Annotated in this window: 48 protein-coding genes and 3 pseudogenes; 21 read left to right on the forward strand and 30 right to left on the reverse strand. The window is 71.5% G+C overall.

Annotation, left to right across the window (positions count from 1 at the left end):
- Positions 1 to 598: 598 nt before the first annotated feature.
- Positions 599 to 1075, forward strand: coding sequence for a hypothetical protein (locus BMZ82_RS34385; RefSeq protein WP_093781331.1), 477 nt, complete (start codon positions 599 to 601; stop codon positions 1073 to 1075).
- A gap of 318 nt (positions 1076 to 1393) precedes the next feature.
- On the opposite strand, the gene BMZ82_RS34390 is transcribed toward BMZ82_RS34385, so the two are convergent.
- The 6 genes from BMZ82_RS34390 to BMZ82_RS42295 form a co-directional block, all read right to left on the reverse strand.
- A complete protein-coding gene (locus tag BMZ82_RS34390) occupies positions 1394 to 3010 on the reverse strand; it encodes a carboxylesterase/lipase family protein (RefSeq protein ID WP_093781332.1) in 1617 nt (538 codons plus the stop codon).
- 15 nt (positions 3011 to 3025) lie between these two features.
- On the reverse strand, positions 3026 to 3667 hold the full coding sequence (locus BMZ82_RS34395) for a GOLPH3/VPS74 family protein (RefSeq protein WP_093781333.1): 642 nt from the start codon (positions 3665 to 3667) through the stop codon (positions 3026 to 3028).
- 111 nt (positions 3668 to 3778) lie between these two features.
- The gene (locus BMZ82_RS34400) at positions 3779 to 4441 is read right to left on the reverse strand and encodes a response regulator (RefSeq protein WP_093781334.1); all 663 of its coding nucleotides are present in this window, start codon (positions 4439 to 4441) and stop codon (positions 3779 to 3781) included.
- Positions 4438 to 5760: a sensor histidine kinase gene (locus BMZ82_RS34405; protein WP_177244802.1), complete on the reverse strand. Its 1323-nt coding sequence runs from the start codon at positions 5758 to 5760 to the stop codon at positions 4438 to 4440. Before BMZ82_RS34405 ends, BMZ82_RS34400 begins: the two co-directional genes overlap by 4 nt.
- Before the next feature lie 68 nt (positions 5761 to 5828).
- Positions 5829 to 6584 (reverse strand): IclR family transcriptional regulator, encoded by a 756-nt coding sequence (locus BMZ82_RS34410; RefSeq protein ID WP_093781335.1) that lies wholly within the window; start codon positions 6582 to 6584, stop codon positions 5829 to 5831.
- Complete coding sequence (locus BMZ82_RS42295) at positions 6581 to 6718, reverse strand: hypothetical protein (protein WP_177244800.1); 138 nt, start codon at positions 6716 to 6718, stop codon at positions 6581 to 6583. The genes BMZ82_RS34410 and BMZ82_RS42295 overlap by 4 nt, the downstream gene beginning before the upstream one ends.
- Before the next feature lie 68 nt (positions 6719 to 6786).
- Between BMZ82_RS42295 and BMZ82_RS34415 the strand changes: the two genes are divergently transcribed.
- Positions 6787 to 8160, forward strand: coding sequence for a primary-amine oxidase (locus BMZ82_RS34415; protein ID WP_256252265.1), 1374 nt, complete (start codon positions 6787 to 6789; stop codon positions 8158 to 8160).
- A 9-nt stretch (positions 8161 to 8169) separates the two neighbouring features.
- On the forward strand, positions 8170 to 8649 hold the full coding sequence (locus BMZ82_RS40415) for a hypothetical protein (RefSeq protein WP_143098963.1): 480 nt from the start codon (positions 8170 to 8172) through the stop codon (positions 8647 to 8649).
- Between the two features lie 43 nt (positions 8650 to 8692).
- On the opposite strand, the gene BMZ82_RS34420 is transcribed toward BMZ82_RS40415, so the two are convergent.
- Entirely contained in the window at positions 8693 to 9961 is a 1269-nt protein-coding gene (locus tag BMZ82_RS34420; protein WP_093781366.1) for a helix-turn-helix domain-containing protein, read from the reverse strand.
- A gap of 262 nt (positions 9962 to 10223) precedes the next feature.
- Between BMZ82_RS34420 and BMZ82_RS34425 the strand changes: the two genes are divergently transcribed.
- Complete coding sequence (locus BMZ82_RS34425) at positions 10224 to 10772, forward strand: DUF4232 domain-containing protein (protein WP_093781336.1); 549 nt, start codon at positions 10224 to 10226, stop codon at positions 10770 to 10772.
- A 349-nt stretch (positions 10773 to 11121) separates the two neighbouring features.
- On the opposite strand, the gene BMZ82_RS34430 is transcribed toward BMZ82_RS34425, so the two are convergent.
- Positions 11122 to 12678, reverse strand: a complete 1557-nt coding sequence (locus BMZ82_RS34430) for an SDR family oxidoreductase (RefSeq protein WP_093781337.1) — start codon at positions 12676 to 12678, stop codon at positions 11122 to 11124.
- A 406-nt stretch (positions 12679 to 13084) separates the two neighbouring features.
- On the opposite strand from BMZ82_RS34430, the gene BMZ82_RS34435 reads away from it, so the two are divergent.
- The 3 genes from BMZ82_RS34435 (at position 13085) to BMZ82_RS34445 (ending at position 17709) form a co-directional block, all read left to right on the forward strand.
- On the forward strand, positions 13085 to 13966 hold the full coding sequence (locus tag BMZ82_RS34435; protein ID WP_093781338.1) for a hypothetical protein: 882 nt from the start codon (positions 13085 to 13087) through the stop codon (positions 13964 to 13966).
- A gap of 168 nt (positions 13967 to 14134) precedes the next feature.
- Positions 14135 to 15022, forward strand: coding sequence for an SCO4651 family lipoprotein (locus tag BMZ82_RS34440; RefSeq protein ID WP_256252266.1), 888 nt, complete (start codon positions 14135 to 14137; stop codon positions 15020 to 15022).
- A gap of 251 nt (positions 15023 to 15273) precedes the next feature.
- Positions 15274 to 17709, forward strand: coding sequence for a SpoIIE family protein phosphatase (locus BMZ82_RS34445; protein ID WP_093781339.1), 2436 nt, complete (start codon positions 15274 to 15276; stop codon positions 17707 to 17709).
- A 189-nt stretch (positions 17710 to 17898) separates the two neighbouring features.
- On the opposite strand, the gene BMZ82_RS34450 is transcribed toward BMZ82_RS34445, so the two are convergent.
- The 4 genes from BMZ82_RS34450 to BMZ82_RS34465 form a co-directional block, all read right to left on the reverse strand.
- Positions 17899 to 18279, reverse strand: coding sequence for a hypothetical protein (locus BMZ82_RS34450; protein WP_093781340.1), 381 nt, complete (start codon positions 18277 to 18279; stop codon positions 17899 to 17901).
- Between the two features lie 158 nt (positions 18280 to 18437).
- Entirely contained in the window at positions 18438 to 19679 is a 1242-nt protein-coding gene (locus BMZ82_RS34455) for a serine hydrolase domain-containing protein (RefSeq protein WP_093781341.1), read from the reverse strand.
- Positions 19680 to 19901: 222 nt separating this feature from the next.
- The gene (locus tag BMZ82_RS34460; protein WP_256252267.1) at positions 19902 to 20663 is read right to left on the reverse strand and encodes a hypothetical protein; all 762 of its coding nucleotides are present in this window, start codon (positions 20661 to 20663) and stop codon (positions 19902 to 19904) included.
- On the reverse strand, positions 20653 to 21213 hold the full coding sequence (locus BMZ82_RS34465; RefSeq protein WP_256252268.1) for a SigE family RNA polymerase sigma factor: 561 nt from the start codon (positions 21211 to 21213) through the stop codon (positions 20653 to 20655). The genes BMZ82_RS34460 and BMZ82_RS34465 overlap by 11 nt, the downstream gene beginning before the upstream one ends.
- 112 nt (positions 21214 to 21325) lie before the next feature.
- Here BMZ82_RS34465 and BMZ82_RS34470 point away from each other — a divergent pair, with 112 nt between their 5' ends.
- The 3 genes from BMZ82_RS34470 to BMZ82_RS34480 all read left to right on the forward strand — a co-directional run bounded on the left by BMZ82_RS34470 (position 21326) and on the right by BMZ82_RS34480 (position 25432).
- A complete protein-coding gene (locus BMZ82_RS34470) occupies positions 21326 to 22516 on the forward strand; it encodes a sigma factor-like helix-turn-helix DNA-binding protein (RefSeq protein WP_177244803.1) in 1191 nt (396 codons plus the stop codon).
- Between the two features lie 90 nt (positions 22517 to 22606).
- Entirely contained in the window at positions 22607 to 24355 is a 1749-nt protein-coding gene (locus BMZ82_RS34475) for a transglycosylase domain-containing protein (protein WP_093781342.1), read from the forward strand.
- A 108-nt stretch (positions 24356 to 24463) separates the two neighbouring features.
- Positions 24464 to 25432 (forward strand): D-alanyl-D-alanine carboxypeptidase family protein, encoded by a 969-nt coding sequence (locus BMZ82_RS34480; protein ID WP_093781343.1) that lies wholly within the window; start codon positions 24464 to 24466, stop codon positions 25430 to 25432.
- A gap of 67 nt (positions 25433 to 25499) precedes the next feature.
- On the opposite strand, the gene BMZ82_RS34485 is transcribed toward BMZ82_RS34480, so the two are convergent.
- A complete protein-coding gene (locus BMZ82_RS34485; protein WP_093781344.1) occupies positions 25500 to 25694 on the reverse strand; it encodes a hypothetical protein in 195 nt (64 codons plus the stop codon).
- A 126-nt stretch (positions 25695 to 25820) separates the two neighbouring features.
- On the reverse strand, positions 25821 to 26327 hold the full coding sequence (locus BMZ82_RS34490; protein ID WP_177244804.1) for a winged helix-turn-helix transcriptional regulator: 507 nt from the start codon (positions 26325 to 26327) through the stop codon (positions 25821 to 25823).
- A gap of 85 nt (positions 26328 to 26412) precedes the next feature.
- On the opposite strand from BMZ82_RS34490, the gene BMZ82_RS34495 reads away from it, so the two are divergent.
- Entirely contained in the window at positions 26413 to 27195 is a 783-nt protein-coding gene (locus tag BMZ82_RS34495; RefSeq protein ID WP_371271345.1) for an SDR family oxidoreductase, read from the forward strand.
- A 24-nt stretch (positions 27196 to 27219) separates the two neighbouring features.
- On the forward strand, positions 27220 to 27591 hold the full coding sequence (locus BMZ82_RS34500; protein WP_093781346.1) for a nuclear transport factor 2-like protein: 372 nt from the start codon (positions 27220 to 27222) through the stop codon (positions 27589 to 27591).
- Positions 27592 to 27654: 63 nt separating this feature from the next.
- On the opposite strand, the gene BMZ82_RS34505 is transcribed toward BMZ82_RS34500, so the two are convergent.
- Both BMZ82_RS34505 and BMZ82_RS34510 read right to left on the reverse strand, forming a co-directional pair.
- A complete protein-coding gene (locus BMZ82_RS34505; protein WP_093781347.1) occupies positions 27655 to 28353 on the reverse strand; it encodes an SDR family oxidoreductase in 699 nt (232 codons plus the stop codon).
- Between the two features lie 266 nt (positions 28354 to 28619).
- The gene (locus tag BMZ82_RS34510) at positions 28620 to 29492 is read right to left on the reverse strand and encodes a polysaccharide deacetylase family protein (protein ID WP_256252269.1); all 873 of its coding nucleotides are present in this window, start codon (positions 29490 to 29492) and stop codon (positions 28620 to 28622) included.
- 410 nt (positions 29493 to 29902) lie between these two features.
- On the opposite strand from BMZ82_RS34510, the pseudogene BMZ82_RS34515 reads away from it, so the two are divergent.
- A pseudogene (locus BMZ82_RS34515) lies at positions 29903 to 30537 on the forward strand (sugar ABC transporter permease); the annotation flags it as partial.
- Positions 30538 to 30604: 67 nt separating this feature from the next.
- Here BMZ82_RS34515 and BMZ82_RS34520 read toward each other — a convergent pair.
- The 6 genes and pseudogenes from BMZ82_RS34520 to BMZ82_RS34545 form a co-directional block, all read right to left on the reverse strand.
- A complete protein-coding gene (locus tag BMZ82_RS34520; RefSeq protein WP_093781349.1) occupies positions 30605 to 34321 on the reverse strand; it encodes a DUF11 domain-containing protein in 3717 nt (1238 codons plus the stop codon).
- On the reverse strand, positions 34288 to 34752 hold the full coding sequence (locus BMZ82_RS34525) for an RCC1 domain-containing protein (RefSeq protein WP_143098964.1): 465 nt from the start codon (positions 34750 to 34752) through the stop codon (positions 34288 to 34290). The genes BMZ82_RS34520 and BMZ82_RS34525 overlap by 34 nt, the downstream gene beginning before the upstream one ends.
- A 235-nt stretch (positions 34753 to 34987) precedes the next feature.
- On the reverse strand, positions 34988 to 35530 hold the full coding sequence (locus BMZ82_RS34530; protein ID WP_371271344.1) for an LLM class flavin-dependent oxidoreductase: 543 nt from the start codon (positions 35528 to 35530) through the stop codon (positions 34988 to 34990).
- Positions 35531 to 35552: 22 nt separating this feature from the next.
- Positions 35553 to 35693, reverse strand: coding sequence for a WYL domain-containing protein (locus BMZ82_RS34535; protein WP_256252271.1), 141 nt, complete (start codon positions 35691 to 35693; stop codon positions 35553 to 35555).
- 37 nt (positions 35694 to 35730) lie between these two features.
- Positions 35731 to 35995: pseudogene (locus tag BMZ82_RS34540) on the reverse strand (helix-turn-helix transcriptional regulator); the annotation flags it as partial.
- Between the two features lie 391 nt (positions 35996 to 36386).
- Entirely contained in the window at positions 36387 to 37016 is a 630-nt protein-coding gene (locus BMZ82_RS34545; protein ID WP_093781352.1) for a TetR/AcrR family transcriptional regulator, read from the reverse strand.
- Positions 37017 to 37123: 107 nt separating this feature from the next.
- Here BMZ82_RS34545 and BMZ82_RS34550 point away from each other — a divergent pair, with 107 nt between their 5' ends.
- The gene (locus BMZ82_RS34550) at positions 37124 to 38176 is read left to right on the forward strand and encodes an aldo/keto reductase (RefSeq protein WP_093781353.1); all 1053 of its coding nucleotides are present in this window, start codon (positions 37124 to 37126) and stop codon (positions 38174 to 38176) included.
- 6 nt (positions 38177 to 38182) lie between these two features.
- Here the strand turns inward: BMZ82_RS34550 and BMZ82_RS34555 are convergent, their stop codons facing one another.
- The 5 genes from BMZ82_RS34555 to BMZ82_RS34575 form a co-directional block, all read right to left on the reverse strand.
- Positions 38183 to 38587 (reverse strand): DUF5994 family protein, encoded by a 405-nt coding sequence (locus BMZ82_RS34555; RefSeq protein ID WP_093781354.1) that lies wholly within the window; start codon positions 38585 to 38587, stop codon positions 38183 to 38185.
- A gap of 192 nt (positions 38588 to 38779) precedes the next feature.
- The gene (locus BMZ82_RS34560) at positions 38780 to 41278 is read right to left on the reverse strand and encodes an ATP-binding SpoIIE family protein phosphatase (protein ID WP_093781355.1); all 2499 of its coding nucleotides are present in this window, start codon (positions 41276 to 41278) and stop codon (positions 38780 to 38782) included.
- A gap of 55 nt (positions 41279 to 41333) precedes the next feature.
- Positions 41334 to 41648 carry an SCO4225 family membrane protein gene (locus BMZ82_RS34565; RefSeq protein WP_093781356.1) on the reverse strand — a complete coding sequence of 105 codons (315 nt, stop codon included), beginning with the start codon at positions 41646 to 41648 and terminating at the stop codon, positions 41334 to 41336.
- Complete coding sequence (locus tag BMZ82_RS34570) at positions 41645 to 42343, reverse strand: response regulator (RefSeq protein ID WP_093781357.1); 699 nt, start codon at positions 42341 to 42343, stop codon at positions 41645 to 41647. Before BMZ82_RS34570 ends, BMZ82_RS34565 begins: the two co-directional genes overlap by 4 nt.
- Positions 42340 to 44721: a sensor histidine kinase gene (locus tag BMZ82_RS34575; RefSeq protein WP_093781358.1), complete on the reverse strand. Its 2382-nt coding sequence runs from the start codon at positions 44719 to 44721 to the stop codon at positions 42340 to 42342. Before BMZ82_RS34575 ends, BMZ82_RS34570 begins: the two co-directional genes overlap by 4 nt.
- Before the next feature lie 230 nt (positions 44722 to 44951).
- Between BMZ82_RS34575 and BMZ82_RS34580 the strand changes: the two genes are divergently transcribed.
- From BMZ82_RS34580 to BMZ82_RS34600, 4 genes are all read left to right on the forward strand, one after another.
- Complete coding sequence (locus BMZ82_RS34580) at positions 44952 to 45416, forward strand: DUF5707 domain-containing protein (protein WP_093781371.1); 465 nt, start codon at positions 44952 to 44954, stop codon at positions 45414 to 45416.
- 185 nt (positions 45417 to 45601) lie between these two features.
- A complete protein-coding gene (locus BMZ82_RS34585) occupies positions 45602 to 45805 on the forward strand; it encodes a cold-shock protein (protein ID WP_030939356.1) in 204 nt (67 codons plus the stop codon).
- 211 nt (positions 45806 to 46016) lie between these two features.
- Entirely contained in the window at positions 46017 to 47549 is a 1533-nt protein-coding gene (locus BMZ82_RS34590) for a DEAD/DEAH box helicase (protein ID WP_093781359.1), read from the forward strand.
- Positions 47550 to 47839: 290 nt separating this feature from the next.
- The gene (locus BMZ82_RS34600) at positions 47840 to 48154 is read left to right on the forward strand and encodes an SCO5918 family protein (RefSeq protein WP_093781361.1); all 315 of its coding nucleotides are present in this window, start codon (positions 47840 to 47842) and stop codon (positions 48152 to 48154) included.
- A gap of 60 nt (positions 48155 to 48214) precedes the next feature.
- Here BMZ82_RS34600 and BMZ82_RS34605 read toward each other — a convergent pair whose 3' ends face one another.
- Entirely contained in the window at positions 48215 to 48529 is a 315-nt protein-coding gene (locus BMZ82_RS34605) for a winged helix-turn-helix transcriptional regulator (protein ID WP_256252270.1), read from the reverse strand.
- Between the two features lie 224 nt (positions 48530 to 48753).
- Here BMZ82_RS34605 and BMZ82_RS34610 point away from each other — a divergent pair, with 224 nt between their 5' ends.
- The 3 genes from BMZ82_RS34610 to BMZ82_RS42885 all read left to right on the forward strand — a co-directional run bounded on the left by BMZ82_RS34610 (position 48754) and on the right by BMZ82_RS42885 (position 51092).
- Positions 48754 to 49638, forward strand: a complete 885-nt coding sequence (locus BMZ82_RS34610) for a DNA-processing protein DprA (RefSeq protein WP_093781363.1) — start codon at positions 48754 to 48756, stop codon at positions 49636 to 49638.
- A 12-nt stretch (positions 49639 to 49650) separates the two neighbouring features.
- On the forward strand, positions 49651 to 50442 hold the full coding sequence (locus BMZ82_RS34615; RefSeq protein WP_093781364.1) for a hypothetical protein: 792 nt from the start codon (positions 49651 to 49653) through the stop codon (positions 50440 to 50442).
- Between the two features lie 272 nt (positions 50443 to 50714).
- Positions 50715 to 51092, forward strand: coding sequence for a TetR-like C-terminal domain-containing protein (locus BMZ82_RS42885; protein WP_218159083.1), 378 nt, complete (start codon positions 50715 to 50717; stop codon positions 51090 to 51092).
- Here BMZ82_RS42885 and BMZ82_RS34625 read toward each other — a convergent pair.
- Together BMZ82_RS34625 and BMZ82_RS34630 are read right to left on the reverse strand one after the other, a co-directional pair.
- Positions 51035 to 51562: pseudogene (locus BMZ82_RS34625) on the reverse strand (silent information regulator protein Sir2); the annotation flags it as partial. The gene BMZ82_RS42885 and the pseudogene BMZ82_RS34625 overlap by 58 nt on opposite strands.
- A gap of 61 nt (positions 51563 to 51623) precedes the next feature.
- On the reverse strand, positions 51624 to 51892 hold a 269-nt coding region (locus BMZ82_RS34630), incomplete at its 5' end, for a zinc ribbon domain-containing protein (RefSeq protein WP_143098965.1).

Raw genomic sequence — 51892 nt, forward strand, 5'->3', positions numbered from 1 at the left:
GCCCTTCGAGCCAGGCCGGGACCGGCATCGCGTCGCGCACCACCTGCCACTCGGCGTCCGTCATGTCGGAGGGGTACTGCCGCACCCGGTCGGGTCGGTCGGCCGCGTTCCCGAACCGGTGAGCGAGGCAATCGCACGCCGACACGCGCGAGTTGGACGGGAACAACGTCGTCACGCAAGACTGGGACAACAGGGCCTCCTGGTGAACGAGTTGGCTTCGCAACCCTCGTGCTGCACCGGAGGCCCTGCTTTCATGCGCCCGCGCGGCCAAGATCACCCGACCAGGGAACCCGTTCGATCAGAACCGTCCTCGTGATCGATAGGAATACGGCTTCTAATCGACGGCACCAATAGCGTGGCTGAGGCCGGTGGGGTGCAGCGAGGCACACGCGCGCCTGGTCGGTCGACTGACGCGCCGTCGTGGCGGGCTTTCGTCGGCTGAGGCTGAGAGGGGACGCGACGAAGGTGTCGGCCGTCAGCCCGACGAGACCCCGCACCGGGCAAAGCTGGGCCGTCCCTGACCAGCAAATACCCAGCTCACCAAGATCCCCTGCAAGACCCAGGGCAAGAGGACCCCAAGGCCCGCCGGTAGCCTTCGATGCCGGTCGCCGCAGGTGAGGGGCAGCAAGTGACGCAAGGCAACAACCTGGACTTCCAGGTGGGCGACGTGCTCCGGGTGTCGTGTGCGCCGACTCCGGCACGGATTACTGAGGTATCGAAGTCCCATTTGTCGATCGAGTGGCCATGGGGTGAAGTCGATCCTGACTCGCAGTACGGGTGGAACGGCCGATTCGCCCTTCCAGTTGAACCCGACGGCTGGGAGTGGTCGCTCTTTCGAACGGAGCAGGATCCGCAGACCCTGAAGCCGCACGACACATGCCTCGTCGGCATCCCAGAGACACTGGTGCGCATCATCGACATCGGGCACTACGACCCGCCAATGGACACCGGCCGGCTGCCTCGACCACACACCCTGCTGATCGTGCTTCCTGCCGATCGCCCCAGCGGGGAGGACGAAGGGGACACGATCGAGCTGGACTCCGGTGCGCCTATCGCGATTGAACGACTCTCGTAAAACGGATCCTGCTAGGTCGTCGTCGCAGTTGCAGCAGGTCGCGAGAGCAACCGCGTTGGTCTCACACGTCAAGCCCTGTGCCAGAGCCGTGCCAGATCGTGTGGGGAAGCACAGGGAACAACGGGGACTCGCCATGGATGCGACAAGGGCCCCAACACCACTCCGCTACAGGCCAGCACGACAACCGCCGCCAAGGAACCCGAGCTTCCCAAGCGAAGCGTGCGAGTTCGGTTCTCCTCGCCCGTTCCAGATGAAGCCCCAGGTCAGTCGCCTGGGGCTTGTTGTTGGGTGGGGTGGGGTGGTGGCCCCCCGCGGTGGTCAGCCGAGGGTGTTCCAGAGCGTGCAGTGGTGGTCGGAGTTTGTCGTGGGGGTGGGGGTGATGTGGTTCGGGGTGAGGGAGAGGGGGGTTTGTTGGGGCCAGGGGGGTGAGGAGGGGGTGTTTGGGTTGGTGGTTCGGGCGAAGTGGGTCCAGTAGTTGATCATGGTGTTGGCCAGTCGGTGCTGGGCTGCGGTCAGGGTGCGGGGGTGGCCGCCCAGGTCGAAGAGGTAGGGGAGTTCGCTCGCGTGCTGTGCGCCGAGGGGGAACGGTGGTGTGCCCGGGGTGAGTGGTGGGGCGTGTTTGTCGGCGAACTCGTAGCGCCAGGTGGGTACTTGGGTGGCGAGTAGGGCGGCCGTGTGGGCCGTCGGGCAGGCGAAGTTCGCGTCGCCGATGACCGCGCCGAGGACCGGGCCTCCGTCGGTGCCGTGTACCGGGTACTCGCGGATGATCGCCTTCGTCTGTACCGGGGAGGGGAAGAAGGCGGACACGACGTCGGGCCAGGTGTCGGGGGTGACCGGGTTGCCGGCCTGGATGATTCCGGCGGCCCAGCCGTTGCCCTCGTCGTGGTTGTTGCCGATGAGGACGGGGACGTGGTGGAAGCGGCCGGCCGCGATCGCCGCCCCGGGGTCGGTGGGCAGCAACGGGGTTGCGTACGCGGGTTGTTGGTCCGTGTTCTGGGCTGCTAGGAGGCGGGGGACGGTCACTTGTCGGAGGCAGGCCGTCACGTCGTGGGATGAGGCGCAGCCGACCTTTGTCGCGAGTTCGTCGCCCGTGGCGCGCGCCGTGGGTAGAGGGACCGAGGATGGCGCGAACGGGCGGTCTGGGGTGCCCGTGCACGGGGCGCTCTCGATGATCGCCCGGTCGAAGAGGCCCTCGGCGGCGGGGGAGGTTAGCTGGGCGCAGACGCTGTAGCCGCCGGCGGACTCGCCGGCCAGCGTCACGTTGTGCGCGTCCCCGCCGAACGCGCCGATCTCGGTGCGGACCCAGCGCAGTGCCGCCTGCTGGTCGGCCAGGCCGAAGGTGCCGGAGCCGGGCAGCCCGCTGTGGGCGAGGAAACCGAGGGCTCCGAGGCGGTAGTTGACGGTGACGACCACTACGTCGCCGCGGGTCGCCATGCGGTGGGCGTCGTAGGAACTGCCCGCTCCGGTGGTGAAGCCGCCGCCGTGCAGCCACACGATCACCGGCCGGGGGCGCGCGGGGGCGGTGGCGTCGGGGGTGGTGATGTTCAGGTGGAGGCAGTCCTCGTCTGTGCTGCCGCCCGGTACCTCGTCGGCCGGTTGCGGGCACGCGCTCGCGGGACGGGTCGCGTCCCGTACCCCGGGCCAGGGGGCCGCGGGGTGGGGCGGTGCCCAGCGGAGGTTGCCGACCGGGGGTGCGGCGTACGGGATGCCTTCGAAGGTGCGGTAACCGTCGTGGGCGGTGCCCCGCACCGCGCCGACGTGGGTTCGTACGGTCGTGGCGGCCGTCCGCTCCGGGCCGGCGACCGTGCGTACGGTCGTCGCGGCCGTTCGTACCGTCGTCGCGGTGGGCTGTGTCGGGGGTGCTGTGGGCCAGGTTGTCGCCAGGGCTGCGGTCAGGGCGCAGGTCAGGGTGGTTAGGGCGTGGTGTGTGGTCATGGTTTTCCCCGTGGGTTAGCTGCCGCCTGTGCCGCCCTTTGCGGCGATCATGGTCATCGGCAGGGTGCGTACGGCTTTCTCCAGGCCCGGTGCGAGGGCGGACAGTGACCCTGTGCAGGCGTCGATACGGGAGCGGTAGGTCTTGTGGTCCTGGCGTGGGACGACCGAGCGGATGCCGCCCGCCGCGGCCAGGGCCAGCAGCGCGGCGTCGGCGGCGGGGAGTTCCCGGACGGGGCGGTCTCCGTGCAGCGCCGCCGACACGCGGGCGCGGAGCGCGGCGGGCACGGCGCGGTCCGTCACCGTCAGGCGGCGGGTGCCGAAGGGGGTGCGGGGCGGCTTCACGGTGAGTACTCCCGCCGCGGCGAGACGGTCCTCCACCTGGGTCAGGGTCTGCTTGCGGTGGCGGCGTACGAGGTGCTTCCAGCCGTGTCCGGTGGCGGCGTCGCGCAGTACGCCGTCCAGGACCGGGTCGCCGGTCGGCCGGGTGCCGGACACGGTGACCTTGCCGTCGCCGTCCTCCGCCAGCAGGCCGCGCGACGCGAGGTCGATCAGGGCGGCGGCACGCACCAGCAACCCGGTGCGGGAACGGTCGTAGGGGCCTTCGGCCGTGTCGTCGTGGGCGAGCAGGTACATGAGGCAGGGCAGGTCGTCGGTCACATCTCGACGGTAGGGGCGGGGGCCCCGGCCGCGGATCGGCCACGCGGAGGGAAGGGGAGTGGGAGCGCAGGAGGACTGCGGTCTGGTCTCCTCCCTGAGGAGGATGCCTTGTCAGGGGTGGTGCGGCTTTACGAGGCCGTGGTCGTAGGCGGCGACTACGGCCTGGACACGGTCGCGCAGGGCCAGTTTGCGCAGGATCGCGGTGACGTGGTTCTTGACCGTGGCCTCCGACAGGCGGAGCCGTTCGGCGATCTCCGCGTTCGACAGTGCCTGGCCGATCAGGGTGAGCACCTCCCGTTCGCGGCCTGAGAGGTCTCGGAGGGAGGGTGGGGGTGTCGCGTCGGGCGTGGTGCGCAGGAAGCGGTCCAGGACGCGGCTCAGTACCGTCGGCGCGAGCAGTGCGTCGCCGCGCGCGGTGACGCGGATCGCGTCGACGAGTTCGGTGGGGCGTATGTCCTTGAGCAGGAAGCCGCTCGCCCCCGCCCGCAGCGCGGCGACCACGTGCGCGTCGACGTCCCAGGTGGTCAGTACGAGCACCCGGGCCCCGCTGCCCGACTGCGCGATCCGCCGGGTCGCCTCGATGCCGTCCACTACGGGCATGCGTACGTCCATCAGGACCACGTCGGGTGCCAGTTCGCGCGTCAGCCGTACCGCCTCCCGGCCGTCGGACGCCTCGCCGACCACCTCCAGGTCGTCCCGGGCGTCGATGATCATGCGGAATCCGGTACGGACCAGGGCCTGGTCGTCGGCCACGACCACGCGCAGCGCCGTCATGACACGCGCTCCACAGGCAGCCGCGCCGCCACCTCGAAGCCGCCCTCGGGCGACGGACCGGCGCGCAGGCTGCCGCCGACGAGCCGGGCGCGCTCCTTCATCCCCAGCAGACCGCGTCCCGCTCCCGCCCCGTCCCAGCGGGCCTGCGGCGGACGACGCCCGTCCGAACGGCCTTGCGGTGTACGTCCGTTGTCGACCACCGAGATCTTCACGCACTCCCTTTCGACCGTCACGCGTACGCGTACCTCGTCGGCGCCGACCGCGTGGCGCAGCGTGTTGGTGAGAGCTTCCTGGACGATCCGGTACGCCGCCAGGTCCACGACGGCCGGCAGTCCGTCGAGGACGCCCTCGCGGTGCACGGTCACGGTCATTCCGGTCGCGCGCACGGGGTCGGCCAACTCGTCCAGGCGGGCGAGGGAGGGTCCCGGTGCACGCAACTCCCGCTGGTCCCGCTGCGCTTTCTGCTCCTGCGGCTCCTGCTGCTCCTGCTGCTCACGGGGCCCGCCGTACCCGTCGTCCCCGGCCTTCCCGTCGCCCCCGCCGCCTCCAGCCTCCCCAGCCTCCCCAGCCTCCCCAGCCTCAGGGCCGAACGCCTGTAGCAGCAGGCGTAGTTCGCCGAGTGCTGAGCGGGCGGCCGTTTCGATGGCTCGTAGGGACTGGCGGGACTGGTCGGGGTGTTCTGGGAACACGTCGTCCGCCGCGGCCGCCTGGATGACCATCACGGACAGGGTGTGTGCCACCACGTCGTGCACCTCGCGCGCGATCCGCGCCCGCTCCTCGACCACGGCTCGGCGCGTCTCCGCCGCCACCCGTGCCTGCTGCGCCCGGCGCCATTGGCCCGCGGTCCACGCGAGGACCACCGCCAGCAGGCAGACCGTCGCCCCCGTGGGGCCGCCCCCGGCCCCGAACGCCAGCGGTACCGGCACCGTCACCAGCACGCACATTGCCGCTAGCGCCCACACCGACTGCCGCCGCGGTCTGGTGGCCGACAGTACGCACAGCGCGAGCTGCGCCGCGAGCAGCGCTCCCGTCAAGGTCACCTCGGGCAGCAGCGTCCATACCGCGAGACCCGTCGCCGCGTTCACGGCGAGTACGGCGACCGGGGCCCGTACCTGCCATCTCAGGGCGCAGACCTGTACGAGAACCAGGGCCGCGGCCACGGGCAGTCGCCCACCGCGTTCCGCGCCGGCGACGAGCACCGAGGTGCCGAGTACGGCGAGCACCAGACCGGCCGACGCCCACCACAGCGCCCGCGGCGACAGCTCGCCCCGCGCCTGGCCGGCGTACTGGTCGCCCGGCTGTCTGCTGCTGCGGTCCACGCGCCGACCCTACCGACCCCGTCCAGCGACGGGGCCGCCTCTCGTCGCGTGGGTCATGGTGTGGCGGGTCAGGCAAGCAAGGGGGCCAGGCGGTCTGCGTGTTGGCGGAGGACGGTGATCAGGTCGGCGTTGGGTTGGGCCACGCGGGCCGGGGGGCCGGACAGGGCGAGGCCTGCGACGAGGGTGCCGGTGGTGGGGTGGCGGATCGCCACGGCGAGGCAGGCGCGGTCCGGGCGGAGTTGGCCGCACTGGCGGGCGAGGCCGGACTCGGCGATCTGTTGGAGTTCGGCGGTGAGTTCCGCGTCGTCGGTGACCGTGTGCTGTGTGAAGCGGCGCAGGTCGGGGGCGACGGCGCGCCAGTCGGGCTGGGCGGCCAGGAGCAGTCTGCCGAGGGCGGAGGCGTGCGGATGGCGGGCCAGGAGCGCTTCCTCGGTCGGGGGGTGGTCGGGGTCCGGGTCGGTCAGCACCAGGCGGTCGGTGGCGAAGGACGCCAGGTGGACGCCCCAGCGGGTACGGGTGCGGAGGTGGTCGAGGACGGCGCGGGCGGCCAGCGGGACGTGCGGGGGCGCGGGGACGCAGAGGCGGGCCGCGCGACGGCCGAGCGCGAAACCGCCCAGGCCGGGCAGGCGGACCAGGTACTCCTCGGCGACCAGCAGGTTGAGCAGCCGGTACGTGGTCGCCGGGGGCAGCCCGAGAGCCGTCGAGATCTCCTTCGCGGTCGCCCCGGGGCCCGCGGCGATCACCTCCTCCAGGACGGCCAGCGCGTTACGGATCGCCCTCGGCTGACGGCCCGGCAGCGCGGTCGGATCCATCGGGGGGCTCATGCGGCCTCCCGGGACGCCGGTTCCGGGGTGCCCGGGAGGCCGGCGGCGCTCGTCTCGTCGTAGACGCCCACGGCCGCAAGTTGTCGTGGACGGCGGGTGCCCGGCAGCGCCGTCGGGTCCGTCCGGGGACTCATGCCGCCTCCCGGGACGCCGGTTCCGGAGCGCCCAAGAGGTCCGCGGCGCTCGTCTCGTCGTAGACGGCATGGTGGCCTACGTCGACCTCACCGCCCGTACGGTCGTCGAGGTCGTCGACCACCGCGAGCTGCCCGTCCCGGACGAGTCAGGCAACTTCGACGACCCCGAGGTCGCGGGCGAGCCGCGCACCACGCTGAAGCCGATCGAGATCACCCAGCCCGAGGGCCCGAGTTTCGCCCTGGACGGCAACCTCCTGACCTGGCAGAACTGGAGTCTGCGCATCGGCTTCAACGAACGCGAGGGCCTGACGCTCCATCAACTCGCCTTCGACGACCGGCCGATCGTCTACCGGGCGTCGATCGCCGAGATGGTCGTCCCGTACGCCGACCCCTCCCCCGTGCGCTACTGGCAGAACTACTTCGACGCCGGCGAGTACATGTTCGCCCGGTACGCCAACTCCCTTGAGCTGGGCTGCGACTGCCTCGGCGAGATCACCTACGTGGACGCGGTGATCGCCGACGACTTCGGCGCCCCGCGCACGATCCGCAACGCGATCTGCATCCACGAGGAGGACTACGGCGTCCTGTGGAAGCACAGCGACATGTTCGCGGGCTCCAACGAGACCCGCCGCCAACGCCGCCTGGTCGTCTCCTTCTTCACCACCATCGGCAACTACGACTACGGCTTCTACTGGTACCTCTACCTCGACGGCACGATCCAGTGCGAGACGAAGGCCACGGGCGTCGTGTTCACGTCGGCGTACCCGGCGGAGGGGCACCCCTACGCGACGCAGCTCGCGCCCGGTCTCGGCGCGCCCTTCCACCAGCACCTGTTCTCCGCCCGGCTGGACATGACCGTCGACGGCACGCGCAACGCCGTCGAGGAGGTGGACGCGGTGCGGGTGCCGATGGGGCCCGCGAACCCGTACGGCAACGCCTTCGCCGAGCGGCGCACCCGGCTCGGGCACGAGTCGCAGGCACAGCGCCTCGCCGACCAGGGGGCGGCGCGCACCTGGCACGTGGTGAACCCGGAGAAGGTCAACCGCCTCGGCCGTCTTGTGGGGTACGCCCTGTACCCCGAGGGCCAGCCGGTGCTGCTCGCCGACGACGCCTCCGTCATCCACGACCGCGCCGCCTTCGCCACCAAGCACCTGTGGGTGACGGCGTACGACCCGGACGAGCGCTACCCGGCCGGTGACTTCGTCAACCAGCACCCGGGCGGCGCGGGCCTGCCCGCCTGGACGGCGGCCGACCGGACGGTGGACGGCGAGGACATCGTGCTGTGGCACACCTTCGGCCTGACCCACTTCCCGCGCCCCGAGGACTGGCCGGTCATGCCCGTCGACTACGCCGGTTTCACCCTCAAGCCGGTCGGCTTCTTCGACCGCAACCCCACCCTCGACGTGCCGCGCTCCGCGAGCCGGCACTGTCGCGGGGGCTGAGGAGCGGTGATGCTGCTCGCGGCGGTGCTCGGGCTGGTCGGCTGCGTCTGCGGGCCCGCGGGGCACCGGGAGCGGTCGCCGCGCCGGTGGGCGCCCCAACTGGTCATGGCCGCCGCGATGGTGGCCATGGCCCTGCCCGAGGGGACGGACCCGCTCGGTCCCCTCGGGTGGTGCCTGGCACTGACCGCGACCGCGACCGCGGTGGCCTGGCAGGACCTGCCACTCGCCGAACGGCTGCCCGTCGCGTACGACCTGCTCGGCATGGCCGGGCTGCTGTTCGTGCAATGGCGGGCGGCGCTCGACGGGGGCACGGAACACACCCATGCCATGGGCATATGCCGTCGTCGTACGGCTGGACGGTGGGTGCCGTCGCGGTGGTCGTGCTGTGGGCGGTGGCGCGGTTCGCGGCGGTGCCCCGGCCCCCTCGTCCGCAGTCGCCGCTCGCCGGCCGGATCGGTGGGCTGGCGATGGCCGGCGCGATGGGCCTGATGCTCCTGTGACCTTCCCCTGGTCTTCCCGCCGGTTCGGTTCTCTAGTTCGAAGACGAGTTGTCCGCCACCCTGAACCATTCGGTGCCGCCGAGCAGGTGCTCGTAGACGGGACGGCCCCGGCTGCCGCTGGTGCGGAACGGTTTTCCGTGGTCGTCGATCCGGATCGTCCCCTGCCGGCCGCCGCTGGACCACTCCAGCTCCACGTACCAGTTCACGTCGTGGACACTGGCCCGGGCGGTGATGTACAGCACCTCGGGATCGGACTGGCTGACCTTGTAGGGGACACCCCGCTGGCCGGCCTTCGGCACGATGGTGGGGCGAGCGGCGTCGAGGTCCGTGGCGAACGACCTCGTCTCCACGCCTCCGCCGCAGCCCGACGACCCCAGGTACGCGTTCCAGGCCGGGGGCACGCCCGAGTTGACCACCCGGACGTGCAGGGACTCGATGACGACGGTTTCGTCCCCGGTGCCCTGAACGGTCAGCGCCACTCGCTGCCCGTCGGCGGCGATGGCGCCGTGCGCCTTCACCCAGCCCGGCACGTCCTGGCCCATCACCGGCGGCGAGACCTCGCCGGGAGGCCGGTTGATCAGGTACTTCCCCTCGCACTGCGGGTCGTCCCAGGCGTAGGTGCGGGTCGCCACCGTCAGCGGGATCGCGGCGGCCGGGTCCGGGGAGCTGTTCTGACCGGCGGAGGTCACGGTGCCGGCCGGGCGGCCGTTCTTCCCCGTCGGGTCCGTCCCCGGGCCCCGCAGGTCGACCGTGACGGCGGTGGTCACGGCGACGACGACGGCGGTGCCCGCCGCGATCAGGGACCAGCGCATGCGTGCGGTTCGGAGGAACTTCGGCGTGCGGCGGGCGGGGACGGGCGTCTGCGCCGACGGTTCGGGGAGGGAAACGGAGACGGAGACGCCAGGGTCTCCGGGCTCGCTCATGGATGTGGGCGCCGGTTCGGGTTCGGGTGCGGGCGGGGTGTCTGATGCGGTGTCCGGGCTGGGGTGCTCGGCCCGGTCCGAAGGGTTCGGTTCCGGGGTCGGTTCCGGGTCCGCCGCGGCTCGCCTGGCGCGTTCCCGTGCCGCGTCCGCCAGGATCCAGGACCGGTGCAGCTCGATCAGTTCCTCGGGGGTCGCCCTGCACACCCGGGCGAAGCGGGAGACGGCCGCGTGGTCGGCCGGGACTCCCTCCCCCTTGCAGTACCGGTGCAGCGTCGAGGTGCTCATGTGCGCCCGCTTCGCCAGAGCCTCGTAGCTCAGCCCGGATCGCTGCTTCAACTCGCGCAGCAGCGCCGCGAATTCAGCGATCTCCTCAGCCACCTGCACCGGTCCTCCATTCCGTTCGACGTCCCAGGAAGATTACGTTTCCCCAGTTCAGAGCCGGTTCGCGCATCCCAGCGTCCCAGAATTCCCGAGGGAGTCGCGGATGGGACGCCGTATGGCACAGGCTTGAGCCATCCAAGCACGGCGCCTCACCGGACATGGTGCTCGGCCCCGCGCAACTCCCCTTTCGTGGCCCGCACTTCCGGCGCGCCCACCCATGCACGCCATCTTCCCGATGTTCAGAGAAAGCAGTTCCGTCATGCGTATCGCCCGTCGTTCCGTCTCCCGTACGGCCGCCTCCTCCATGGTCGTCGCCGCCGCCCTCGCGCTCGTCGGAATCCAGGCCGCCGGGCAGACCGCGTCCGCCGTCACCGCGAAGGCGTCCTCGGTCGTCACCTGCACCACGGCGAACACCGCGCTGACCGTCACCGAGGCGTCCCGCCCGATCAACCACCTGCTGCTCAAGGCCACCAACACCGGCACCAAGCCCTGCTACGCCTACAGCGCCCCCTTCCTGAGGGCCGGCGCCGACGCCCAGGCCCCGCTGCCGTGGGCCGAGGAGACCACGCCGCAGTCCGTGCTGACGCTCGAGCCCGGCCAGTCCGCGTACGCGGGCATCACGACGTCCTCCCCCGACGGCGAGGGCGGCTACACCACGAAGACCCTGGGCGTGATCTTCGTCGACCGGAACGGCAACTCGACCGACAAGGAGAAGACCCTGAAGCTGCCGAACAGCGGCATCTTCTTCAACAGCGCCGCCGTGGTCACCTACTGGCAGGACAACGCGGCGGACGCGCTCGCCTGGTAGCCGCCCTGGCGTCCCGCGCGACACAGCCGCCGTCCGGCCGCACCGGGCGTCCCCCCTTCAGCGGGGGCGCGCGGTGCCGCCACCGGCGGCGGTACGGACGTCCCGCGCGGGGAAATGAGGAGTGTCTCGGCCGACTGGTGGGGGAAGGGCGACCGTGCTCGGCGTGGTCGTCCCGGTCGTCCCCATGCTGCGGGCGTCGCGGAGCGGCTCGCCCCGACGAAGAGCGGGACCACGCGTTCCGCGTCTCGAAGGGCCGCCTGGAGGACCCGGTTGTCGTGCACCCGCGGGTCCGCGGTGAACAGGGCGACGGAGACGCGCACGGTGCCTGATCCCTCCCGCTCGGTCCCCCTCAGCGGGTGCGGGTCGGTTCGACCGGTTCGGGGGCCGTCGATTCGGCCGCGGCGGCGATGTTGCGGGCCATGCCGCCGAAGACCGCGGCGTGGAAGGGGGCCACGGTCCACCAGTAGGCGTGTCCGGCGAGGCCGTGCGGGTGGAACAGCGCCCGCTGCCGGTACACCGTGCGCCCCTGGGGGTCCTGGTCGACGGTCATCTCCAGCCAGGCCAGACCGGGCAGCCGCAGCTCCGCGCGCAGCCGGAGCAGCCGACCCGGCTCGATCTCCTCCACGCGCCAGAAGTCCAGGCTGTCGCCGACCCGCAGCCGGTTCGCGTCCCGGCGGCCCCTGCGCAGCCCCACCCCGCCCACCAGCGTGTCCAGCCGGCCGCGCAGGGACCAGGCGAGCCGCGACGAGTACCAGCCGTGCTCGCCGCCGATCGACTCCACCACCCGCCACAACGCCCCCGGCGACGCCGCGACCGTACGCTCGCGGTGATCCGTGTAGAGGCTGCCGCCCGCCCAGTCCGGGTCGGTCGGCAGCGGATCGCTGGGGGCGCGGGGCGTCGAGGCCGACGACCATCTGGTGGCCACGTCCGTGTCGCGCAGCCGCCGCAGCGCCAGCCGGATCGCCCGGTCCAGGGTGACCGGCCCCTCCGGCGGATCCGGCACATAGCGGACGATGTCCCGCTCGGCGCAGACCACCTCGTGCCTCAGCGACTCGACCAGCGGTCGCGCGAGCGCGCCCGGCACCGGGGTGACCAGACCGACCCAGAGGCTGGACAGCCGGGGGGTGAGCAGCGGAACGGAGACGATGACGCGTTTCGGCAGCCCTGCGGCGTCGGCGTACCGCCGCATCATGTCCTCGTACGTGACGATGTCCGGTCCGCCGATGTCGAAGGTCCGGTGGACGCCGTACGGAAGCCTCGCGCACCCCACGAGGAGGCGGAGCACGTCGCGGACGGCGATCGGCTGGCAGCGGGTCCGCACCCAGCTCGGGGTCACCATCACGGGGAGCCGCTCGGTCAGATGGCGCAGCATCTCGAACGAGGCCGACCCCGACCCGATGATCACCGCCGCCCGCAGTACGGCCGTCGGCACGCCCGAGGCCAGCAGGACGCGGCCCACCTCGACGCGGGAACGCAGATGGGGTGACAGTTCGTGCTCGGGCACTCCGGCGGGGCTCAGCCCGCCGAGGTAGACGATCCGCCGGACTCCGGCGGCCCGCGCCTGCTCCCCGAAGATCCTGGCCGCGCGCCGGTCGGTGTCCTCGAAACCCGGGCCGGTGCCCAGGGCGTGCACCAGGTAGTACGCGACGTCCATTCCCTCCATGGCCGCGCGTACGGACCGGGCGTCCGTCACGTCCCCGCGCACGACCTCCGCCCGCCCGGCCCACGGATGGTCCCGCAGCTTGTCGGGCGAGCGGGCCAGGCAACGCACGACATGCCCGGCGGCCAGCAACTCCGGCACCAGCCTGCCGCCCAGGTAACCGGTGGCACCGGTGACCAGGCAGTGCAGCGGACGGTCGGAGTCGGCAGTCATTCCGTCTGCGGTCATGTCGTCGTCGGCGGTCATGACGATCGCACGCGGGCCGCTGGAAACGTCATGGCTCTCAAGCCTTCCTGGGGCGTGCCCGTCCGGCGGGCTCTGTCGCTGTGCTGCCCCTGAGCCCATGCTTGGGGCCGGGGGCGAGCACCGCAACCTCGCCGGTCCCGGCCACCGGAGTGACCGTCGTGGCCGTCGTGGCCGCCGTGGCCGCCGTGGCCGCCGTGACCGCCGTGACCGCCGTGACCGCCGTGACCGCCGTGCCCGAATGCCTCGGCGATCGGGAAGTCACCTGCCTCGCCATGTCATGTCGCCCTGGTTAAGTCGACCTTGGCCGGGAAGGCTCGGAAGACGACAGGACTCGTAGGACTCGGAGGTCTCGCAGGACTCGGAAGGCTCGCAGCGCTCGGAAGGCTTGGGAAAACGGGGGGCGGTCATGGAGTCGGTCTCTGCCGTGATGGTGGCCGCCGAAGTCGGGCTGACGGAGTTTCAGCAGAACCTCGTCGTCGCCGTCGTGGGCGCGGTCGTCGGCGCGTTGGGCACCGCCGCCATCGAGCGCGTGAAGCTTCGCCGCGAACCGACCAAACAGCTCTCCTGGGACGCCGAGGTCCACAACGCCATGGTGTCCACGGACGAAACGATCGGCCGGCTGCTCCGGCTGAGCTACAACGGGCACCCCATCGAGGGCCTGAGCTCGGTCGAGTTCCGGGTCGAGAACACCGGCAACCGGGTCGTCAAGGACGAGCACCTGCGGTTCAGCTTCCCGCCGGGCGCCCAGATCATCGAGGCGGTGCCCACCTCGGACCCCGAGCGCGAGATGGGGGTGACCAGGCGGCCGAAGCGCGAACAGGCCCCGGGGGAAGCCGTGTTCACCATCGGCCAGTTGGAGCGGGGCCAGGCCGTGGCCCTACGGCTCTCCGTCTCGGCCGGGGACATCGAAGGCTGGAAGGTCGTGTCCCATAACGAGGAAGGCGACGTCGACTTCCACGAACGCTCGGCCGCGCGCAGGAGGGAGGACCGGGAACACGTCCCCGCCTTCTTCACGCTGGCCTTCCTGTTGCTCACCGTGCCACCCGTGTTCAGCCTGCTCGGCTACGCCGGACAACTGGCCGCGGTCGTCCTCAGCACCGCCTTCCTGATCAGCATCGTCCCGCACATCGCCCCTACGGGACGCACCCTGCGGGACTTCCTCACCAGGCCGGAGCCGCTCGCCCCCGGCATCCACATCGGGAGTGTGGATTCGTCCACGTTCGCCATCGGCACGTCCAGCTCGGCCAGCACCCGCACGGACGGCAACGGGCCGCACCGGCCGTCCTGACGCCCCTGAAATCCCTCACGCTTCCTGACGTCCCCTCCGTATAGGCTCGCGACCTTGGCATGCGTCTGCCAACACTCTGGGTGAATTACTTAGTGAATTGCAGGGGTTGCTGTGGGGGTTGCTGTGGGGGTTGCTGTTCGGGTTTCCGGAGCGCGCAGAGTGACGAGCGTGGCGTTCGCGGCCGTGCTGCTCGCGGGGGGATCGGTTGCCTGCGGAGGGGGCGGCAAGAGTGATTCCGCGGTGGCGGACCCGTCCGAGGTGACGTCCGAGGTGACGTCCGGAGCGACGTCCAAGGCGACGTCCGACGTGACGTCGGCGGCGGCAGTGGCTGCCGTGGCGAAAGCGGCGCAGAACTCCGCGGGCATCACGTCGCTGCGCTATCGGATCAGCGGGACCGTGCCGACGCAGGGCCGTGTGGAGGCAGAGGCCTCCATGAGCACGAAACCGCAGGCCATGGCCATAAAGATGACCGCCGTGGGCGCCCGGCGCGGGGACGGCCTGCTGGAGATCCGGTTCGTCGACGAGGTCATGTACGTCAGCGGGAGCGCGGTCCACTACGAGAAGCTGGACGGCGGCAAGAGCTGGCTCAGCGCCGCGCCGGCCGTCTGGGGGCGCAGCGCGGTGGACAACCAGTCCTACGGCGTGCTGCCCAGCCCGCTGGAGGGCAGCCCGGCCACGCAGTCCACGCTCCTGAACGGGTCCAAGGACCTGCGGCTGATCGGGACCGAGTCGGTCGACGGTGCCAGGACGACGCACTACGAGGGAACCGTCGACAGTGCCGGCCTGGTCCCCGAGCGCCTCGATCAGTTCATCCAGCTCCAGGTCTCCGACCCGCTCACCATGGACCTGTGGGTGGACGGCGACAACCGCACCAAGCAGTACCGGCTGCGCGCCGAGCACACCGACGCGCCCACCGGCATCGGAGCCGGTGCCTCAACCGCAGCCGGGCCGCTCGACCTGACCATCACCTTCCTCGACGTCAATCGGCCCGTGGCCGTGAAAGCCCCGCCGGCCAAGGACACCGTCCCGCTCGCGGACGACGCACCGAAGGCCTGAAGGCCAGGTCGGACGGCATCCGGACGGCATCCGGACGGCATCCGGTGTCGCGGCGTCGGCGCTTGCCCGCGTGGTCGGCGGGCGGCCGGGCAGCCCCCGGCATCGTCGCCCCGCGCAGTCGTCGTCCCGCTGCCAGACTGGTCGGGGAGGTGAAGCGGGAAGGGGTAAGGGGAAGGACGGGTGCGTCGTGGGATCGGCTTTCTAGGGGACCGCGCCCGCTCCGGTCGGGCGAGAGCGAGGGAAAGAGGCCCATGGACGGTAGGGGCGGCAGATCCGGCGGCACGGGGGCAGGGCCCGTACCGGAGGACTTCGCGGTCGTCGTCGACGCCGGTGGGACGGTCGTGATGTGGAGCGGGGGGGCTCAGCGGCTGCTCGGGTACGAGCCCGCCGACGTCGTGGGCCGGGCGGCCGGTGACCTGCTCGCCGCGCGCCTGCCCGAGTCCGCGCGGCGGCATGTGGCCGTCGGCCGCCGGGTGGCCAGCGAAGTGGCGCTGCGGCACCGGGACGGGGACCGGCTCGTGGTGCGGTTGCAGGGGACGCCGTTGGCGGACGCGGGCCCCGGCCGGCTCTGGCTCGTGACGGGGGCCGCCCCGGCGAGCGTCGGGCAGCGGACCGAGCCGGAAGCCCAGGCCCTGTGGGACCTCACGCTCGCCCAGCTCCCCGTACCGGTGGCGGTCTACGACCTCGACAACCGGCTGGTGGCCGCCAACGCCGTCATGTCCCAGGTGATGGGCATGACCGTGGCGGAGATGCGCGGCCTGACCGTGTGGGAGATCGCGCCCAGTGCGCCGTTCGACGAGTACGAGCGTCTCCAGCGGCAGGTCCTGCGCACCGGGGAGGCGGTGTTCCACGAGAACCACGGCAAGGCTCCCGGTGAGACCCGGGACCACGCCTGGTCGATGTTCATGTCACCGCTGAAGGACGAGTCCGGCACGGTCCAGGGGGTGTCCGCGGCCGTCTTCGACACCACGGAGCAGTACTGGGCCCGTCGGCGTCTGGCGGTCCTCAACGACGCCGGCCTGCGCATCGGCAGCGCCCTCGACGTGTCCCGCACCGCCGAGGAACTGGCCGACGTGGCCGTGGGCGGCTTCGCCGACTTCGTCACCGTGGACCTGCTGGAATCCGTCGAGCTGGGCGACGAGCCGGCGCCGGTGCGGGAGGACGAGCCCGTCACCGTACGCCGTACGGCGCAGCGGTCGGTGCTGGAGGGCTGCCCGGAGTCGGTGGTCGCCACGGGCGACGTGCTGCGCTACCCGGTGGGGACCCCGCCGATGCGGACGCTGGCCGCCGGGCGGGGCACCCGGCACACGGCGGGCGAGCCGGGGATGCAGAAGTGGATCAAGTCGTCGCAGGCCCGCGCCGAGTCCGTGACCAGGTACATGATCCACTCGACGATGCTGGTGCCGCTGCGCGCCCGAGGGGTGACCCTGGGCCTGGTGCACTTCCTGCGGCACCGCACGGCGGAGTCCTTCAACGAGGACGATCTGCTGCTCGCGGAGGAGATCGTCGCGCGGGCGGCGGTGAGCCTGGACAACGCCCGCCGCTACACCCGCGAACGCCGCACCGCGCTGACGCTCCAGCGCAGCCTGCTGCCCGACCGGCCGCGGGACATGGCCGCGATGGAGGTGGCCTACCGCTATCTGCCGGCCGGTTCCGGGGCGGACGTGGGCGGGGACTGGTTCGACGTCATCCCGCTGTCCGGCGCCCGGGTCGCGCTGGTCGTGGGCGACGTGGTGGGCCACGGCATCCACGCGTCCGCCACGATGGGCCGGCTGCGGACCGCCGTACGCACGCTCGCGGACGTCGATCTCGCCCCGGACGAGCTGCTCACCCAGTTGGACGATCTCGTCATCCGGCTCGACCGGGAGGAGGGCCCCGAGGCGCGCGGGCGGGCCCAGGACGCGTCGGGCGAGGTCGGGGCGACCTGCGTGTACGCCGTGTACGACCCCGTGTCCCGGCGCTGCACCATGGCCCGCGCCGGTCATCCGCCGCCCGCGCTGGTGACCCCCGACGGCGACGTGCGGTTCCTCGATCTGCCGGCCGGACCGCCGCTCGGCCTCGGCGGCCTGCCGTTCGAGTCCGTCGAGGTGGAGCTGGCGGAGGGCAGCCTGCTCGCCCTCTACACCGACGGCCTGGTCGAGGCCGCCTCCCGCGACATCGACGTCGGCCTCAGCCTGCTGCGCGAGGCCCTGAGCAGCAGCCCGGCGGCGGCGCTGGAGGAGACCTGCGACCAGGTGCTGCGTACGGTGCTCAGCGACCGGCCCGGCGACGACATCGTGCTGATGCTGGCCCGCACGGCCGCGCTCGACGCCGACAAGGTGCGCACCTGGCAGTTGCCGCGCGATCCCTCGGCCGTCGCCGGGGCCCGCAAGGCGGCGGGCGGACAACTGGCCGCCTGGGGGCTGACGGAAGCGGAGTTCACCACCGAACTGATCGTCAGCGAGCTGGTCACCAACGCCATCCGCTACGGCGCCGACCCCATCGTGCTGCGGCTCATCCGCGACGCGACACTCATCTGCGAGGTCTCCGACGGCAGCGGCACCGCGCCGCACCTACGCCGCGCCCGCGTCTTCGACGAGGGCGGCCGCGGCCTGCTGCTCGTCGCCCAACTCGCCGAACGCTGGGGCACCCGCCAGACCCCCACAGGAAAAACCATCTGGACGGAACAGGCACTGCCCGGGTCGTAATTCCGGCACCGCCCGGTTCGATCTGACCTCCCGTGGACAACTCCGCAGCGCGCCACAACGCCTTCCCGAGTCACACGGACCGCTTCTACCAGGCCCTGGGACGACTGTGCCGACGCTCCACGCGACGACTCCGCCCCGCAAGAACAACGGCCACCCCCCGAACACCCCGCGCTCGGGTGCCCGCTCCCGTCAGAGCGGCAGATCGTACGGGCTCCGTCCCCCGTTTCCCTTCGTGGCGGTGATCGCCAGGGAGAGGACGAGGGTTGCGGCGAAGGTGCCTGTCATGACCATCGTCACGCCGACCATGAAGAGGCCGGTGGAGTCGTCCGACCAGTCGTAGTAGGCGGCGAGGGTCAGGCCGGCCGTGGTGCCGAGTACCGCCTCCGCGACGCGGCGTCGGGATGCCGCCCAGTACACCGGTATCAACAGGGCCAGCACGAGGCCGATCACCTGCCATGCCTCGTAGGGGCCGGTCGTTGTGCCGTCGGGGTGCACGTCACGGTGCTGGTCCCAGCCCAGCCAGGCAGTCCACAGCGCCAGGGACAGCCCGGCCAGCCCGAGGGTCGTCATGACGTGGTGAGCGGGGGTGGGGGTTGGGTTCGGGGTTGGGGTCCGTGGGTCTTGGGTCATGGGGCGAGCGTCGCTTCTCACCGTCGTCTGCGCCCAGAGCGTGCGTACTCAGGTCCTCCTGAGTAGGGAGTACGGGAGTGCGCGAGTGCGGGGCCGTGTCAGGTCGTCGCCGGGATCAGGGGGCCGAAGGAGGCTGCTGCTATCTGTTGGATGTAGGGCATCTCGGTGCCGTTGAGGTTGGTCGGGTTGAGGGAGTAGACGATCTTGCGGGAGAGGTCTCGGGTGGCGAAGACACCGCTGGTGTACCCGGGGCGGGAGCCCGTCTTGCCCCAGACCACGACGCCGTTGGAGGCCTTCACCCGCATGATGCCCATGGACATGCAGGCCCGGCCCGCGTCGGTCTCGGTGCGGCACTGGGTGCTGCGGAAGTTCGGGACGTCGGGGACGGTGAACAGCTCGGCCTGCTGGGCCGGGGGCAGGAGCCGGCCCCGGAAGAGAGCGGTGATGAAACGGTCGAGGTCGGCGGGGGTGGAGATCATGCCGCCCTCGGCCCAGGGCCAGGGGCTCTGTTCCGTGACGTCCACCGGGTGCTTGGTGCCGTCCGGCGAGGTGACCGTCAGGTAGGCGTGGGAGTGCGGGGTGGGCAGGCGGGGGTCGTCGGCGTCGGGGGCGTAGGTGTCGCGGAGGGCGAGGGGGCGGGTGATGCGGGAGCGCACCTCGTGGGCGAAGGTGTGCCCGGTGATCTTCTCGACCAGCAGGCCTGCGACGTAGTAGTTCATCCCGCTGTACTGCTGTGCCGTGCCCGGCGCGAACGGCATCGGCTGGCCCGCCATCAGGTCGATCGCCTGCTGCGGGGTGAAGCTCTTGAGGCGGTGGGCGGCGAACCATTCCGGGCTGCCGTCGCCGAAGTCCGCGTTTGCGGCGACGCGCGGCAGGCCGCTGGTGTGGTTGAGCAGTTGGCCGACCTGGACGGGCGGCAGATCGGCGGGCAGGACCCCCGGCAGGTACTGCTGGACCGGCTTGTCCAGGTCGATCCGGTGCTCGGCGGCGAGCTGGAGAACGATCGTGGCGGTGAAGACCTTGGAGATGCTGCCGATCCGGATGTGCGCGTCGGACGGGACACCCTCACCGGTCTCCAGATCGCCCACGCCCGAGGTGCCCGACCAGTGGCCCGCGCGGCCGGTGATCCGCACGAGTGCGCCGGTGACGTCCGCGTTCGGCAGGCCGCTTATGGCCGCCGTGAGTTCGGCCGGGTCGAGGCCGGGCAGCGGCACGCCGGTGGTGGTGGCAGTTGCAGTGGCGGTGTCAGTGGTGCTGGTCGTGGTGGTGGTAGCGGCCGAGGCAGGGGTGGCCGTACTCGCTGCTAACGCGATCAGCACGGCTGTGGCTGACGCGGTCATCGTGGACCAACGGGGGCGGGTAGTAGGGCAGTTCACAGTACGGTCCCTCCGAAACGGTGGCGGCCGTGGCCGCGGTGGCAGTGGTGTCGGTCGGGGCGGTGGTTGTCCGGCCGGCCCTGCCATGAGTTTCGTTCGGTCCGATGGTCCGGCTCATCAGGAACGTCCCTGAGCGGACCCTGACCGCACCCCGACACCTGACTGCGGGTCAGGTCCGTTCCTGGGTCAGGGTGCGACCGACAGGACGCTGCCCGTCGGTACGGCTTTGTAGAACCAGACGGCGTTGGTCATGTCCAGGCCGATCCAGGCGCTGCCGACGTCGTACCTGCCGATGTCCTTCACGTTGTCGGAGCGGACGATGCCGACGTAGACCGGCGCGTTCCTGGCGTCGCGCAGTTCGACCGCGAACGAGGCCTCCGCGGTGTAGAGGGATCCGTCGGTCGGGTCGGTGAGGGTCAGCGTCTTGACGTCGTCCTTCTTGTACACGGTCATCGGGCCCACGATCGTGGGGCTGTTGGCGAAGTCCGAGGCCATCGGCATGACCCGGTCCCCGACGGTCAGGGTGCGCCGTCGGAGGTCGACCGTGCCCCTAAGGGGCGCGGGCACGGCCACTCCGGGGGACGGCGCCCCACTGAGGGTGGGGAGTGATGAGGCGTTGGGGGGTGTGGCTGCCGGAAGCTGACGCTGGCTCCCGTCCGGCGGGGAGGCCGGGGAGGCCGGGGCGTTCGGGGAGGTCGCGGAGCCCAGGGTCAGGGTGAAGGTCAGCAGGGTCAGGGCCGCCGTGCCCGTGGCCAGTCTGGCGGCCGTGCGGCGGCGTCCCCGGCGCACGGCACGTCCGCGGATCTCGGCGCCGGTGAGGCGGGGAGGAGTCTCGTGGGCTGCGGCGAACTCGTCGAGTGCGGTAAAGAGTTCGGCCGACATGTCGTCGTCGACCCGTCGCTCATCAGCGAGTTCATCGGCCAGTTCGCCGGTTCGTTCATCCGACACGGCCGCCCTCCTCCCGAACCGGCCTGCCCACCACGTCGCCGGGGTCTACGCCGTCCACGCCGTCCACGCCGTCCACGCCGTCCACGGCCAACTGCTTTGCCAGCGCCGCCCGTCCACGGGAGAGTCTGGCCTTGACCGTTCCCACAGGGGCGCCCGTCTCGGAGGCTACCTGCTCGACGCTCAGGTCACACAGGTGGTGCAGGACGATCGCCATCCGCTGGGCCTTGGGCAGTTGGCGCAGCGCGGCGACGAGTGCCGTGCGCTCGGGGCCGGGTCCCGGCGTGAACTCGGGCGGCGGAGTGCGGCGTACCAGTTCAAGCCAGCGCCGCGCCCGGCGCCAGCGGCTGACCGCCAGTCGCATGGCCACGGTGCGTATCCACGCCTCGGGGGCCTCGTCCGCGAGGAAGTTCTTACGTCGGTCCCAGGCTCGTACGAACGCCTCCTGGACGACGTCCTGCGCCTCGCCGTGGTCCCCGGTGAACGCGGAGAGCTGGCCGGTCAGGCGGGGAAACGCGGCCGTGTAGAAAGCGTCGAACTCGTCCTCGGTCATGCCCCCACCGGAGTCTTGGAATTCCCGTGCAACCTGGCCGCCCCCGCCGTGCGTACAGGTCCCGTAGGTCACGCGCGTCGCGCACATCGAAACACAACCCACGGGAAAGACGATGAACACGAGCCTCAGGATCCACCGCCCGCGCCCCCGCGCCGACTTCGCCGACTTCGCCGCATACGCGCAGGCGGGCTGGCCCCGGCTGGTCACCACCGCGCACCTGCTGTCCGGCGACCCGCGCGAGGCGACGGACCTGGTGCGCGACACGCTGGTGGGGGTGTACGCGCGATGGCGTCGAATACCACGTGACGACGTGGACTTCTATGTACGGCGGTCCCTCGTCAAGGACCATCTGCGCCGCGCGCGCCGTCAACGGGCTCTGCCCCACGGGGCGTTGGACGCCCTGTCCGCTCGGCAGCGGGCGGTGCTCGTGATGCTGCACTGGGAGGGCCTGGGCGAGCGGGAGATCGCCCAGGTGCTCGGCTGCTCGGCCGGTGCGGTCAGGAGCCATGCCCAGCGGGGACTTGCGGTCTGCGGGGGCGATGCGGGGCGGCTGCGCGCGCTCTTCGCTGAGGCCGCTGAGGCCGCTGAGGCCGCTGAAGCGCCCGCCGTTCCGTCCGCCGTTCCGTCCGCCGCGCCCCTCGGTGTCATCGAGCGGCGCGGGCGGGCCCTGCGTCGGCGGCGGGTCGGGGCGGTCGTGGCCGTCTGTGCGCTGGTGTTCGCGCCGTCGGCCGTTTTCGCCGTCGGACGGTTCGGGGGTGGCGGCGGCGAAGACGGATCGGGTGCCGGGGTGGTCGGCGGGACGGCGTCGAGTCCGGTGCGGATCGTCGCGCCCGGCGAGCGGGTGGACGCCGTGCCGGGGGTGCAGGTCTGGCTGACCGCCGACGGCAAACACTGGTCGACGCCGGGGCGGCCGAACCAGTTCCGCAGCCGGGACGCGGACCGTGCCGTGGCGGCCCGCGAGGGCTCCGCCGGGCGCGAGAAGCCGGGTGTCTCGGTGCAACTGGAGCCCGTGAACGGCGCGTTCTTCCTGTCGGGCCTGTACCGCGGACTGGCCGCCGACCCGGCTCGGGTCGAGGTCGTCGTCGGCGACAGCAAGGTCACCGGCACGGTCCTCACGCTGGCCGGCGGCCCTGGCTGGGGCGTCTGGTACGCGCCCGCGCCGCTGCCGGTGGCGGAGTTGAAGGCGAGCCTCGCCGAGGACGGGCCGACCGTCACGGTGCGCGACGCGGCCGGGAAAGTCGTCGCGCGGTCCGACGACGCCTCGGGGACTGCTGTCGGCACCGGCACCGATGTCGGCGGGTGATGCGAGCCCACGCCCAGGCATCGCCCCCCGCTCGTGGCACCGCTCGCTCCCGCCCCTCCCGAAAGGCCTTCCGTGCCCGAACCGTCCGAAATGCCTGATTCGCCGCCCGCCGACGAAGCGACGCCCCGCACGAAACGTCCGGCCGGCTCGCACCGGATGCGTCTGCGCGTACGCGTGCCGCTCCGGCTGCGCCTTCGCCGTACCCGGGGCCGCCTGGTGCGACGACTGATCATCGCCTTCCTCCTGCTGATCGCGGCGCTGTGCACGGCGGCGGTTGTCGCGTACCGGATGACGGACATCCCCGACCCGCACCCGGAGACCGTCACACAGAGCACCGTCTTCATCGACGACAAGGGCTCCTACCTGGGCAGACGCGGTCCCGTCGATCGTCAGGAGGTGCCGCTGTCGCAGGTCCCGCGGTATGTCCAGGACGCGGTGATCGCGGCCGAGAACCGTTCGTTCCGCACGGACAACGGGGTCTCGCCGCGTGCCGTCGCCCGCGCGGTGCTGGCCTCGCTGACCGGCGGCGAACGGCAGGGCGGCTCCACCATCACGCAGCAGTACGTGAAGAACGCGCTGCTGAGCCCGGAGCAGTCGCTGTCGCGCAAGGCGCGCGAGGCGCTGATCGCGATCAAGCTCGATCGCACCCGGTCCAAGGACGAGATCCTGGCGGGCTATCTCAACACCGTTTATTTCGGCCGGGGTTCGGCCGGTATCCAGGCGGCCTCGCGCAACTACTTCGGCGTGGACACCCGGAAGCTGACCGTCTCGCAGGGCGCGGCGCTGGCCTCGATCGTCAACATCCCCTCGTACTACGAGAAGGCGGGCTCCGACCCGAAGGTGACCGCGACGCTCAAGGAGCGCTGGGAGTGGGTGCTCGACGCGATGGCGGCGAGCGGGGACATCACGGCGAAGCAGCGCGCGGAGGCCGCGTTCCCGGCGTTCCGTTTCTATCCGCCGGGCACGACCGAGGGGCAGCGGCAGTACATGATCGACGTGGCCGCGAAGGAGGCCGCCGACCGACTCGGCATCACCGAGGACCAGTTGGCGCGCGGCGGCTACACCGTGCACACCACCTTCGACCTGGCGCTCCAGGACGCCGCCACCGAGAAGGTGAAGGACCTCAAGGGCCGCAAGGGCACCACGCTGCACACCGCCGTCGTGGCGATCGAGCCCGGCGACGGGGCCGTACGACTGCTGTACGGCGGTGCGGACTACGCGCGGCAGCCGTTCAACGACGCGGTGGACGGCGCCGTAGAGGCGGGGACCGCGTGGGATCCGTTCGCCAAGATCCGGCTCGACGCCCCGCTGGCCGCGCTGCGGAAGACGGCCGCGCCGACCCCGCTGAAGCTCGCCTCGGCGTACGCGACCGTCGCCGCGCACGGCGTGTACGCGACCCCGTACACGGTCGCGAAGATCACCCGGGGCGGGAGTACGGTCCACACCGCGCACCCCGACACGCGGCGCGCGCTGGATGACATGGACGCTTACGTCGTGAACGCCCAGATGGCGGACGGGGTGTTGGCCTCCGACGCCCGCGAGGTCCCTGCGACCCCCGAGACCCCCGAGACACTTACGACGTCTGTTCCGCAGACCCTCTTCACCGGCGGGGCGGGCGGTGGCGTCACCCGTCGCACCGTGTGGTCCACCAGCCTGGATTCCCGACTCGCCCTGACGGTCGTCCTGTTCGCCGACCGGCCCGGCGCGAAGAAGAACACGACCGTACCCGCCCAACTGCCCGGCAAACCGGCACCGACCGAGTCCGCCGAGGACACCGCCGCGCAGATCTGGCAACTGGCCACCACGGGGGCGGGTTCGACTCCGCGCGCTGTTCGGTGACATTTGCCTCTGTCGGCGCGGAGCGCACCTGTGCAATCGTCGTCCGCCCACCGGTGTACGGAACCGGTGTCCGCAGCCGGATCCACGACAGGGAAGCAACGGGAAACCATGCACGGCAAGCAGAGCAAATCAGTCCCCTCCCACCGCCGTACGGCGCCCACCCGGCGTCGCTTCATCGGCCTGGTCGCAGCCGGGGCGGCCGCCGTCGGCGGGGCCGCGGTGGGCCGGGCGGCCCTTGCCGCGGACCCCGTCCCGCCGCGGACGTTCAGCTCGCAGCAGGAGATCGACTACCGCAAGCAGTCGGTCGCGAAGGTCCTGAAGGACGCCGACCCGACGGCCGTCGCCGCCTGGATCACCGGTACGGGGTCCGCCCCCGGTGACCTCAAGACGGAGATGGACACCCAGGTCAACGGCCTGGCCGACGCCGCCGCGGCCGGTGTGGGCGTCGCCCGTGACAAGGTCATCGTCTCGTGGGTGCGCACCGCGGCGACGCAGCGCTCGATATGGGACCGCAAGTACGACTTCCTGCGCACCGGTTCGGGCGGCGCGGGCACCTTCGGCATCATCGTCGACGACGTGCGCGCCAAGTACTCCGCCCAACTGGGCACCGACCCGCAGTGGGACCCGGACAAGGACGCCCACCGCACGGTGTGGGAGTCGCTGACCTCCGACGAGCGCCAGATCGAGATTCTCCGTACGTCGACCGCGCCCGGTGTCTCCCGCCACCACCTTGGCTCCGACGCGGACTTCTTCGACACGACGCCCCAGGACTGGGCGGACGGTGGCCCCGAGTCCGCCAACTACGCGTGGCTGCGCGCGAACGCGGCCGGTTTCGGCTTCCTCCAGACGTACACGGCGGAGTCGGCCACGGGCACGCCCGCGATCAGCCAGGAGCGCTGGCACTGGTCGTACGCACCGGTCTCGGAAGCGGTCCTGGACTACATCCGCGCGAACGAGGACGTCATCGAGGCCTCGCTGGACGGGCAGTGGAGCTACGACCCGACGCGGTTCACGTACATCAAGGCGCACTGGCGCGACTACATGTACAACGTGAACGAGAAGGCGTACTTCGGCTGAGCCGACAGCCCCCAATACGACAAACCCCCAGGTCATCGGCCTGGGGGTGCTTCATAGGGGGGACTGACTACACGGCCGTCGTGGCCGTCGTGGCCGTCGTGGCCGTCGTTTCCGTGTGAGGAGCGACGTCGCCGTTCCCGGCCTGATTCTCGGTCTGGTTCTCGGTCTCGACGGCGTTTTCGCGCTGCTTTTTCAGCGCGAGTTCCCTCGCCGTCCTTTCCGAATGCAGCCTCATCTCTGCCTCTGTCCTGAGATCGAACATCGTTACCTCCTCAGATCCTTTACGGACGGCCTGGTTTGCCTTCGGCCAGGCCACAGGACTTCCCTTTACCTGAACATTACCCTACGGTCGCGGGTTGAGTCACGATCAAATTACTGCCGTACAGGGCTAATTGGCAGGCGGCCGGGTCGCATAGCGGTCGCGCATGGCCGGGCTTGCGGCCGGACCCGCCGTGAAGACGTAGGCGTCGCTGTCGTCGAGACGGCGGCCGGTCCTGGCGTCGACGACCGCGGGCTCGACCTCCTCCCCGCTGTGCGCGTCGACGAGGATCATGCTGCGTTCCTCCGGCGCGAGGCGGGAGTTGCCCCAGGCGGCGAGGGTCACGACGACCGGGCGCAGGGAACGGCCCAGGTCGGTCAGTACGTACTCGTGGCGGACCGGGTTCGTCTGGTACGGCCGGCGCTCCAACAGGCCGTCTGACACAAGGGACTTGAGGCGGGTGGTGAGCATGCTGGAGGAGATGCCCAGGCTCTCCTGGAACTGGTCGAAGCGGGTGTAGCCGTCGAAGGCGTCGTGCAGGATCAGCAGCGTCCACCACTCACCGACATGCTGCACCGTGGTGGACAGCGGGCACTCCCGGTCCTCCAGCCTGACGCGACTCGCCACCGTGACCATCTCCCCAGTTACTGCTAAAGTCGAAGTTATTAGCTTCTATTTTAGCAGCAACAGCGGTACGGAAGGGCGGACGGACACCTTGACCATCACCACCGCATCCCTCGAAGGCCGGCGCGCCCTGGTCACCGGCGGCACGAAGGGCACGGGCGCGGCCATCGCGGAGCGCCTGCGCCGGGCTGGTGCGGACGTACTCGTGACCGCCCGCAACCACCCCGACAGCGGCGTTGACGACGACAAGACGTTCATCGCCGCCGATCTGTCCACCGTCGAGGGCGCTGAGCGGGTGGTCGCCGAGGTGGACGCCCGGATGGGCGGCGTGGACATCCTGGTCAGCAACGTCGGCGGGTCCGAGTCGCCCGCCGGAGGGTTCGCGGCGCTCGGCGAGGAGGACTGGGCCAGGGAGCTGAACACGAACCTGCTGGGCGCGGTCCGTCTCGACCGCGGTCTCCTGCCCGGCATGGTCGCGGCCGGCAAGGGCGCGATCGTGCACGTCTCCTCGATCCAGGCCCGTATGCCGTTGTGGAACGGCACCCTGGCCTACGCCGCCGCCAAGGCCGCGCTGACGACGTACAGCAAGGGCCTGGCCAACGAGGTCGCCCCGCACGGCGTCCGCGTCAACACCGTCTCGCCGGGCTTCGTACGGACCGCCGCCGCCGAGCATCTGGTCGCCCGGATCGCCGAGGAGGCCGGAATACCGGAGGACGCGGCGCTGGGCCGGCTCATGGACTCGCTGGGCGGTATCCCCCTCGGCCGCCCCAACCGCCCTGAGGAAGTCGCCGAGTTGGTCGCCTTTCTGGTCTCCGACAGCGCCTCGGCGATCGTCGGCGCGGACCACGTCATCGACGGCGGCACCCTCCCCACCGTCTGAACCGCTCCCACCGAAAGGACCGTCATGCCCCAGTCCCAGTCCAAGTCCCAGCCCCGGACCATCGACCCGAACGACCTGCCCGACGTCATCACCCGCTACCTGGCGGCACACCGGGTCCACGACACCGTCACGGCGGTCGCCTCGTTCGCCACCGACGCCACGGTGGTCGACGACGGCACCACGTACGAGGGCGTCGCGGCGATCGAGGGATGGCTGAGCCGGGTCGCGACCGAGTTCACGTACACCGTCGAACTCACCGCCGCCGAGCGGACCGACGCCACGCACTACGTCGCCGTACACCACTTGGAAGGCGACTTCCCCGGCGGCACAGTCGACCTCCGCTACCGGTTCGCCCTGCACGACGACCTCATCGAACGCCTCGTCATCGAGCCCTAGGGGTTGGCCGGTCGATCGCGTAAGCCAAAGGCGCTTCCCCGTACGGCACTTGGGAGCTCTGCCTCAGCCGATCTGCCCCGTCGGCCGCACCGTGATGTGGTTGATGTCCACGCCCGCGGGCTGGTTGACGGCGAACACGATGGTGTCCGCGATCTGCTCGGCGGTCATCGTGGCGGCTGCCTCGGGGGTGCCGCCGCGGGCGTGCCAGAAGGGGGTGTCCACGATGCCGGGGGCGACAACGGTGACGCCGACTCCGTCCTGGCCGACCAGGAGGCGGGTGTTCTCGGCGAGGGCGTGGGCGGCCCACTTGGTGACGGAGTAGAGGTTGCCGGGGGTGTGGCGGACGCCGGCGACCGAGCCGATGATCACGATGCGGCCCTTGGAGGTCCTCAGGTGGGGCAGGGTCTCCTGGACCAGCAGGGCGGGGCCCAGGACGTTGGTGAGGATCATGGCGCGCATGTCCTCAGGGGCGTGGGTCTCCAGGTTGCCGGGCAGGGAGAAGCCGGCGTTGGCTATGACGTTGTCCAACCGGCCCCAGGTGTCCAGCACTTGACGGACGGCGGCGGCGACGTCATCCGCCTCGCCGGCGTCGCCGGTGATCGTCAGCAGCCGCTCGCCCGCCCCCGCGGTGGTGGCGAAGGCGGCCAGCCTGCCCGCGTCACGTCCGGTGACGGCCACGCGGTGGCCCTGCTTGAGCAGGGCGCGGGCGGTGGCGGCGCCGATTCCGGTCGAGCCACCGGTGATCAGCGTGACGGGGTCCATGGGGCGGCCTCCTCGGCGACGGGGTCATCGGGCCAAAGCGCGTGCACTGTACCCAGCGATCTTCGACGCTCGCTCCCGGATTTCTCCGACGGCTCCGCTCCTGCCGGTGAGCGCCTGGGAGTTGCTCCTCCGGCGGGTCCAGGCAAGGCGGTCGGGCAGGCTCGGATCCGGGCGGAACCGGTCGGCAAGGAGCGGCACAAGAGGCGGCGCAATACGCGCCTGTGTCTGCCTCGGCACCGTCACTGCCGCTGCCGCTGCCCCGGGCTCTAGAGGTAGTCCTCCAAGCGGGCGACCGTGAAGCCCTGGTCCTGTATGTGGCGGAGCATGTTCGCCGTCATCTCGGTCATCGTCGTGCCCTTGAGTTCGGACGGGCCTCGGAAGTGGGCCAGGATGATGTCGCCGGGGTGGAGTTTCCTGTCGCCGCGTTGGTACTGCATGTTCTTGATCTGCATGGACTCGCGCCAGAGGACGATCTTCTCCAGGCCGCAGGACGCGACGGCGGTCCGGGTGTCCTCGTTCCAGTTGCCGTAGGGCGGGCGGAACAGGCGGGGGGCGGTGCCGTACCGGTCCTTCAGTTTTTGTTGCTGGCCGCAGATCTCCTGCTTCTGGGCGGACGCGCTCAGGGTGCGCAGGTTCGGGTGGGTCAGCGTGTGGTTCTGGATGCTGTCGCCGAGGCCCTGGAGCGGCTTGAAGTAGTCGTAGTCGGCACGGATGGCGGCGTCCGTCAGGAACATCGTGAAGGGGATCTTCAGCTCCCGCATCATCGTCACGAACTTCGGGTCCTTCTCGGCCCCGTCGTCGAACGTGAGGAAGACGATCTTCTCCTTGGTCGGTATGTCACTGATCACCGGGACCCCGCCCCCGGCGCCGGCCGTCGCCTGCGCCACCGGCTTGGTCGCGGGCGGGGCGGGCGGTGCCGCCAGCGGCTTGATGCCCCACTTGCGGTAGGCCGCCGCCAGCGCGTCCGCCTGCGCGCCCGCGCGGGCACCCGCCTCGGTCGACGATGCGGAGGCCGAAGCGGAGGTCGAGGCGGACGAGTCCGGGGAGTCCTTGGGGTGTTCCGCCGTGCAGGACGTCGTGAAGCCTGCCGTGAGGAGGAGACAGGCCAGCGCCGCCCTCTTGATCCGCCTGTGCTCCACCGCGCCCCACCCCATGTTCACCGCGTTCGTCCGTACGTCTCAGTCCGTGCGTCCGAGGCCGTACGTCTCAGTCCGTACGTGTTGCTTGATGGCGAACGTATGTCCGAGGTTCCGTGCGGGGTCACACCGGGGGCTTGGCTACGCTTGGCAGGATGTACCCATTACGGGATAAAGTCGGGCAAAATTTCTAAGGAACCGAAACATGGCTCTGATGGGCAGGTCCCTCATCCGTGCCGCGACGGCGGTCTCGGTCGCCGTCTGTCTGGGACTGGTCGGCGCTTGCGGCGGGGGCGGCGGCGGGGCTGGAGGCAGCGGCGGCGGCGACAGTCTCACCGTCGGGCTGTTGCTTCCCGGGGGCGGGGTCTCCCGGTTCGGGCAGTTCGACCGGCCCCTGATCGAGAAGCGCCACCGCCGCGTACCTCGCCGTCTCGTACCGCAACCGCGGGCGGCGCGGCGCCGCCGGGATGCCGCAGCGGCCGGTGGGCGAGATCTGGGCGCGGACGGCGCTGCTGGCGGTGGCGGCGTTCGCCGCCGTGTACGTGCTGGGCCGGTTCGAGGGGCTGCCGCTGGCGCTGCTGCTGTTCCTGGTCGCCATCGTCGTCTCGGACCTGTTCCTGCGCCGCACGCGCCCTGCGGCCGGCAGATCCTCGCCCTGGGCGGCGGCGAGGAGGCGGCCCGGCGGGCGAACGTCGACGTGACGCGCGTACGGATCTCCGTGTTCATGGTGTCGGGGACGCTGGCGGCGGTCGGCGGCCTGTTCGTGGCCTCGCGGCTCACCTCGGCGAGCCAGGTCCCCGGCTCCGGGATACTGCTGATCAACGCCATCGCCGCCGCCGTCATCGGCGGCACCAGCCTGTTCGGCGGCCGGGGCTCGACCTGGTCCGCGCTGCTGGGCGTCCTCATCATCCAGTCGATCGCCTCGGGCATGGCCCTGCTCGGCGTCGACCCCCCGGTCCAGATCATGATCACCGGCGGGGTGCTGTACACGGCGGTGGTCTTCGACTCCCTGGCCCGGCGCGCGGCGGAGACACGCGGACGGGAGTGAGGACGGGAGTGAGGGTGCCCGTCGGGCAGGGGGTGCCGCCCGGGGCACCCCCTGCCGGCCCGCCCCGCTACTCGGCCGCGGGCCGTGCCGTGACCGTCGTATGGAAGGCGTCCGGCTGGGTGGTCGGCTGTCCGTTGACCGTGAGGTGGGTGGTGAGGGTGATGCGGCCGGGGACCTGGTTGGTCTGGGCGATGAAGGCCAGGATGTGGGAGGCGCCGGGGGGCAGGGGCGCGGTGGGCTTCCAGGTGAGTTCGGTGGCGGCCGGTCTGGCGGTGATCTCGGCGCCGATCGCCTGGCCGGGTGGGACGGTGACCTGGGTGTTCTCGCCGCGGACGGTCACGGTGAAGGCGACCGAGGCGTCCGAGGGGCCGTCGTTGACGAGGGACCAGAGGTAGGACACCTGGTCGCCGGCCGTGCAGGTGGTGGGGGCGCCGGTCGGGGTGGGCGTGACCTGGGCGACGCGTCCGACGGTGACGGAGCCGGTCGCGGTCCGGGTGGCGTCCGGGTTCTGGCCGCTCACGGTGGCGGTCGCCGACCGCGCGCCGACGGCCGCGTCGGCGGCGACCGCGACCTTCGCCGTCACCTGGGTGGCGTGGCCCGCGCCGAGCACCCGGGCCACGTCGATCACCCACCGCTTCGGGTGGTCGTCGATGATCTGGAACCCGGCCGGGACCGTCCCCGCGGTGGCGCTGAGCAGGGTGCAGCCGTCGAGGGCCGGCACGGACAGCGTCAGGGCCGAACAGCTCGACGGGCCCGCGGAGTTGTCGACGTCCCAGACGAGCTGGGCGTCCGTCCCGGCGACGACCGGGTCCGGGAGGGACGGCTGCGGCAGGACGCCGAGCACCGCCTTCCGCGTGATCTCCACCGTCACCGGCGCGGTCCGCACCCGCTCGGGCTCTCCCTCCCACACCGGCGCGGCCGTGAAGGTGACCGGGCCCGCGCCGAGGTCGTCGTCGGCCCGCCAGGAGACCTGGACGGTGACCGGCTTGGCGGACGCGGGGTCGACGGGGACCAGGTGCCGGCCGTCGTCGCGCACGTGGACCTCGTGGCCGTCCACCGCGAGGGCGGTGACGACGACCTTATTGGGCACGTCGACGACGAGGAACGTGCCCTGCAACGGGCCCGGGGCCACCCGGGACACCGTCCAGGTCAGGGTGGCGGGCGCGCCCGCGTCCACGGTCGCCGGGTTGCCCGCGGCGGCGGTCACGGCGAGGCTCGCCCCGGAGACCGCCATACGGTGGCAGGCGACTCCGGCCAGGGTCCGGCCCTGGTACGACACCTCGGCCTGGACCCCGACCGCGCCGGGCCGGGGCGCGTCGAGCGTGCCGGTGACCGTGACGGCCTCCGGGTAGACGGTGCCGGCCGGCACCCGGGAGAAGGTCACGGTGTTCCCGTCGGCGGTGCCCGACGGTGACGTCACCTTGGGCCCGGTCAGCTCCTTGGGCACGTCGACGACGATCTTGACGTCACTGGCGTCCCCGCCCTCGTTCGACAGGCTCCAGGAGAACTCCGCCTGCTTTCCGATGACGACCGGAACGCCGTAGAGCACGGGCCGCGCGATCAGCGCCGGGCGCTCGGTGATCTCGGCGCGGGGCTTCTCCCCGACGGGGGCGTCGTTGGCGTTGGCGGCCCTGACGGTGGCGGCGGTGGGGCCCAGTCGCCGACCGCCCTGGTCGGGGCGGATCTGGTAGGTGACGATCGCGACGGCGGTCGACTTCCCCTTCAACGTGCCCAGTTTCCACAGCAGTTCGCCGTTCGCCTCGGTGGTCTGCGGCGCGGAGCTGTGCAGCAGGACCTGCTCCGAGGGCGGTGCCGTCATCGACAGCCGGACGTCGGTGGCGTCGACGTCGGTCGTGTTGCGGACCGTCCACACATAGGTGCCGTACGCGTTGGCGGCCACCTTGCCGACGATCTTCCCGGTCAGTTCCAGCGTCGTCCGCAGGGTGGCGGTCACGCTGTCCCGTACGGCCTTCCCGGCGTCGTCGGCGGTGATCTCGACGGTGGTGGTGAGGTCGCCGATGAGGTCCTTGGGCGTCCTGCCCCGCACGGCCAGCTTGAGCGTGGCGCCCTTCGCGAGGTCGGGGACGTCGGCGGCCATCCGGGACGGGATCTCCCTGGTGTACGCCAGCGGCTTGGCGTCCGCGGTGAGGGTGACGTGCTCCAGGCCCTTCGGCAGGGTCACCCGCAGCTTCGTCTTCCGCGCGGGGGAGGGGCCGTCGTTGGTCAGCGCCCACTCGAACGCGACGTCCTTGCCGGGCTGGAGCCGCTCGGGGGTGGCCTTGCCCCGGGGCAGCCGCAGGGCCGTCTTGCGGCGGGGCTTGACGGTGAGCTTGTGCGGGACGGCGACGGCGTTGCCGGCGACCGCGGTGCCAGTGACGGTCAGGGAAGCGGGTGGATCGTCGGACACCTGGACGGTGATCTCGACCTTCGCCTCCTTGTCCGGGCCCAGCGAACCGGGCCGGAACAGGACGCTCCGCTTACCGAGCACCTTGGCCGAGCCCTTGGCCGACGCCTTGGCCGAGGTCTTCGCTGACCCCTTGGCCCCCTTGGCCGGCTTCGCCTTGGTGATCGTCAGCCCGCTCGGGACGATCACGGTGACGGCCGGTGACTTGGCCTTGTTCTTCCCGCCCGTGTTCTTGAGGGTCCAGGTCATGACGACCCCGGAACCGGCCGCCGGCTTGTCGACGTCGGCGCTCGCGTCGAGCCGGAGGGTGGTGAACTTGTTCTTCGGCTTCTTCCGCTTGGGCTTGCGGTTGTTCTTCTTCGACTGCGACGAGTTGCCGCCGCCGGGCAGGCTGAACAGTTTGAACAGCGCGAACAACCCGCCGAGCAGGGCTTTGCCGATGTCCTCCCAGAGGTCGGAGTCGTCGTCGGACTCCCACTTGTCGCCGTCGTCCCTGACCTGCGCGGCGACGCTCAACGGCGGGGTCGGGTCGGCGATGTTGCCCGCCGTGACCTCGGCGGTCGCGGTGAGCTCGCCCTTGGCGTCGGCGGCCGTCCGGGTCATCAACGGGACGGTCCAGCCGTCCTCCTGCGGCTCCAGGTCGACCGTCTTGAACCGGTACCTGCCACCGCCGAGATCGACGATCGCGCCCTTGTCCACCGCGCTCTTGTGCTTGGGGTGCAGGGTCGTGCCGGTCGGCAACTGCACGGTCAGTTGGATGCCGGTGGCCTTGGCCGGGCCGTCGTTGTCCACCCGCCACTGGAAGGCCAGGTCGCTGCCGGGGCGGACGGCGGCCGGATAGACGTAACCCTCCTGGAGCGTGACGTCCGCGTCGGTCGCCGGGGCGAGCGCCAGCAGGGTCGGCGAGGCACCGCCGACGCACGGCCCCTGCACCGGCGTCCCGAAGCCGACGTTCTTCAGGACGTAGGACTTGCCGGTGACGAGCGAGTCGCCCGGGAACACCGCGTTCACGTCACTGGGCGCGCCGCCCGGCCGGTCCCCGGCGAGGAAACGCACGGCTTCCGGCTGTACGGCGTCCTGCCGCACGGCGTCCGCCTTGCCGAGGAAGGCGTAGTGCCCGGCGGCGATCGCCGCGACCTTGGGCTCGCTGATGAGAAGCGGCCCGCCCTGCGTGGACACGCCGACGCCCCACGCGTACGCGTGACCGCCCTCCGTCAGGGCCATGCCGAGCCGTCGGTACGCCGAGACGGCGCGCACCTTGGCGTCGAGGACCTCCTGCGGCGGCTTCAGGAGCTGGTCGCCGGGGTCCTTGCGCCAGCTCACGAGACGGTTCTTCGAGGTCCGGATCAGCGCGTGCTCCTGCCCGGTGGCGACCTCCACGGCGGGTTCGTCGACGGTCGCGCCGTACAGGAGGCGCGCCCTTCCCCCCCCCCGTCCCAGTCGCCCCACCAGAAGACGGCGCCCGAGACGACGGCCACCAGATGGTCCGGACCGGCGGCGATCGCCGGCGCGGTGCCGTCCCTGACCTCCTGCGGCATGCACCGCTCGAGCATCTCGGGCAGCCCCGCCCGCCCCCACACGATCACCTTGCCGGTGCTGCTGAGCGCGGCGGCGAAGTCCGGTCCCCCGGCCGCGACGGCCACGATCTTCCCCTGCTCCCGCACGGGAAACCGCTGGACGACCTGCTTCGTGTCCCACTCGACGACCCGGCCGTGCCGCACCGCGATGTTCCAGTTCTCGTCCGCACAGGCAAGACCGGTGACCCCGCCCCGGGTGATCTCCGGAGGAACCCAGGTATGGGTACCCCGCATCACCACCCGCCCGGGACGCAACGGCACGGACACGGGGAGAGGGACGACTTCGTCGACGCCGGCCCCTTTGGACTTTTTGAACCCCTTGGACACCCTGGAAACCTTGGACACAGCCAACCCTCACGTCCGCCGTTGGATGATCTCGGAACTGTTCAGGATGGCCCGGTGCGGGGGCAGGGCGACGGGGGACACGGAGGGCGCCACACCGATGGACCACCGGCGGACTATCGGCCGACTACCGGCTGACGAGCTCGTCGGCGACCCATCGTGCGACGTCGGCGGGGTACGGCGCCGGCAGGCCGAGGACGACGTGCCGGAACCCGGCGCCGGTCGCCTCGGCGATCGCGGCGCGGGCGCTGCCGGGCCGGTCGTAGGAGACGGGGAGGTGGATGGAGCGGGTGACGGCGGCCGGGTCGCGGCCGATCTCGGCGCAGTAGCGGTCCAGCAGGGCGCTGCGGCGGACGACGTCGTCGAGGTCGCCGCCCGGGATGTTCCACAGGTCGGCGTGTTCGGCGGCCACGCGGAGCGTCGCGGCCGAGCGTCCGCCGACGACGACCGGCGGGTGGGGGCGCTGGACGGGCTTGGGGTTGCCGAACGCGCCGGTGAGGTGGTGGTGGATGCCGTGGAAGTCGAAGGGCTGGTCGGCGGTCCACAGACGGCGGATCACCGTGAGAGCCTCGGCGAGGCTCTCGACGGCGTGGGTGGTGTCGTGGAAGGGCAGCCCGTGCGCCGCCTGCCATGGGGGTGATCTTGAAGCGGTGAGGGCCCGGCCCGTCACCCGGAATTATCCAACAGCATCGTCACCCGTCGCCGGCCCCCGCCCGGCCTGATGTGTCCGCCGGCCGGTACCGGTCGAGCACGGCCGCCGCCGTCTCCGCGATCTCGCGGCGCAGCTCCTCGGGAGCCGGCACCTCGATGTCCGGCCCCAATGACAGCAGCATCGGCACCGCCGACTCGACCGACTCCAGCCGTACCGTCCGCACCGGGCAGCCCGGCCAGGCACAGGGACTCGGCCTCGTCGGCGTTCAGTCCGGTGAGCCGGGTCCGGTAGCCGCCGAGCAGCTCGTAACCGCCGCGGTGCCCGGCGTCCCCGTACACGGGAATGCCCGCGCCGCTCAGTGAGTCGATGTCCCGGTAGACAGTCCGGACCGAGACACCCAGCTCCTCAGCGAGCTCACCGGCCGTCAGCCTGCCCCCGGTTCTGCAACAGGAGGACGAGGGAGAGGAGCCGGGCCGCGCGCATGAACCGATCATTCCAGGTCCGGGCCGGAGTCGGGTTCGGGCTTCGGCCCCTATCGACGTCCCTGAGCTGGAGGATTGCGATCACCCCATCACGAGCACGACGCGTCCCCTGCCGAACACCATGACCGCAACCAATCCGGGCGCGCACCCGACGGCTCTTCCCGGGCCGACGGGCCGGACACCCCATGACCTCGGACAGCCTCGAAATTCGCCTCCGCGGCCTGGGCTTCCCTGCCCAGCGAGGACGCAGCTCGGCGGTCCGCCACCTCGTACTCCGAGCCCCAACGACACCACCGCCCGACTCGCCGACGAGGCCGGAGGAACCTGGAGACGGCATGCCCCCGGAGATCATGCACGGTGACCCGCGGTCAGCGGCGGATGGGGGAAGCCGGTCACGTACGACCTTCGTCGCCCCGCAGGTACGCCCCCGCACGCGCGGCGGCCGCTGCGGCCCCGGCGGCCTGGTCTGCGGCGGCTTCGTCGAGGCGGTCGGTGCTGGTCAGCAGGCGGTAGTAGAGGGGGGCGGAGACGGCACGGATCACCTCGTGGACATCGGTGCCCTCGGGCACCTCGCCCCGGTCGACGGCCTGCTGGACGCAGGGTGCCCACTCGTTGACGCGGATGTCGTAGAAGCGGTGCAGGGCCTCGGCTGTCTTCGCCTCGCAGGTGGCGGCGGCGATCACCGCCTTGAACAGCGCTCCTTGCCTCGGGTCGGCCAAGGTGCGCTGTACGAGCCGGGCGTTGGCGGTGAGATCACCGAGCAGCGAGCCGGTCTCGGTACGCGGCAGTGACTGCTCGGCCATGTCCACCAGCAGATCGGCCACCAGGCCGGTCACCGTGCCCCAGCGACGGTAGACGGTGGTCTTGCCCACCTCGGCCCGGCGCGCGATGTCGGCGAGGTCCAGATGGGCGAAGCCGTGCTCCGCCAAGGCGTCCCCGGCCGCCTGCAGCACCGCCGACCGCACCCGCGCCGTGCGCCCTCCAGGACGGACGGTCCCCGGATCCGCACCCTCAAACCCCATAACGGGACTCCAGTTTCGTTAATCACTCGCGCCTGCTACGTTGAGGCTCCACGCTAACGGTACTCCGAGCCCATTAGTTGGGTACGGGCGGCGAGAGAGGAACAGCCATGGAATACAGGCGGCTGGGCGCATCCGGCCTCAAGGTCCCCGCACTGAGCTTCGGCACCGGCACCTTCGGCGGCCAAGGGCCGCTGTTCGGCGCCTGGGGCACCACCGATGCGCAGGAAGCGCGCCGTCTCGTGGACATCTGCCTCGACGCCGGGATCACGATGTTCGACACCGCCGACGTCTATTCCGGCGGGGCCTCGGAGGAGGTGCTGGGCGAAGCGATCAAGGGCCGCAGGGACCAGGTGATCGTGTCCACCAAGGCCGGCCTGCCGATGGGTGACGGCCCAGGCGATGCGGGCTCCTCCCGTTCGCGTCTGATCACCGCGTGCGAGGACGCCCTGCGTCGGCTCGGCACCGACCATCTCGACCTGTTCCAGCTGCACGCCTTTGACGCCGGCACACCGGTCGAGGAGGTCCTGTCCACGCTCGACGATCTCGTACGAGCAGGGAAGGTCCGCTACCTCGGCATCTCCAACTTCTCCGGCTGGCAGGCGATGAAGTCCCTCGCGAGCGCGGAAAAATACGGCCACCCGCGCTATGTCGCACACCAGGTCTACTACTCCCTCATCGGCCGCGACTACGAATGGGAGCTGATGCCCCTCGGGCTCGATCAGGGCCTCGGAGCCCTCGCCTGGAGCCCCCTCGGCTGGGGACGGCTCACCGGCAAAGTCCGCCGCGGCCGGCCGCTACCGGCCAACAGCCGGCTGCACCACACCGCGGACCACGGCCCGCCGGTCGAGGACGACCACCTCTACCGCGTGGTCGACGCCCTCGACGGGATCGCGCAGGAGACCGGCAAAAGCATTCCGCAGATCGCCATCAACTGGCTGTTGCAGCGACCGACCGTCTCCTCCGTCATCATCGGCGCCCGCGACGAGAACCAGCTTCGCCAGAACCTCGGTGCCGTCGGCTGGACACTCACGCCCGACCAGATGGCGAAACTCGATGCGGCGAGCGGCAAGACGGCGCCCTACCCGTACTTCCCCTACCAGCGCCAGGAAGGCTTCGCCCGCCTCAACCCACCAGTTGTCACGCCTCCGCCCGCCGCATGACTTCCGTCAGTGGGTGTGGTCGTCCGCCGCCGCTGTCATCAGGGGGTGTGCGGTCTGTTCGGTGGTGTCGGGTGGGATGACCAGGAGGTCCCAGCGGCCGCGGCCGGGGGCGAGTAGGACGACGGTGTCCGGGGCGGTGGCCGTCACGTTGCGAGACAGTCGTACGACCTGGTTGCAGACGAGGATCCGGCCGGGGGCGGCCGACCACTTCGACCCGTTGACGCCGACCCGGGTGATGTGACCCCAGGCGGGCGGCAACCCGCCCAGCAGGGCGGGGAGTTCGGCGAGCAGGTCGTAGGAACGGGGCCACCACGCGCCGTCGATGGGGCGGGGCATCGAGCGGTGGGGGGCCAGGGTCAGGCGCAGGAGCGGGAGGGAGGGCGGCGGCGGGGGCTGGAGTGCGGTGGTCATGTCTGCTCCGTAAGGGGCCGCGAGCGGGCCGTAAGGGGAGACGGAAGTGAGCAGGTCGCAGGCCTGGGCGGGCTGTTTTCCAGTCGCACGGAGCGAGGACGAGACCGGTCAGGACGCCGGTGTACGAAGGATCCTCGTGCCCTCACCGTACTCCCCCGCCCTCCCCGGCTACTGCGCGTGACCGGGCGGCCGTCACGGGGGGTCGGAGGGGGCGATGTCCTGTTCGGCCCAGATCGTCTTGCCCGTGGCCGTGGGCCGGGTGCCCCAGCGCTGGGTGAGCTGGGCGACCAGGAGCAGGCCCCGGCCGCCCTCGTCGTAGGTGCGGGCGCGGCGCATGTGGGGCGCGGTGCTGCTGGCGTCCGAGACCTCGCAGATGAGGCTTCTGTCGTGGATGAGCCGGAGTTGGATGGGCGCCTCGGCGTACCGGATCGCGTTGGTGACCAGCTCGCTCACGACCAGCTCGGTGACGAAGGCGGCGTCGGTCAGACCCCAGGTGTCCAGTTGCCCGACGGCGTTCTTGCGGACCTCGGCGACGGCGGCGGGATCGGGGGCGACGTCCCAGACCGCGACCCGGGCCGAGTCCAGCGCCCGGGTGCGGGCGACGAGCAGGGCGACGTCGTCGATGGGCCGGTGCGGGAGCACCGCGCCGAGGACCGTGTCGCACACCGTGTCGAGGGAGGCGGCGGGGCGCGCGAGCGCCTGGCACAGCCGGGACAGACCGTCGTCGACGGCGGCGGAGTCGGCGTCACGATCACTGGATGCGGATGCGGACGCGGACGCCGGTGCCGGTGCCGGTGCGATCAGGCCGTCCGTGTACAGGACCAGCAGGCTGCCCTCAGGCAGTTCGATCTCGGCCGACTCGAAGGGCAGCCCGCCGAGCCCGAGCGGCGGCCCGGTCGGCAGATCCAGCAGCTCTACGGTGCGGTCGGGGCCATGGGCACCATAGGGGCTCACCACTACGGGGAGCGGGTGGCCGGCCCGGGCTAGGGTGCAGCGGCGCGAGACGGGGTCGTACACCGCGTACAGGCAGGTCGCCCCGACGTCCTCGCCGGCCAGCCGGACGACCAGGTCGTCGAGGTGGGTGAGCAGTTCGTCGGGCGGCAGGTCGATGTCGGCGAGGGTGCGGACGGCGGTCCGCAGCCGTCCCATGGTCGCGGAGGCGTGGATGCCGTGGCCCACGACGTCCCCCACGACCAGCGCCACCCGCGCGCCGGACAGCGGGATCACGTCGAACCAGTCGCCGCCCACCCCGGCCCGGGCCCCGGCCGGGAGGTACCGGGACGCGACCTCCACCGCGTCCTGCTCCGGCAGCCGCTGCGGCAGCAGACTGCGCTGCAGGGCGACCGCCGTGCCGCGTTCGCGGGTGTACCGGCGCGCGTTGTCGATGCAGACGGCCGCCCGGGCGGCCAGTTCCTCGGCGAGGACGAGATCGTCCTGCTGGAACGACTCGGGATGCCGGTGCCGGACGAAGACGGCGACGCCCAGGACGCTCCCGCGCGCGGTCAGGGGCACGGTCATCACCGAGTGGATGCCGAACTCGCGGATCCGTTCGGCCCGCAGCGGGTGCCGGGCCGCCCAGTCGACGATCACGGGATCGGTCGTCCGGTACCGCAGCGACCGCCCCGACCGCACACTGTCCGCCGGCGGCGCGCCCGCCGGATACTCCTCCGTCCCGCCCGGGACGACGGCCGCCTCGGGCACCCCCGGCAGCACGGACTGATGCGCGATGCGGCGCAGCACGAGCGAGCCGTCGCCCGAGTCCGTACGCCTGTCCTCGCCTCCGCCTCCGCCTCCGCCGTCACCGTCACCGGTGTCGCCGTCGGCCTCGTCGAGGGAGGCCAGCAGGTCGACGCTGACGAAGTCGGCGAGGTCGGGGACCGCCACGTCCGCCAGTTCCTGTGCCGTCCGGGTCACGTCGAGGGTGCTGCCGATGCGCCGGCCGGCCTCGGCGATCAACTGGAGGCGGTTGCGGGCCCAGTACTGCTCGGTGATGTCGTGCGCGGTGAGGGAGACACCGCGGGTCCGGCCCGCGGCGTCCCGCAGCGGGGCCAGGACGACCGACCAGGCGTGCTCCTCGGGCTCACCGGCGGTCCGCAGATAGTTCTCGCGGTAGTGCGGGCGGCCGGTCGCCAGCACCCGAAGCATGTCCTGCTCGGCCACTTCGCCCGCCGCGTCGTCCACGATCTCCGACACGCGCAGCCCGCGCATGTCACGCTCGGTGAGCGCCATGGTGCGTTCCAGGCCCTCGTTGGCGCGCCGCAACCTCAGCCCGGTGTCGTACAGCGCCAGCGCGCAGCTCGGAGACTGGGCGAAGCTCCAGCCCACCAGGTCGTCGTCGGCGGGCGCGGGCTCCTGCCCGGTCAGGGCGGAGACCAGCAACCACTCGCCGCCGCCGGACTCCGGCGTACGGTGGTGGGCCAGCACGCGGGCGTCGACGCGGTGACCGTCCCGGTGCCTGAGGGCGAGGTCGCCGTGCCACCTCGGCAGCCCGGCGAACGGCGGGAGCCGCGCCGGGGTGGGCTCCTCGGCGAGCAGTACGGCGGCGGACCGGCCCAGGATCCGCGCCGCCGAATGCCCCAGCAGCGCTTCGGCGCCCGCGTTCCACCCGGTCACGGTGGCGTGCTCGTCGACGGTGACGCGCGCGGTGAGCGCCTCGTCGACGACGTCCCGGACGGAACCCGTCTCCTCCATGGCCGCTCATCTCGCTCTCGTCGGACTCCGGCCTCCGACTCCTCACTTACCCGTACTACCCTTTTTCAACATTATTCCGCCGCAGCGTACGTGCGCACCATCCGATGACCATGGCGTTGACCAGCGCCCCGACGGCCACGGCGACGACGAACATCGCCGTGCCGTCCGGCAGTACGGCGAGGACGAAACTGGCCGGGAGGGTGGCGAACAGCGGAATGACCCCGGCCATGGACTCACCCGAGTCGTCGGCGACGCTCACGACGAGCGCCCAGCCGAGCAGGACGGCACAGCCGGCCAGGTAAACGAGGGCGACGACGTCGGTGAGGGCATGCCGCAGCCAGGTCAGCGGGCGGGTCGGCGGGCGGTTCACTCGGGTGAGCTCCTCGGGTGCGGGCCGGACGGGTTCGGGCGGGTCAGGCCGAGGTCGTAGGCGAGGATCGTCGCCTGGACCCGGTCGCGCAGCCCGAGCTTCCGCAGCAGGGCGTTGACGTGCGACTTCACGGTGCCGACGGTGATGCCGAGGTTCTGGGCGATCTCCGCGTTGTTGAGTCCCGACGCGAGCAGCGCGAGGACGTTGCGCTGGCTGCCGGTGAGACTCTCCAGCTCGCGCGGACCGCTCCCGGACCAGGCGGCGGGCCCCGCCCCGGACGCGTAGTGGCCGATCAGCCGACGGGTCGCGGACGGCGCGAGCACGCTCTCGCCCGCGGCCACCACCCGGATGCCGTCCAGCAGTTCGGCGGGCCTCACGTCCTTGAGCAGGAACCCGGACGCGCCCGCGCGCAGCGCGTCGAAGACGTACGCGTCGAGGTCGAAGGTGGTCAGGACGAGGACCCGGGGCGCGTCCGGGCGGCCGGTGATGATGCGGGTGGCGGCGATGCCGTCCAGTTCGGGCATCCGTACGTCCATGAGGACGACGTCGGGGGCCAGTTCGGCGGCGAGCCGCACCGCGGCGGCCCCGTCGGCGGCCTCGCCGACGACCGTCATGTCCTCCTCCGCGTCGATCACGGCGGCGAACCCCGCCCGGACGATGCCCTGGTCGTCGACGACCAGCACGCTGAGGCTCATGGCTCCAGCTCCCTCTTCTCGCCCGCGAGGGGCAGCCGTAGGTGGACCGTGCCCGGTCGGCCGGCAGTGGTGGCCAGGGTGCCGCCGAGCGTCGCGGCACGCGCCGCCAGCCGCGCCCGTACGGCCGGGTCGTCGGCGCGCGGCACGCCGGTCGCGGTGAGCGTCAACGTACCGTCGCGCACGTCGAGTTCGAGCAGCGCGGGCTCGTCGCCGCCGGCCGCGAGCACCGTCTCGGCCGCGTGGTAGGCGGCCAGGTCCACGGCGGTGGGCAGTCGTTCGGGGACACGGTCGGTGAGCCGTATCTCCACGTCGCGGCCGGTGGCCCGGCACTGCTGGGCGAGCAGATCGAGGGCCTGGACGGTGGGCTGCGGCCGCAGTGCGGGCCCCGACGCCCCCTCCCCCTCCCCCTCCCCTTCCCCTTCTCCTTCTCCTTCCCGGACGGTGTCGAGCAGGGCGCGCATCGCGGCCAGCGCCTCACGGGCGCGTTCGGCGACCGCGTCGAGCCGCCCCGCCGCCGCCTCCTCGACCATGTCGCCGGTACGCGCCAGCACGGTGCTCTCCAGCCCGGCGGCGATCCGCCGCCGCTCGGCCCACGCCTCCCGTACGGCCTCCTCGGTCCAGGCGACGAGACGTTCGTCCCGCGCCCCCCGCACCGCCGACTCGCGCCGCCCCCACATACGTCCACCCCACCAGGCCGGCCCGACCACAAGCCCTGCCCCGACCACGGCACCCGCCCCAACTCCCCACCCTGGAAGGTCCGTTCCCCGCTCCAGAACGGCAACCGCCACCGCGCCCGCATGCACAACCACGGCCGCGGCGGCGTGTGTCGCCGTTCGGGGACCGTTGCGGGCACCGGTGCGCGCGGTGTCCGTCGTCGCGCGGGACGTCACCGCGGCCAGGGCCGCGCAGGTGCCGAGGATGCTCAGGGCCGGGGGCAGGAGGACCGGGCCGGTGTAGTCGGCCGTGGTCATCGCCGGGGGCCAGAGCAGGGCCAGGCCGAGCAGGGTGAGCTGGGCGGTGCGGGGCGCCCGGCGCAGCCACAGCAGCGCGACCGCCTGGGCCGCCGCCAGGAGGGCGAAGAGGGCGCCTGCGGAGACCTGCGCGCCGCCCGACTGGATCTCCGTGCGGATGACGAGCACCGGAATCAGGGGTTGCAGGACGAGCCCGACGGCGGCCGTGACCTGCGCCGGCCGGTAGCCGCGCGGGACGGAGCGGTCCGCCGGGGCAGCGCTCCGGCCGGGCAGGACGGCCCGTACCTCCCAGCCGCCGTCCGCCGTCGGACCGCTGGTCAGCGTGCCGCCCGCCTCCCGCGCCCGGGACCGCAGGAAGCCCTGGCCGCGTCCCCCGCCGAGGCCGACGCCGTGCGCCGCCGCACCGGCCGGGGGTGCCGCGCTGGTGACGACGACCTCCGTGCGGGCGTCGCCGTACCGGCACACCACCCTCGTCCGCGCGCCGGGCGCGTGCCGGGCCACGTTGGTCAGCGCCTCGCGGACGATGCCGTACACCGCGTCCGCGACCGCGCCGTCCGGCAACGCCCCGCCCTCGCCCCCGATCTCGTCGTCCACCTGTTGGTTCAGTCGGCGGAAGCCCGCGATCAGGCCTCTCAACCGCTCCTCCGGGGACGGCAGTTGCTCGCGCGAGGGCGCCGGTGCCCGTACCGCGCCGAGTGCGCGGGTGACCTCGCGGCCGGTCTCGACCGCGAACTCCAGTGCCTCGGCGGCCAGTTCGGGACGCCGGTCGCGCAGTCCGAGCGCCGCGCCCGCCGTGACCACCACGGCGGTCAGATGGTGGGCGCTGACGTCGTGCAACTCCCGTTCCATACGCCGTCGTTCGGCTGCCGGGAGCCGGTGGCGTTCGGTCTCGGCCCGGTTCAGGAGCCGTTCGGCGGCCCGGCGCGCACGACGGTTGCGCCGTACCAGCAGGCCCGCGCCGCACGCGGACGCGTACAGCAGGGCCGTCAGGACGACGTCGAGGCCGTCGCGGTCGCGCAGCCCGTGCAGCCCGTGCAGGCCGATGCCCTGGAGCGACTGCCAGGCGGCCAGCGCCGTCACGCACAGCACGGCCGTGAAGGTGTCGCGTTCGGTCGCCACGGTGAACAGGGCCAGCGCGACGCCTGCGGTGCCGAGCACCGCCACCGCCCCGGCGGGCAGCGGCCCCGCCCCCAGCGCGCAGGCCACGACGACCACCACGAGGGCGGCCACCGGGCGGGTCCGGCGCAAGGCGAGCGCGGCCGTCACCGGTCCGGCGACCAGAGCCGCCACGAGCAGCGCGGACGCGGACGGGACGGCCCCGCGCGCCAGTTCCGCGCCGGGCCACAGCAGGGCCTGGGCGCAGAGCAGCAGGACCGGGAGCAGCCGGTCGTCGTCGGTTCGTTTCATGGCGGGTCCAGGCTATGACCGCAGGTGAGCGGCCCGACTCCGGCGGAAGGCGGATTCGGGCCTCTTACCTGGGTTGCAGACGCTGCACCTGCGGTTGGAGCGGCCAATCGTCCCGCAGCGCGAGGACGGCGCCGGTCCCTCGCCCCTAGCGTTCAACACGTCGGACAACACGTCCGACTCACTGAACTCGTCCAGGGGGATCCTCCATGCCCAAGCCCGTGTCCAAGCCCATGTCCAAGCGCGTTCTCGTGTCCTCGCTCGTCGGTGTCGTCGCGGTCGGCGCGGTCGGCGCGGTGGCCGCCGGCGGCATCGCCGTCGCCTCGGCGTCGTCCTCGGCCGGCACGAAGGTGACCGTGGCGAACAGTTCCGTCCGCTACGTCGCCCCGTCCGGCGCCGCCGCCGGTTCGATCACGTTCACCGCCGACGTGAGTGACGACTCCGGTGTCCGTGGCCTCAAGGTCCTTGCCTGGCCCGCGAGTTCGAAGCTCGACCCGACCGAGGCGGAGCTGCGGGACGTGGCCGACGCCCGCTGCCACGGCACCACGGCGTCCCGCTGCACCTACACCCTGGCCGTCACGAAGGCGGAGGCCGCCGAACTGGCCCCGGGCACCTGGCACGTCTCGGTGCTGGCGACGGCCAAGGACGGCGACACGACGTTCGTGCCCCGCGCCGCCGCCTTCGACGTAACTCGCTGAGTTTGTGTTCTCACCGCAGATCACGCGGCAGATCTGCGTGCGATGAATATTCCCGGAACGGGAAGTCACTCAGAATTATTTTTCCGACCTGCCCGATCACGGCATGCTACTGTCGACCTCAGTTGCAGTTGTGGTTGCCTAGAGGTTTTCCGACGGGTTGATCACCATCCCGAAGGAGATACATCATGGCCACCGGTACCGTGAAGTGGTTCAACGCGGAAAAGGGCTTCGGCTTCATCGAGCAGGACGGCGGCGGCCCCGACGTCTTCGCCCACTACTCGAACATCGCCGCCCAGGGCTTCCGCGAGCTCCAGGAAGGCCAGAAGGTGTCGTTCGACATCGCGCAGGGCCAGAAGGGCCCGACGGCCGAGAACATCGTCCCCGCCTGAGCATCGGCGCTGACGCATACTTTCGTAGCTGGGGCCCGCACCTTGGGGTGCGGGCCCCGGCTCGCTTCGTTTTCCGGCGATTTTCCGCCCGGTCTTCACCCCCGTTTTCACCTCGTTTTCACCCCGTTTCCGGCTCGTTCTCGCGATTCTCTGCGCCGTTCTTCCCGCTGCGGAATTCCTTGTCACGCGCCCGCAACAAGGAAGGTTCTGCATGAACCATGCACGAAAAACCCGCACATACGACCGTTTCGCGGGATCGACGGGATCGTCGCGCTCGACAGGGTCGACGGGATCGAGCGGCGGCAGCCGTTTCGGCTCTCAGCGCCGCTCCGCAGGTCACGGCCGCCGACCGGCCGCACTCCAGGGTGAATTCGCGCCGCCGAAGACCATCACCCCCGCCCTGCCCGCCGTCGAGGCGTTCGCCGAACTCGCCCTGCCCGCCCCGCTGCTGGCCGCGCTCGGCCACGAGGGCGTGACCGTCCCGTTCCCCATCCAGGCGGCGACCCTGCCGAACTCGCTGGCCGGCCGTGACGTCCTGGGCCGTGGCCGCACCGGCTCGGGCAAGACCCTCGCCTTCGGCCTCGCCGTGCTGGCCCGGATGGAAGGCCGGCGTGCCGAACCCCGCCAGCCGCTCGCCCTCATCCTCGTCCCGACCCGCGAGCTCGCCCAGCAGGTCACCGACGCGCTCACCCCGTACGCCCGCTCGCTGCGGCTGCGCCTCGCGACCGTCGTCGGCGGCATGTCGCTCGGCCGGCAGGCCGGCGCGCTGCGCGCCGGCGCCGAGGTCGTCGTCGCGACGCCGGGCCGGCTGAAGGACCTCATCGACCGGGGCGACTGCCGGCTGGGCGACGTCGCCGTCACGGTCCTCGACGAGGCCGACCAGATGGCCGACATGGGCTTCATGCCCCAGGTCACCGAACTCCTCGACCAGGTACGCCCCGACGGCCAGCGGATGCTGTTCTCCGCCACCCTCGACCGCAACGTCGACCTGCTCGTCCGCCGCTACCTCAGCGACCCGGTGGTGCACTCCGTCGACCCGTCGGCGGGCGCGGTGACGACGATGGAGCACCACGTGCTCCACGTCCACGACGCCGACAAGCACCGTACGACCACCGAGATCGCGGCGCGCGACGGCCGGGTGCTCATGTTCCTCGACACCAAGCACGCGGTGGACCGGCTGACCGAGCACCTGCTCAGCAGCGGTGTCCGCGCGGCGGCCCTGCACGGCGGCAAGTCCCAGCCGCAACGCACCCGCACCCTCGCCCAGTTCAAGAGCGGCCATGTGACGGTGCTGGTGGCGACCAACGTCGCCGCGCGCGGCATCCACGTCGACAACCTCGACCTCGTCGTCAACGTCGACCCGCCCAGCGACCACAAGGACTACCTGCACCGCGGCGGCCGTACCGCCCGCGCCGGCGAGTCCGGCAGCGTGGTCACCCTGGTCACCCCCGCCCAACGCCGCGGCATGACCCGGCTGATGGCCACCGCCGGCATCTCCCCCCAGGTCACCCCGGTCCGCTCGGGCGAGGCGGAACTGAGCCGCATCACCGGCGCCCAGGCCCCGTCCGGCGTCCCGGTCGTCATCACCGCACCGGCCGCCGAGAAGCGACCGCGACGGGCCGGCGGCTCGTCCGCGTCCCGGGGCGGCCGTGGCCGTGGCGGCCAGGGCGGCCGTTCCTCGGCGGAGGCAGGCTGGCGCCGGACGACGGCCCGCCAACGCCCAGCGGCAGACCCGGCAGCCTGACCCCACCATCCCTCCCTTTCCCCTCTCGGCAGGAGCGACTTCTTGACACCGGTTCGGATGCTGCAACCCCGGGTGCTCGACGACATGACCATCGAAGTGGCGCTCTCCCTCATGGACAGCGCCCGGGTCGAGTACCTGCTCCTGTGCGACGGCGACGACCAGACCACGGGTGCCGTCACCCGGACCCGGCTCACCGCCTTCCGCGACAGCTCCGCGTACACGGACCGAACCCGCCTGCGAGAAGTCCTCCACCCCCAGTCCCCCGTACCCTCTCCTCCCTGGGAGGCATCATGCGCTGTGTCATCGCCCGTTACCCGTTCGACTTGACCAGGAACGGGGTGCTGGACTCGATGAAGGGCATCACGCCCGAGCTGGTCACCGGCGAGTCCGTGACCATCGGCCGACGTCGCTACCCCGTGAAGCAGGTGGGCGAGATCCTCACCCGGCAGGACCGCCGCGACTTCACCAGCGGCGAGGTCGTCCGGGCCATGACCCGCCTCGGCTTCACCTGCCACGACCACCCCGAAGCGGCACCCCAGTACGTCCTGACCCCGCTCCAGACGGCGTCGGAACTGCTGGGAAGCCCCGGCGCGCAGGACGCGTAGAAGTACGTAAGGCCCGTAACGAGACCCGCCCGCCCCCACCCGACGCGAGGGGGGGGCGGGTCACGACTTCCCGGAGTCGTACTCCCCACGGGCCTGCTCGATGGCCGTCATCCGCCGCTCCACCCACTGCGCGACGCTCCGGACCTGCTCGGCCGCCTCACGGCCGAGGTCCGTGAGCGAGTAGTCGACCCGGGGCGGGATCACCGGCTTGGCATCACGGTGGACGAACCCGTCGCGCTCCAGCGTCTGCAAGGTCTGCGTCAGCATCTTCTCGCTGACCTTCCCGATCTCCCGCCGCAGCTCACCGAACCGGTACGAACGCTCCCGCAAAGCGATCAGCACCAGCGTCCCCCACCGACTGGTGACATGTTCCATAACCAGCCGCTGCGGACACACCCCACTCCCGACATCAGCCTCCCGCACAAGATCCACCAGCGACGCCCCGTCCCCGTCCCCCTCCACACCCATGCCTTGACCTTACGTCCCGACGGCGGAACCGGACCGTGACGGCGACCGCTCGATACCGCCCGAGACGGCCAGGTTGGACCAGCGGATCCGCAGGCGTCCAGCCGACAGGACGTTCTTCCTATACTGGCAGCATGGACCACGAGCTGGAGCGAGCCGCCCTCGTCGCACTCCTGCGACGCGGTGATCGTTCCTGGCCCGAGCTCACCGACCAGATCGAGACCGTCGGAAGCGCCCGCGACGTCCTCGAGAACGCACTCGACGCCTCGGGGCAGAGTGCCCTCTTCGACACCGGGCCGGCCGTGGACCTGGATGCCGTCGCCGCCGAGATCGCCGCCTGGGAACGCGAAGGCATGCGATTCGTGACGATCCTGGACGAGGACTACCCGCTCTATCTACGGCTGGTCCATCAGCGGCCGCCGTTCCTCTTTCTGCGGGGAACGTCCGTCGCGGCCGACCTGCGGGTCGCAGTCGTCGGTACGCGTACTCCCACGCCAGAAGGCATCGCCCACGCCCGTGCCATCGCGGGTGGACTCGCTGAGCGTGGCGTCACCGTGGTCAGCGGCCTCGCCGCAGGCATCGACACCGCCGCACACGGCACCGCCCTGGCCGTCGGCGGCCGCACGGTCGCCGTCATCGGTACCGGGCTGCGACGGACCTACCCGGCGCAGAACGCCGGCCTGCAGCGGGACATCACCGAGCGTGGTCTGGTGATCTCCCAGTTCTGGCCGGACGCACCGCAGTCAAAGGCGTCGTTCCCCCTGCGCAACGCCGTGATGAGCGGTTACAGCCTGGCCACCGTCGTGGTGGAGGCGGCGTACCGCAGTGGCGCCCGCATGCAGGCCCGGCTGGCCCTGGAACACGGCCGCCGGGTCTTCCTCATGCGCTCACTCATGACCCACGAATGGGCCCGGGAGTACGCGAACCGGCCCAATACCACCGTCATCGACGGCCCGGACGACGTCTTCAGCCGACTCGACTCGCTCGTCCCCACCACGGGCGAGCTCACCTGGGCATAAGCGGCGGGCCGCATGGCAACCGTTGGTGAACTGGCCGCCCGCTACGCCAACTTTCTCGTCCATCCGCTGCTGCCGGGGCCCGGCGTGTGCCAGGTCTGCCGGGGCACGGCGAAACCCGGCTATCCCACCTGCTGGCAATGCCAGGAAGCCAGAAAGATCTTGGGCTCCAAGGTCGCCGATGCCGTGGTCCCGGTGAGCCTGGCCCTCAAGAACGAGCAGTACGCCAACGAACTGTGGCGCTACAAGAACGTCGTGGGAGCGCAGCAGCAGTACTTCCGCACGGGCCTGGCCGCCGTCCTGTGGCGCTTCCTCGCCCTGCACGAAGCGTGTATCACGGCCCACTGCGCCGTACGCGGCTTCGACATCGTCACCTCGGTGCCCAGCACCAGCGGCCGGGAGGACCATCCGCTGCGCACCATGGTGGCCGACATGGTCGGAGCCACTCGCGGCCGCTATCGAGACCTGCTCACCCCGGCATCGGACGCGGCCGCCCTCGGCCGTACGGCCTCCTCTTCGCGCTACTCCGCCTCCGCGCTCTGGGGCGAGAACGTCCTGCTCATCGACGACACCTGGACCACGTGCCACCACGCCCAGTCCGCAGCGGCCGCCCTCAAGAAGGCGGGCGCGGGCAGCGTGGCCGTCGTCGTCCTCGGCCGGCACCTCAACCTGACCTACGGCGACACCGCCACGCTCGTCGAACAGGCCCGCCTGCGTAGCTTCTCCTGGGACGCCTGCGGGCTACGTCCTTGGGACCACGGCCCGAACCCACAGCCACCGCCTCGGGACACAAACCATCGGCCATAGCCGGCCCGTCACTACGCGCTGCATCCCGCCGGAACCCGAGGTGGCCGGTCGTCCCCTGGGGGGGCCGGGTGACCGCCCGTCATCTGCTCACACACGCGCCCGGCGTACCGCTCCAGGAACCTGTACGGGAGTGACCGCGCCGGCGATGAGCCAGGCCGTGGAGGGCGGCAGGAGGGCGCCGCGCACGCGGGTTCGGCTGGTGGTCACCGCGTGCCGCGACTGGGCGCTGAGGTACCGGCGGCGCTACGGCATGCTGTTCGGCGAGCGGGCCGGTGACCTGCCCGGCGGCCTGCCCGGGGAGGTCGCCGGGCAGACCATGCAGACTCCGTTGGATCAGGCGGTGGCGCTGCTCATGGATCTGTTGGTGGCCGTGCAGGGGGCCGCGCCGGCCGACGGCACCAGCGGGGGACCGTACGTTGGACGGGCAACTGCGGCTGTGGGCCCGCTCGCAGGAGCGGGCGGGCGTGGCGCACGCCGCCATCCTGGTCTGGACGCGGGTCCACGGGATCGTGAGCCTCGAACTCACCGGTGCGTTCGACAACCACACGATCAATGCGCAGCGGCTGATCGACCTGGAGGTCGACAACGCCGGTTACAGGGTGACCTGTTTGCCTCCTAGCGTTACGACCAGCTTGCCGTCCGAGGTGTAGGACCAGCCGAGGTTGCCTGCGTACGCCGAGCAGCGTGAGCCGTTGGTGCCGGTCCAGAATTGGTTGGTGGTGTCGGCGTCGCCGGTGGTTTTGTCGTTGGAGCCGGTTACGTTGAAGCGGCATGACGTGTTGGTGCGGAAGACTGAAGTGCCCGCGTCCCAGGAGTAGTTGCGGGTGGCGTTGTCGATGCTCAGGTTGTTCGAGACGGCCATGGAGCCCGGGTTGCTGTTGTACGTGAACCCGTGCTTGCCGTTGTGGAAGGCGATGCTGCGCCGCACGACGTGGTTGACGGCGATGTCGTCGCCGCCGAGCTTGTAGCCGTTGCGGTCGCCGTTGGAGTTCACGGTGCCGTCGGAGAGGGTGCCGTTGTCGTAGGAGAGGGAGTCCTCGATGGTCACCGGGCCGATCGCGCCCGTGTCGGTCTTGGTGTAGAGGTCCCAGCCGTCGTCGATGTTGTTGTGCGAGACGGATTGACATGCTCCTCGTCCTGAAGGACGAGGATTCTGGCCTTCTCTACCGGTTGCTGTGCCGCTACGCGGCACAGTTTCCGATGGGGAATCCGTGGCTTCCTGTTTCTTCACGCTGTGCCAGAACGAGTTCTGGTCTTACCGGCGCTCCGCAGGCCGATACCGCCAGTCCGGCGGCCGTCTTCACGTTGATCGCGGCGTTGGTGTCCCGGTCGTGGACGGTGCCGCAGGCGCTACAGGTCCATTCCCGGACGTTCAGGGGTTTGGGCCCGTCCTTGACTCCGCAGGTGGAGCAGACCTGACTCGTCGGCTCGAACCGGCCGATCTTGATCA

This window comes from Streptomyces sp. yr375 (genome assembly GCF_900110755.1).
Classification (GTDB): domain Bacteria; phylum Actinomycetota; class Actinomycetes; order Streptomycetales; family Streptomycetaceae; genus Streptomyces.

Bases quoted from the DNA above. Each gene is read 5' to 3' on its own strand.
- BMZ82_RS34385 (WP_093781331.1), top strand. From the start codon at position 599: ATGCCGGTCGCCGCAGGTGAGGGGCAGCAAGTGACGCAAGGCAACAAC.
- BMZ82_RS34390 (WP_093781332.1), bottom strand. From the start codon at position 3,010: ATGACCACACACCACGCCCTAACCACCCTGACCTGCGCCCTGACCGCA.
- BMZ82_RS34400 (WP_093781334.1), bottom strand. From the start codon at position 4,441: ATGACGGCGCTGCGCGTGGTCGTGGCCGACGACCAGGCCCTGGTCCGT.
- BMZ82_RS34410 (WP_093781335.1), bottom strand. From the start codon at position 6,584: ATGAGCCCCCCGATGGATCCGACCGCGCTGCCGGGCCGTCAGCCGAGG.
- BMZ82_RS42295 (WP_177244800.1), bottom strand. From the start codon at position 6,718: ATGAGTCCCCGGACGGACCCGACGGCGCTGCCGGGCACCCGCCGTCCA.
- BMZ82_RS34415 (WP_256252265.1), top strand. From the start codon at position 6,787: ATGGTGGCCTACGTCGACCTCACCGCCCGTACGGTCGTCGAGGTCGTC.
- BMZ82_RS40415 (WP_143098963.1), top strand. From the start codon at position 8,170: ATGCTGCTCGCGGCGGTGCTCGGGCTGGTCGGCTGCGTCTGCGGGCCC.
- BMZ82_RS34425 (WP_093781336.1), top strand. From the start codon at position 10,224: ATGCGTATCGCCCGTCGTTCCGTCTCCCGTACGGCCGCCTCCTCCATG.
- BMZ82_RS34430 (WP_093781337.1), bottom strand. From the start codon at position 12,678: ATGACCGCCGACGACGACATGACCGCAGACGGAATGACTGCCGACTCC.
- BMZ82_RS34435 (WP_093781338.1), top strand. From the start codon at position 13,085: ATGGAGTCGGTCTCTGCCGTGATGGTGGCCGCCGAAGTCGGGCTGACG.
- BMZ82_RS34445 (WP_093781339.1), top strand. From the start codon at position 15,274: ATGGACGGTAGGGGCGGCAGATCCGGCGGCACGGGGGCAGGGCCCGTA.
- BMZ82_RS34450 (WP_093781340.1), bottom strand. From the start codon at position 18,279: ATGACGACCCTCGGGCTGGCCGGGCTGTCCCTGGCGCTGTGGACTGCC.
- BMZ82_RS34455 (WP_093781341.1), bottom strand. From the start codon at position 19,679: ATGACCGCGTCAGCCACAGCCGTGCTGATCGCGTTAGCAGCGAGTACG.
- BMZ82_RS34465 (WP_256252268.1), bottom strand. From the start codon at position 21,213: ATGACCGAGGACGAGTTCGACGCTTTCTACACGGCCGCGTTTCCCCGC.
- BMZ82_RS34470 (WP_177244803.1), top strand. From the start codon at position 21,326: ATGAACACGAGCCTCAGGATCCACCGCCCGCGCCCCCGCGCCGACTTC.
- BMZ82_RS34475 (WP_093781342.1), top strand. From the start codon at position 22,607: ATGCCTGATTCGCCGCCCGCCGACGAAGCGACGCCCCGCACGAAACGT.
- BMZ82_RS34480 (WP_093781343.1), top strand. From the start codon at position 24,464: ATGCACGGCAAGCAGAGCAAATCAGTCCCCTCCCACCGCCGTACGGCG.
- BMZ82_RS34485 (WP_093781344.1), bottom strand. From the start codon at position 25,694: ATGTTCGATCTCAGGACAGAGGCAGAGATGAGGCTGCATTCGGAAAGG.
- BMZ82_RS34490 (WP_177244804.1), bottom strand. From the start codon at position 26,327: ATGGTCACGGTGGCGAGTCGCGTCAGGCTGGAGGACCGGGAGTGCCCG.
- BMZ82_RS34500 (WP_093781346.1), top strand. From the start codon at position 27,220: ATGCCCCAGTCCCAGTCCAAGTCCCAGCCCCGGACCATCGACCCGAAC.
- BMZ82_RS34505 (WP_093781347.1), bottom strand. From the start codon at position 28,353: ATGGACCCCGTCACGCTGATCACCGGTGGCTCGACCGGAATCGGCGCC.
- BMZ82_RS34525 (WP_143098964.1), bottom strand. From the start codon at position 34,752: ATGCGGGGTACCCATACCTGGGTTCCTCCGGAGATCACCCGGGGCGGG.
- BMZ82_RS34535 (WP_256252271.1), bottom strand. From the start codon at position 35,693: ATGCTGCTGTCATTGGGGCCGGACATCGAGGTGCCGGCTCCCGAGGAG.
- BMZ82_RS34545 (WP_093781352.1), bottom strand. From the start codon at position 37,016: ATGGGGTTTGAGGGTGCGGATCCGGGGACCGTCCGTCCTGGAGGGCGC.
- BMZ82_RS34550 (WP_093781353.1), top strand. From the start codon at position 37,124: ATGGAATACAGGCGGCTGGGCGCATCCGGCCTCAAGGTCCCCGCACTG.
- BMZ82_RS34555 (WP_093781354.1), bottom strand. From the start codon at position 38,587: ATGACCACCGCACTCCAGCCCCCGCCGCCGCCCTCCCTCCCGCTCCTG.
- BMZ82_RS34560 (WP_093781355.1), bottom strand. From the start codon at position 41,278: ATGGAGGAGACGGGTTCCGTCCGGGACGTCGTCGACGAGGCGCTCACC.
- BMZ82_RS34570 (WP_093781357.1), bottom strand. From the start codon at position 42,343: ATGAGCCTCAGCGTGCTGGTCGTCGACGACCAGGGCATCGTCCGGGCG.
- BMZ82_RS34575 (WP_093781358.1), bottom strand. From the start codon at position 44,721: ATGAAACGAACCGACGACGACCGGCTGCTCCCGGTCCTGCTGCTCTGC.
- BMZ82_RS34580 (WP_093781371.1), top strand. From the start codon at position 44,952: ATGTCCAAGCGCGTTCTCGTGTCCTCGCTCGTCGGTGTCGTCGCGGTC.
- BMZ82_RS34585 (WP_030939356.1), top strand. From the start codon at position 45,602: ATGGCCACCGGTACCGTGAAGTGGTTCAACGCGGAAAAGGGCTTCGGC.
- BMZ82_RS34590 (WP_093781359.1), top strand. From the start codon at position 46,017: ATGAACCATGCACGAAAAACCCGCACATACGACCGTTTCGCGGGATCG.
- BMZ82_RS34600 (WP_093781361.1), top strand. From the start codon at position 47,840: ATGCGCTGTGTCATCGCCCGTTACCCGTTCGACTTGACCAGGAACGGG.
- BMZ82_RS34605 (WP_256252270.1), bottom strand. From the start codon at position 48,529: ATGGAACATGTCACCAGTCGGTGGGGGACGCTGGTGCTGATCGCTTTG.
- BMZ82_RS34610 (WP_093781363.1), top strand. From the start codon at position 48,754: ATGGACCACGAGCTGGAGCGAGCCGCCCTCGTCGCACTCCTGCGACGC.
- BMZ82_RS34615 (WP_093781364.1), top strand. From the start codon at position 49,651: ATGGCAACCGTTGGTGAACTGGCCGCCCGCTACGCCAACTTTCTCGTC.